Source organism: Polaromonas sp. P1_E12 (assembly GCF_056405975.1).
In genome coordinates this window covers 338079-392778 of sequence record NZ_JBFUBB010000004.1, presented here as the reverse complement: position 1 = coordinate 392778, position 54700 = coordinate 338079, and the positions used below count along the sequence as shown (strand labels likewise).

The 54700-nt window shown below is 62.3% G+C and carries 57 protein-coding genes (2 of these 57 only partly in view); 27 read left to right on the top strand and 30 right to left on the bottom strand.

Features of this window, described 5'->3' with window-relative positions; all coding sequences use genetic code 11:
• Positions 1-475 carry the 5' portion of an ABC transporter permease gene (locus AC1D13_RS14320; RefSeq protein ID WP_477689762.1) on the bottom strand. 467 nt of this gene lie to the left of the window's left edge, so 475 of the gene's 942 nt are visible here — the first part of the coding sequence; its start codon is at positions 473-475; its stop codon lies off the left edge, out of view.
• Positions 476-490: 15 nt separating this feature from the next.
• A complete protein-coding gene (locus tag AC1D13_RS14315; protein ID WP_477689761.1) occupies positions 491-1462 on the bottom strand; it encodes an ABC transporter permease in 972 nt (323 codons plus the stop codon).
• A gap of 464 nt (positions 1463-1926) precedes the next feature.
• Here AC1D13_RS14315 and AC1D13_RS14310 point away from each other — a divergent pair, with 464 nt between their 5' ends.
• From AC1D13_RS14310 to AC1D13_RS14300, 3 genes are read left to right on the top strand one after another with little or no spacing between them, the layout of a single operon-like run.
• The gene (locus AC1D13_RS14310) at positions 1927-2970 is read left to right on the top strand and encodes a porin (RefSeq protein WP_477689760.1); all 1044 of its coding nucleotides are present in this window, start codon (positions 1927-1929) and stop codon (positions 2968-2970) included.
• Between the two features lie 59 nt (positions 2971-3029).
• The gene (locus tag AC1D13_RS14305; protein ID WP_477689759.1) at positions 3030-4211 is read left to right on the top strand and encodes an ABC transporter substrate-binding protein; all 1182 of its coding nucleotides are present in this window, start codon (positions 3030-3032) and stop codon (positions 4209-4211) included.
• Between the two features lie 41 nt (positions 4212-4252).
• On the top strand, positions 4253-5026 hold the full coding sequence (locus AC1D13_RS14300; RefSeq protein ID WP_457282000.1) for an IclR family transcriptional regulator: 774 nt from the start codon (positions 4253-4255) through the stop codon (positions 5024-5026).
• Positions 5027-5062: 36 nt separating this feature from the next.
• Here the strand turns inward: AC1D13_RS14300 and AC1D13_RS14295 are convergent, their stop codons facing one another.
• The 5 genes from AC1D13_RS14295 to AC1D13_RS14275 form a co-directional block, all read right to left on the bottom strand.
• Positions 5063-6934 carry a CocE/NonD family hydrolase gene (locus AC1D13_RS14295; RefSeq protein WP_457281999.1) on the bottom strand — a complete coding sequence of 624 codons (1872 nt, stop codon included), beginning with the start codon at positions 6932-6934 and terminating at the stop codon, positions 5063-5065.
• Between the two features lie 92 nt (positions 6935-7026).
• On the bottom strand, positions 7027-8625 hold the full coding sequence (locus AC1D13_RS14290; RefSeq protein WP_477689758.1) for an ABC transporter substrate-binding protein: 1599 nt from the start codon (positions 8623-8625) through the stop codon (positions 7027-7029).
• Positions 8626-8884: 259 nt separating this feature from the next.
• Positions 8885-9883, bottom strand: a complete 999-nt coding sequence (locus AC1D13_RS14285; RefSeq protein WP_477667751.1) for an aldo/keto reductase — start codon at positions 9881-9883, stop codon at positions 8885-8887.
• A 60-nt stretch (positions 9884-9943) separates the two neighbouring features.
• Positions 9944-10342, bottom strand: a complete 399-nt coding sequence (locus tag AC1D13_RS14280) for a MerR family transcriptional regulator (RefSeq protein ID WP_477689757.1) — start codon at positions 10340-10342, stop codon at positions 9944-9946.
• Positions 10343-10441: 99 nt separating this feature from the next.
• Positions 10442-10879 carry a universal stress protein gene (locus tag AC1D13_RS14275; protein WP_457281995.1) on the bottom strand — a complete coding sequence of 146 codons (438 nt, stop codon included), beginning with the start codon at positions 10877-10879 and terminating at the stop codon, positions 10442-10444.
• 154 nt (positions 10880-11033) lie between these two features.
• Between AC1D13_RS14275 and AC1D13_RS14270 the strand changes: the two genes are divergently transcribed.
• The gene (locus tag AC1D13_RS14270) at positions 11034-11285 is read left to right on the top strand and encodes a hypothetical protein (RefSeq protein ID WP_431099316.1); all 252 of its coding nucleotides are present in this window, start codon (positions 11034-11036) and stop codon (positions 11283-11285) included.
• A gap of 21 nt (positions 11286-11306) precedes the next feature.
• On the opposite strand, the gene AC1D13_RS14265 is transcribed toward AC1D13_RS14270, so the two are convergent.
• Positions 11307-11726 carry a hypothetical protein gene (locus AC1D13_RS14265; protein WP_477689756.1) on the bottom strand — a complete coding sequence of 140 codons (420 nt, stop codon included), beginning with the start codon at positions 11724-11726 and terminating at the stop codon, positions 11307-11309.
• Between the two features lie 148 nt (positions 11727-11874).
• Between AC1D13_RS14265 and AC1D13_RS14260 the strand changes: the two genes are divergently transcribed.
• Positions 11875-12444, top strand: coding sequence for a DUF1439 domain-containing protein (locus tag AC1D13_RS14260; RefSeq protein WP_477689755.1), 570 nt, complete (start codon positions 11875-11877; stop codon positions 12442-12444).
• A 25-nt stretch (positions 12445-12469) separates the two neighbouring features.
• Here the strand turns inward: AC1D13_RS14260 and AC1D13_RS14255 are convergent, their stop codons facing one another.
• Both AC1D13_RS14255 and AC1D13_RS14250 read right to left on the bottom strand, forming a co-directional pair.
• Positions 12470-13354, bottom strand: coding sequence for an NmrA family NAD(P)-binding protein (locus tag AC1D13_RS14255; RefSeq protein ID WP_477689754.1), 885 nt, complete (start codon positions 13352-13354; stop codon positions 12470-12472).
• Positions 13355-13565: 211 nt separating this feature from the next.
• Positions 13566-14063: a hypothetical protein gene (locus AC1D13_RS14250; RefSeq protein WP_477667754.1), complete on the bottom strand. Its 498-nt coding sequence runs from the start codon at positions 14061-14063 to the stop codon at positions 13566-13568.
• Between the two features lie 225 nt (positions 14064-14288).
• On the opposite strand from AC1D13_RS14250, the gene AC1D13_RS14245 reads away from it, so the two are divergent.
• Positions 14289-15467, top strand: coding sequence for an NAD(P)/FAD-dependent oxidoreductase (locus AC1D13_RS14245; protein ID WP_457281990.1), 1179 nt, complete (start codon positions 14289-14291; stop codon positions 15465-15467).
• Positions 15468-15562: 95 nt separating this feature from the next.
• Here AC1D13_RS14245 and AC1D13_RS14240 read toward each other — a convergent pair whose 3' ends face one another.
• Positions 15563-16579, bottom strand: a complete 1017-nt coding sequence (locus AC1D13_RS14240; protein ID WP_477689753.1) for an aldo/keto reductase — start codon at positions 16577-16579, stop codon at positions 15563-15565.
• A gap of 136 nt (positions 16580-16715) precedes the next feature.
• On the opposite strand from AC1D13_RS14240, the gene AC1D13_RS14235 reads away from it, so the two are divergent.
• A complete protein-coding gene (locus AC1D13_RS14235; RefSeq protein WP_477689752.1) occupies positions 16716-17645 on the top strand; it encodes a LysR family transcriptional regulator in 930 nt (309 codons plus the stop codon).
• On the opposite strand, the gene AC1D13_RS14230 is transcribed toward AC1D13_RS14235, so the two are convergent.
• A complete protein-coding gene (locus tag AC1D13_RS14230; protein WP_457281987.1) occupies positions 17605-18129 on the bottom strand; it encodes a redoxin domain-containing protein in 525 nt (174 codons plus the stop codon). The genes AC1D13_RS14235 and AC1D13_RS14230 overlap by 41 nt on opposite strands.
• 81 nt (positions 18130-18210) lie before the next feature.
• Positions 18211-18759 (bottom strand): carboxymuconolactone decarboxylase family protein, encoded by a 549-nt coding sequence (locus AC1D13_RS14225; protein WP_457281986.1) that lies wholly within the window; start codon positions 18757-18759, stop codon positions 18211-18213.
• A 177-nt stretch (positions 18760-18936) separates the two neighbouring features.
• On the opposite strand from AC1D13_RS14225, the gene AC1D13_RS14220 reads away from it, so the two are divergent.
• Positions 18937-19800, top strand: coding sequence for an AraC family transcriptional regulator (locus AC1D13_RS14220; protein WP_457281985.1), 864 nt, complete (start codon positions 18937-18939; stop codon positions 19798-19800).
• Positions 19801-19883: 83 nt separating this feature from the next.
• Here AC1D13_RS14220 and AC1D13_RS14215 read toward each other — a convergent pair whose 3' ends face one another.
• The 3 genes from AC1D13_RS14215 to AC1D13_RS14205 form a co-directional block, all read right to left on the bottom strand.
• Positions 19884-20225 (bottom strand): DoxX family membrane protein, encoded by a 342-nt coding sequence (locus AC1D13_RS14215; RefSeq protein ID WP_457281984.1) that lies wholly within the window; start codon positions 20223-20225, stop codon positions 19884-19886.
• A 76-nt stretch (positions 20226-20301) separates the two neighbouring features.
• On the bottom strand, positions 20302-21201 hold the full coding sequence (locus AC1D13_RS14210; RefSeq protein ID WP_457281983.1) for an SDR family oxidoreductase: 900 nt from the start codon (positions 21199-21201) through the stop codon (positions 20302-20304).
• A gap of 63 nt (positions 21202-21264) precedes the next feature.
• Positions 21265-22020, bottom strand: a complete 756-nt coding sequence (locus AC1D13_RS14205) for a glucose 1-dehydrogenase (protein WP_457281982.1) — start codon at positions 22018-22020, stop codon at positions 21265-21267.
• A 170-nt stretch (positions 22021-22190) separates the two neighbouring features.
• Here AC1D13_RS14205 and AC1D13_RS14200 point away from each other — a divergent pair, with 170 nt between their 5' ends.
• Positions 22191-23087 (top strand): LysR family transcriptional regulator, encoded by an 897-nt coding sequence (locus tag AC1D13_RS14200; RefSeq protein ID WP_457281981.1) that lies wholly within the window; start codon positions 22191-22193, stop codon positions 23085-23087.
• Positions 23088-23098: 11 nt separating this feature from the next.
• On the opposite strand, the gene AC1D13_RS14195 is transcribed toward AC1D13_RS14200, so the two are convergent.
• Together AC1D13_RS14195 and AC1D13_RS14190 are read right to left on the bottom strand one after the other, a co-directional pair.
• Positions 23099-25495 (bottom strand): glucose/quinate/shikimate family membrane-bound PQQ-dependent dehydrogenase, encoded by a 2397-nt coding sequence (locus AC1D13_RS14195; protein WP_477689751.1) that lies wholly within the window; start codon positions 25493-25495, stop codon positions 23099-23101.
• A gap of 181 nt (positions 25496-25676) precedes the next feature.
• On the bottom strand, positions 25677-26654 hold the full coding sequence (locus AC1D13_RS14190; RefSeq protein ID WP_477689750.1) for a LysR family transcriptional regulator: 978 nt from the start codon (positions 26652-26654) through the stop codon (positions 25677-25679).
• Positions 26655-26797: 143 nt separating this feature from the next.
• On the opposite strand from AC1D13_RS14190, the gene AC1D13_RS14185 reads away from it, so the two are divergent.
• On the top strand, positions 26798-27664 hold the full coding sequence (locus tag AC1D13_RS14185) for an oxidoreductase (protein ID WP_477689749.1): 867 nt from the start codon (positions 26798-26800) through the stop codon (positions 27662-27664).
• A gap of 75 nt (positions 27665-27739) precedes the next feature.
• Here the strand turns inward: AC1D13_RS14185 and AC1D13_RS14180 are convergent, their stop codons facing one another.
• On the bottom strand, positions 27740-28948 hold the full coding sequence (locus tag AC1D13_RS14180) for an MFS transporter (protein WP_477689748.1): 1209 nt from the start codon (positions 28946-28948) through the stop codon (positions 27740-27742).
• 116 nt (positions 28949-29064) lie between these two features.
• On the opposite strand from AC1D13_RS14180, the gene AC1D13_RS14175 reads away from it, so the two are divergent.
• Positions 29065-30015 (top strand): LysR family transcriptional regulator, encoded by a 951-nt coding sequence (locus AC1D13_RS14175; RefSeq protein WP_477689747.1) that lies wholly within the window; start codon positions 29065-29067, stop codon positions 30013-30015.
• 19 nt (positions 30016-30034) lie between these two features.
• Here the strand turns inward: AC1D13_RS14175 and AC1D13_RS14170 are convergent, their stop codons facing one another.
• Positions 30035-30937: a LysR substrate-binding domain-containing protein gene (locus AC1D13_RS14170; RefSeq protein ID WP_457281975.1), complete on the bottom strand. Its 903-nt coding sequence runs from the start codon at positions 30935-30937 to the stop codon at positions 30035-30037.
• A gap of 90 nt (positions 30938-31027) precedes the next feature.
• On the opposite strand from AC1D13_RS14170, the gene AC1D13_RS14165 reads away from it, so the two are divergent.
• The 3 genes from AC1D13_RS14165 (at position 31028) to AC1D13_RS14155 (ending at position 34138) form a co-directional block, all read left to right on the top strand.
• Positions 31028-31918 (top strand): N-formylglutamate amidohydrolase, encoded by an 891-nt coding sequence (locus tag AC1D13_RS14165; RefSeq protein WP_457281974.1) that lies wholly within the window; start codon positions 31028-31030, stop codon positions 31916-31918.
• Positions 31915-32907: a Bug family tripartite tricarboxylate transporter substrate binding protein gene (locus AC1D13_RS14160; RefSeq protein ID WP_457281973.1), complete on the top strand. Its 993-nt coding sequence runs from the start codon at positions 31915-31917 to the stop codon at positions 32905-32907. The genes AC1D13_RS14165 and AC1D13_RS14160 overlap by 4 nt, the downstream gene beginning before the upstream one ends.
• Before the next feature lie 196 nt (positions 32908-33103).
• Positions 33104-34138 (top strand): porin, encoded by a 1035-nt coding sequence (locus AC1D13_RS14155; protein WP_477689746.1) that lies wholly within the window; start codon positions 33104-33106, stop codon positions 34136-34138.
• A 113-nt stretch (positions 34139-34251) separates the two neighbouring features.
• Here the strand turns inward: AC1D13_RS14155 and AC1D13_RS14150 are convergent, their stop codons facing one another.
• Positions 34252-34929 (bottom strand): TetR/AcrR family transcriptional regulator, encoded by a 678-nt coding sequence (locus AC1D13_RS14150; RefSeq protein ID WP_477667088.1) that lies wholly within the window; start codon positions 34927-34929, stop codon positions 34252-34254.
• A 147-nt stretch (positions 34930-35076) separates the two neighbouring features.
• On the opposite strand from AC1D13_RS14150, the gene AC1D13_RS14145 reads away from it, so the two are divergent.
• Genes AC1D13_RS14145 through AC1D13_RS14125 form a run of 5 tightly spaced genes read left to right on the top strand, consistent with a single transcriptional unit; the run spans position 35077 to position 37482 of the window.
• Positions 35077-35550: a VOC family protein gene (locus AC1D13_RS14145; RefSeq protein ID WP_457281970.1), complete on the top strand. Its 474-nt coding sequence runs from the start codon at positions 35077-35079 to the stop codon at positions 35548-35550.
• Between the two features lie 51 nt (positions 35551-35601).
• Complete coding sequence (locus AC1D13_RS14140) at positions 35602-36006, top strand: VOC family protein (RefSeq protein WP_457282090.1); 405 nt, start codon at positions 35602-35604, stop codon at positions 36004-36006.
• A gap of 39 nt (positions 36007-36045) precedes the next feature.
• A complete protein-coding gene (locus AC1D13_RS14135) occupies positions 36046-36477 on the top strand; it encodes a VOC family protein (protein ID WP_457281969.1) in 432 nt (143 codons plus the stop codon).
• Positions 36478-36489: 12 nt separating this feature from the next.
• The gene (locus AC1D13_RS14130; protein ID WP_457281968.1) at positions 36490-36837 is read left to right on the top strand and encodes a YciI family protein; all 348 of its coding nucleotides are present in this window, start codon (positions 36490-36492) and stop codon (positions 36835-36837) included.
• 24 nt (positions 36838-36861) lie between these two features.
• Positions 36862-37482, top strand: coding sequence for a glutathione S-transferase family protein (locus AC1D13_RS14125; protein WP_477667086.1), 621 nt, complete (start codon positions 36862-36864; stop codon positions 37480-37482).
• Between the two features lie 76 nt (positions 37483-37558).
• Here the strand turns inward: AC1D13_RS14125 and AC1D13_RS14120 are convergent, their stop codons facing one another.
• A complete protein-coding gene (locus AC1D13_RS14120; protein ID WP_477689745.1) occupies positions 37559-37900 on the bottom strand; it encodes a collagen-like protein in 342 nt (113 codons plus the stop codon).
• Positions 37901-38305: 405 nt separating this feature from the next.
• Between AC1D13_RS14120 and AC1D13_RS14115 the strand changes: the two genes are divergently transcribed.
• The 5 genes from AC1D13_RS14115 (at position 38306) to AC1D13_RS14095 (ending at position 42835) form a co-directional block, all read left to right on the top strand.
• Positions 38306-39097: an SDR family NAD(P)-dependent oxidoreductase gene (locus AC1D13_RS14115; RefSeq protein ID WP_477667085.1), complete on the top strand. Its 792-nt coding sequence runs from the start codon at positions 38306-38308 to the stop codon at positions 39095-39097.
• A gap of 110 nt (positions 39098-39207) precedes the next feature.
• The gene (locus tag AC1D13_RS14110; protein ID WP_457281964.1) at positions 39208-40158 is read left to right on the top strand and encodes an ABC transporter ATP-binding protein; all 951 of its coding nucleotides are present in this window, start codon (positions 39208-39210) and stop codon (positions 40156-40158) included.
• Complete coding sequence (locus tag AC1D13_RS14105) at positions 40155-40916, top strand: ABC transporter permease (protein ID WP_457281963.1); 762 nt, start codon at positions 40155-40157, stop codon at positions 40914-40916. The genes AC1D13_RS14110 and AC1D13_RS14105 overlap by 4 nt, the downstream gene beginning before the upstream one ends.
• A 203-nt stretch (positions 40917-41119) precedes the next feature.
• On the top strand, positions 41120-42190 hold the full coding sequence (locus AC1D13_RS14100; protein ID WP_477689744.1) for a pirin family protein: 1071 nt from the start codon (positions 41120-41122) through the stop codon (positions 42188-42190).
• A gap of 198 nt (positions 42191-42388) precedes the next feature.
• The gene (locus AC1D13_RS14095) at positions 42389-42835 is read left to right on the top strand and encodes a hypothetical protein (RefSeq protein WP_477689743.1); all 447 of its coding nucleotides are present in this window, start codon (positions 42389-42391) and stop codon (positions 42833-42835) included.
• Positions 42836-42843: 8 nt separating this feature from the next.
• Here the strand turns inward: AC1D13_RS14095 and AC1D13_RS14090 are convergent, their stop codons facing one another.
• From AC1D13_RS14090 to tkt, 4 genes are all read right to left on the bottom strand, one after another.
• Positions 42844-43074, bottom strand: coding sequence for a hypothetical protein (locus tag AC1D13_RS14090; protein WP_477670487.1), 231 nt, complete (start codon positions 43072-43074; stop codon positions 42844-42846).
• Between the two features lie 95 nt (positions 43075-43169).
• Positions 43170-44168: a type I glyceraldehyde-3-phosphate dehydrogenase gene (gene gap, locus AC1D13_RS14085; protein ID WP_477689742.1), complete on the bottom strand. Its 999-nt coding sequence runs from the start codon at positions 44166-44168 to the stop codon at positions 43170-43172.
• A complete protein-coding gene (locus tag AC1D13_RS14080; RefSeq protein WP_457281958.1) occupies positions 44165-44728 on the bottom strand; it encodes a hypothetical protein in 564 nt (187 codons plus the stop codon). The genes gap and AC1D13_RS14080 overlap by 4 nt, the downstream gene beginning before the upstream one ends.
• Positions 44729-44743: 15 nt before the next feature.
• Positions 44744-46786 carry a transketolase gene (tkt, locus tag AC1D13_RS14075; protein ID WP_477689741.1) on the bottom strand — a complete coding sequence of 681 codons (2043 nt, stop codon included), beginning with the start codon at positions 46784-46786 and terminating at the stop codon, positions 44744-44746.
• 132 nt (positions 46787-46918) lie between these two features.
• On the opposite strand from tkt, the gene speD reads away from it, so the two are divergent.
• From speD to AC1D13_RS14060, 3 genes are read left to right on the top strand one after another with little or no spacing between them, the layout of a single operon-like run.
• On the top strand, positions 46919-47296 hold the full coding sequence (gene speD / locus AC1D13_RS14070; RefSeq protein ID WP_477651193.1) for an adenosylmethionine decarboxylase: 378 nt from the start codon (positions 46919-46921) through the stop codon (positions 47294-47296).
• The gene (locus AC1D13_RS14065) at positions 47293-48057 is read left to right on the top strand and encodes a nucleotidyltransferase family protein (RefSeq protein ID WP_477667079.1); all 765 of its coding nucleotides are present in this window, start codon (positions 47293-47295) and stop codon (positions 48055-48057) included. Before speD ends, AC1D13_RS14065 begins: the two co-directional genes overlap by 4 nt.
• 10 nt (positions 48058-48067) lie before the next feature.
• The gene (locus AC1D13_RS14060) at positions 48068-49471 is read left to right on the top strand and encodes an aminopeptidase P N-terminal domain-containing protein (RefSeq protein WP_477667078.1); all 1404 of its coding nucleotides are present in this window, start codon (positions 48068-48070) and stop codon (positions 49469-49471) included.
• 956 nt (positions 49472-50427) lie between these two features.
• Here the strand turns inward: AC1D13_RS14060 and AC1D13_RS14055 are convergent.
• From AC1D13_RS14055 to AC1D13_RS14040, 4 genes are all read right to left on the bottom strand, one after another.
• On the bottom strand, positions 50428-52062 hold the full coding sequence (locus AC1D13_RS14055) for an FAD-dependent oxidoreductase (RefSeq protein WP_477689740.1): 1635 nt from the start codon (positions 52060-52062) through the stop codon (positions 50428-50430).
• A complete protein-coding gene (locus AC1D13_RS14050; protein WP_477689739.1) occupies positions 52041-53588 on the bottom strand; it encodes a polyamine aminopropyltransferase in 1548 nt (515 codons plus the stop codon). Before AC1D13_RS14050 ends, AC1D13_RS14055 begins: the two co-directional genes overlap by 22 nt.
• 188 nt (positions 53589-53776) lie before the next feature.
• Entirely contained in the window at positions 53777-53998 is a 222-nt protein-coding gene (locus AC1D13_RS14045) for a DUF350 domain-containing protein (protein ID WP_007871890.1), read from the bottom strand.
• 48 nt (positions 53999-54046) lie between these two features.
• Positions 54047-54700: the final stretch of a DUF4178 domain-containing protein gene (locus AC1D13_RS14040; RefSeq protein WP_477689738.1), read on the bottom strand. Its footprint extends 864 nt past the window's final position; only the last 654 of its 1518 coding nucleotides appear in the window; the start codon falls outside the window, past its right edge — the gene reads right to left on this strand; the stop codon is at positions 54047-54049.

Sequence of the window (54700 nt, the reverse complement as noted above, 5' to 3'; positions counted from 1 at the left end):
GGATGGCCGGCAGGCTCAGTTGCAAGTCAACGATCCGCATGAAAAACGAATCAACACGTCCGCCAAAGTAGGCGGCCGTCAGGCCCACTGTTGTTCCGATACAAAGTGCGGCCAATGCACTGAGAAGGCCGACAGCCATGCTGATGCGAAGCCCGTAGAAGATTGCGCTGATCAGGTCCCGTCCGGCGCCATCGGTGCCGAGGATATGCAGCATCCCGCTCACTTCGCTGCGCGCACCTGGGATGAGTTCCGCGTCCACGATAGACACGGAGGCCAGGTCGTACGGGTTCTGCGGTGAGAAAAACGGCGCGCCCAGTGCCACGATGAGCAGCAGCCCGAAGACGACAAGCGCTGCGAACGCAATTTTGCTGAGCAGGAATTGCCGCCGGATCCGGCTCCACGGGGTTTGCGCCGGCTGCGGCGCCGGCCGGTCCGCCAGCTTTTCTTCCGGATTCAATGATTCGGTCTGGATCATGGGGTCACCTCATTTTTATTTGCTGCGGGCTCTGAGCCGGGGATCAAGAATCACGTACAGGAGATCGACCAGAAGGTTGATGGAGACCACCAGAAGAACGGTGACCATCAGGTAGGCCACGACAACCGGCCTGTCGAGATGGAGGATCGAGTCAATGATGAGTTTGCCCATGCCCGGCCATGCAAAGACCGATTCGGTCACCACGGAGAAGGCAATGAGGTGACCGAACTCGAGCCCGACGGCGGTGACAACGGGGATCATCACATTCGGGGCAATGTGTCTCGCCAGGAGCCTTAACCCGGACACGCCTTTGGCGCGCGCAAACCGCACGTATTCCTGTTGCACCACATCGCGGGTTCCGGTCTCCGTCAGGCGGATCACCATGGCGATCTGGAATATCGCAAGTGTCGTTGCCGGAAGGATCATGTGCTTGAGGCCGTCCCACGTGAGGAAGCTGAAGGCGATGCCGAAGAGCTGTTCGGTGTCGCCTCGCCCGCCTGACGGAAGCCATCCGAGGTTCACCGAAAAGATGAGGATGAGGATGAGCCCCTTCCAGAACGTGGGAATGGTCACCCCCGCGATTGAAAATCCGGCAATGAGCTTGTGAACCCAGGAGTCCGGCATCAAGCCCGCGACGAGTCCGAGAGGGATACCGATGGCCAGCGCCAGTATCAGCGCGACAAACGCCATCTCCAGGGTTGCGGGCATGCGCTCCAGAACAATTCCCAGTGCCGGCCGGTTGAAGACAAACGATTTGCCAAGGTCTCCCTCGGCAGCGTGTTTCACAAACAGCGCGTATTGCTCGTAAATCGGCCGGTCCAGCCCAAGGCTGCGCGCCGCCGCCTCAACTTCTTCGGTAGAAGCATTCGGGCTGACAAGCAGGTGTATGGGATCGCCAATGAGGTGAATGCCCGTAAACGCGATGGCAGACATCAGCGCAACAACGACCAGGCTGTCGCGCATTCGCTGGAATATGGGGCCAAACATCAGATTGCGTCCTTATCACTGGCCGCGACAAGGGCCAACCCCTCATATCGCACGCCGCTTCGCTCGAGCCCGCGGCCTCCACCCGGGGAAGCCGCAACAGGCCCCCTATTGCACGTCACTTTCATCAAAAACTCCAGTCAGCGGGAGGCCTCCCGCCGATACGTCACGTTCGCACAACTGCTCGCAATTTAGAGGCCAACCAGTGCCCTTGCCAGCTTTCACCTTGTGCATTCGCGGCAACAGCGCCACGAAATTTCTTGACAGTCATCACCGCTTCATGATCTAGTTGTAACGCTGTTTGATACAGTGTATCGCTAGTCAATACAAAAAAGCAAGCGAGTTTTCAGGATTTATGACGGTCGGCGAGGAGGGAAGCAGGAAAGACCTGGGCGAATTTCGCCCGTGAACACCCATGCGGCGGCGAATGATTCGCCGCCATTTACAAAACTTTTCAGGAGTGAGAAATGAAATTGAAGATAGCCTGCCTGGCTGCGATTGGCGCCGGCGCAATAACCGCAATAGCCCCCGTCGCCGCGCTGGCGCAAAGCACGGTGACGATTTACGGGAGGATGGATACGAGCTTTGAGAACTCCAAGACCGGCTCTGTCACTCAGACTTTGATTACGGGCAACGCGTCCCGGTTCGGAGCCAAGGGGACCGAGGACCTGGGCGGAGGGCTGAAAGCACTCTTTGGCCTCGAGATGGGAATCTCTTCGGACACCGGAGCGTCAAGTTCGCCCGTCTACCGCAACTCTTACGTCGGCATCAGCGGCGACTTCGGTGTGGTCAATATCGGCCGCATCGACTCGGCCGCGCCCAGCCGCACGCCGATCTATGCGATCCTGGGCCGCAACGTGGAGTACGTCATCCACGATGCCGGCGCCACCGCGATTGGCACCTCCATCTTCAACGCGCGCACACGTGTCTCGAACGCCATCGGCTACGCCAGCCCGGTGATCAGCAACTTCGTCTTCCGCGCCGGCCACTACATGAACGGTGAAGGCCTGCCGGAAACCCCGGCCGGCCCGGTCCGCTTTGAGAGCGACTACAAGCAGACCGATGTCTCGCTGAGCTACGGTGAAGGCGGCGGCCCGCTGGGCCTGGGCGTCGGCTACGGAAGGGACAGCAAACGCGGCGGCGCCCTGCTCAATGATTTCAGGAACAAGTGGATGCTGGTGGGCTCCTACGACTTCGGCGATATCCGGGCCTGGGCGGTTTACAACCGTGACAACTTTCAGGGCAATGCGCTGTCGCGCAGCAAGGTGGCGGCGCAGATGATCGGCGCTTCGTGGGACATCACGCCCAGCAGCAAGGTCATGGCCAACTACATCCGCAAGGATGTGCAGAGCGACCCTGCGGGCAAGCTCAAGCGCTTCCAGGCGGGCTACTCCTACAAGATGAGCAACCGCACTTCGCTGTACGGCTTCTATGACCGCACGGACCCGAACAACCGCGTTGCCAATGACGTCATCCGCGTTTACGGCGTGGGCATTCAGCACAACTTCTGAGCGCCAGGAGCTGGCGTAACTAGCTGATACGCAAAGCCCGCCTCCGGCGGGCTTTTGTCATGGACAACAGGAACGCCCTGGACGGGCTCCATCATTTTGAAAGCATGGGTATGTCACTTAAACATTGGATCAGCACAGGCATCCTGGGAACAGTTTGTGCCGTTGCCTCATCCGCTCCGCAGGACATCGTGATCGGCCAGATCGGCCAGCTTAAAGATCCGAATTCCGCGGCAAGCCAGGTCAAGGTGGGCGTGCAACTGTATTTCGACGTCGTCAACGAGCGAGGTGGCGTTAACGGGGCGAAACTGAAACTTGTCACCAAAGACCGGGGACCGGACGGGACGGACTCAGTGGAAAAAACACGGGAAATCATCCAGGAAGAAAAGCCTGTTGCATTGATCGGATTTTCTGGAACTGCGCCTGTTGAAGCGCTGGTTCAGGAAAAGGTGCTGGCCGCGGCCGGCATTCCTTTGGTGGGGCCTCGAACGGGCGCCGTATCGCTTCATCAACCGGTGAACCCCTGGATTTTTCACACGCGTGCCAACTATGCCCAGGAGGTGCAAAAGATTGTGTCCCACATGAGCATCATCGGGCACAAGCGCATCGCCGTTCTCTACGAAAAGAGCCCGTTTGGCATTGAAGGTTACGACCGGGCGCTACACGCGATCAGGGGGAAAAACCTTCAGCTCTCGGGCAGTGCAAGCTACGAATACGGCACGACCAATGTCAGTGAAGCGGTCGCTACGATTCTCAAGGCCAAACCCGACGCGGTTATTTCGGTGGCGACGAGTGCTGCGACCGCCGAGTTCTACAAGAATTTTCGCCAGGGCGGAAGTTCGGCGTTTGTCGTAGCCCTTTCTGTCACCGACGGTGCCGCCGTCGTGAAAAGAATCGGCAAACAGGCCGCCTACGGCTTGGGCATAGCGCTGGTGGTGCCTGATCCCTCCAGCAAAACTTCCACACTCATCAGGGAGATACAGGAGGACCACAAGAAATTCGGCGTCCCGGGGTCTGATTTGAACCTGGCAGTGACCGAAGGCTACATTGCGGCCAGGGTGCTGACCGAAGGCCTGAAACGCGCCGGACCGAATCCCACTTCCGCAAAGCTGAAACGATCCCTGGAGTCGTTGAGGGATCTAAATCTCGGCGGATTCTCCGTCAACTTTTCCCCGACAAATCACTCAGGCTCGACTTATGTCGACGTCGTCGTACTAGGCCCTGACGGTAGAATGCTTCGCTAACTCAAACATACCCGTTGAAGCAAGCCAGCGGCAAGAAGGCAATGGACTATAACGTAGCGTCGGTAGATGAAGCACTCGGCTTATTGATGCTTGTAGCCCAGAATCCCGGCCTGGGTGTGACCGAGCTTTCCAAAAGATCGGGAATTACCAAAGCCAGGGCGTTCCGCCTTTTGAGCACGCTGGAGCGGCGCGGTTTCGTGCAGCGATCGGGTGATGCTGCGACCTACCATCTCGGCTACAACGCATTGCTTGTGGGGTTGGCTGCCGACGAACAGGTCAGCCTGGTCAGGCAGGCCAGCAAATATCTTCAGCAGCTGGCCAGCAAATTCAACGAGATTGTCCAGATCCGTGTCCGTGACGGCTTTGAATCCGTCTCTGTGGCCCGATGGGACTCTACGCACGATGTGCGCATCCATGGCTCTGTCGGCATGAGGCGGCCTCTTCACGGTGGCGCGTCGGGCAAAGTCCTGCTGGCCTATGCCCCCGCAGAGTTTTTGAACGACTTTTTCGCCCAGGACTTTCAGAAGTTCACCCCCAACACCATCGTTCAACGCGCTAAATGGAACGAGGAGCTGATCAAGATCCGCAAGCAGGGTTACGCCACTTCCCTGGGCGAAATCACGAATGAGGTGCTTTCCGTGGCGGCACCGGTGCGCGACGGAACATCAAAAGTCATCGCCGCAATGGCCATCTCCATTCCTTCAAGCCGCATCACGGCCAAAGGACTGGAAAAGCTGGCCAAGCCGCTGTGCGCGGCGGCCTACGACCTTTCGGTTGAGCTCGGTTATCGCCGCTCCGACGCCTCTGCCGATTAGCTGCAGCGCACCTGGTGGGGCGCGCTGCAGCCACCATTATTGAGAACGCTTCGGGATCACGGGAAGCACCACATGCGATGGATGCTGGCTGTTCATGTACACCTTGTTGAGCGCCGTTTTGCTCGTCGTCGCCTGCGCCTCGGGATCCCCGGTGTTCGGGTTGACGTCAAAGTGCGGAAAGTTGCTGCTCGAAATGTCCACCCGGATGCGATGCCCTGCCTTGAAAAGGTTGCTTGTCGGAAACGCCTCGATGCGGATGGGGTACACCGTTCCTGGCGTCATCAGCTCCGGGCGCTCCCATGAGTCCCTGTATCTCACCCGCAGAATCCCGTCGGTGAGGTTCATGGCGAAACCCTTTGGGTAGTCTTCGCTTTGCGGATACACATCGACCAGCTTGATGGTGAAGTCCGTGTCCGGGCAGTCGGAGGATATCCACAGGTTCGCCACCACCGGCCCTGTAATCTCAACATCCTCCACCAGCGGTTCGGTTGAAAAGGCAAGCACATCTTCACGGTCGGTCAGCGGGTAAAACGGTTCTGCGCAACCAAAGAAGCGCTCATCGGTCGTCTGGTCAAATGCACCGGCCAGTATTCCGGGCGGACGTGAAACCACGCTGCCGCCCAAGGTAGGAACCGGATTTTTGGGGTCGAACCGATACGCCAGCGCACCGTGATGCCTCTCTGGAAGAGAGGGGGACAGCGAACGATCAACGTGAAGATGGTAGGGCGTCCACTGCGTATCCGGAATCGGCCAGTCCTGCTCGGAACGCCAGGTTCCGCCGTGGTCAAGACGCCCCTCGCTGTTTTTCCTGCCGGAGCCGCCGCCCATCACGAACAGCCTCACGGTGCCGTTGTCTTCGGCGGCCGGAAGACCTTTGAGCCAGCGGTCAAACCATTTGAGGCGTGCCTTCAGAAAGCTTTCGGCAACGTGATGGCCAAAAGTGGATTCTTCGCCGAAATCCACATCGCCTGAATAGGTCAGCCACCTATTTCCGTGCACCCACGGGCCAAAGACAAGTTGCACCGGCGCGCTGAGTTTCTTGAGGCTGATGTAATTTTCGGCAGCGGTGCGCGTATAGACGTCATACCAGGAAGACATATGGACTGTCGCCACATTCTTGAGGTGATGGTAGAACCCCTCCGCATAAATTCCGGGCTGCTTCCAGTACGCATCAAACGTACCACGCTCCCATTGATCGAAGAGAAACTCTTCATATTCCGGTGCTTCCGAAAGCGGTGAGTTTCCACGGCGCCATGGCATTCTTCTGAACCAGTCGTCGACGTCGATATTCTTCAGAGTGCTGGCGACGGCCGTATTTTCCGATCGCTGGGCAATGCTCGATGCGAAGAGAACAGCCCACGCGGCCTGCTTTAACTCATACGCGCCGCCCTGCCGGATGCCGCTCTGATAGCCATTTGAAAACCCGCCGGAGTCGACATACATGGCCAGCAAGCCGGGTGCACCGGTAGATGCCAGGGCCATTTGCGTATGTGCCGCATAGGAAAGGCCCTTGGTCCCGATCCTGCCGTCGGACCAGGGTTGCCGCACGATCCAGTCACAGGTGTCATGGCCGTCGTTGGCCTCGCTCAGGTATTTCGTGAATGTGCCTTCGGACCCGTATCTGCCGCGGCAATCCTGGTACACAACGATATACCCCTGGGCAACAAAATACGTTGCCACCTCTTCGCGCGACCTGGGGCGCGCGCTCCCCGGTTCGCGTTCGGTGCGGCTTTCAAGGTGCTTCCCATAGGGAGTGCGTTCCATGATGACCGGGAGTGGTTTCGGATCTTCTCCCGCCTCTTGTCTCGGGCGATATATATCGGTCGAGAGCCTTACGCCGTCCCTCATCGGCACCATCACATTGCGTTCAATCACCACAGCAAGATTGCTGAACGTCGAGTCTTTCATTGATTACCCTGGTTCGGCTCGGATTGGAGCGCCACCGGTGCTGACACCAGCACCGGTGACCCCCTCACCTCACCCCTATTCGTTGATCTGTTTTACTTCGAAGCTGCGTCCTTGATGCCGTTGGCTATCGTGAACCCGTCACTTCGCGGGGACATGCTCAGGCCTTTGCGCAACCCCCACGCCACCTTCGCGTTATGCACCGGCACGATGGCAACGTCCTCCGCAGCAACCCTTGCGGCCGTTCGCAGCAACTCTTCGCGTTCCTTTTCACTCAATGTTTTTGACGCAGAGCGGATCGCCGCGTCAAACTCCTTGTTGCTGTACCGGCCATAGTTGTTGGCTCCGGTCCCCAGGGCCTTGTCAAAGGTATGGACAACGGCGGTGTAAGGCTCCAGCGAATCACCGAGAACCGCACCAATGCCACACATGGCCAGGCTGAATTCAGGCTCGCCACCAGCTCCGCCGCTTGTCGCCCGGGTAATAAAGTTGGCGTAGGGGAGTGTCCTTGTGTCGGTTTTTATCCCCGCCTGGGTCAACATCTGGGCAATTGCTTCGCAGACCCGTGCGTCGTTGAGGTACCGGTCATTGGTGCAGTGCAGAACCACCTTGAATCCGGAGGGGTAGCCTGCCTCGGTCAGCAAGGCTTTGGCCCGCGCCGTGTCCCCGGGCTGAAGCTTCAGTGCGGGCTCGTACCCAAAAAAGCCGGCGGGAACGATCTGCGTCGCTGGTTCCGCATCGCCTTTCATGACGAACTTGTTAATGGCGTCCCTGTTAATGGCCACTGTGATGGCCTGGCGGACTCTTTTGTCCTGGAACGGGTTCTTGGCCAGCGGTTTCCCGTCATGACTGGTGACATAAGGCGAAACCGCCCGAAATTCATCCATGGCCAGGTAGTTGAGTAGATAGGAGGTCGTAGAGACCACCGACACCTTGCCGCTTTTCTTCAAGGTCTCGGTCAAGCTACCGGCAGCGCCATCAATGACATCGACACTTCCGCCCAGCATTGCCGCCGCTCTCGCCGGTTCTTTCGGTATTAATTGGTAAATCACTTTTGACCAGGCCGGTTTTGAGCCCCAGTACGCGTCGTTGCGTGTCATGGTCACTTGCTGGCTTGGAATGAGTCCTGCGTACTTGAAGGGACCGGTGCCCACCGCCGCCTTGCCGTTCTCGAAGTCTTCCTCCTTGATCTCCGCCCCGCTTCCTTTCGAAAGAATGGCTACGAGACCTACGTTTTCAGGCAGAGTGGGCGCGGCTTCCTTCGTCTTGATGATGACTGTCAGCGGATCCTGGACCCGAACGCTGTCGACCGCTCTCAAATACGTCTTGAATGTTTTCGGGCCGGCCAGCGCCCTGGCCCTGTCCAGCGAGAACTTCACATCGTTGGCCGTCATCGGTTCGCCGTTGTGAAATTTGACGCCGGGGCGCAACTTGAATTCCCATTGTTTTTCGTCTATCGCCTTCCAGGACAAGGCCAGCAGAGGAATGGGATGCAGCTTTTCATCCTGGCCAATCAGAGAGTCGTAGACGTTCATCCAGACGCCACGATTTGCGGCGCCCAGAACATGGGGATCGGCAGAAGTGACTTCGGCCTTGAACCCGATCCGCAAATCGGCAGCTGACGTCATACCCGAAAGCGTCACAGCCATAGCAGCCGCCAGCAACCGGCGGGGACAAGTTAGTGCGATTCCCATTCTGAAGCTCCATGAAGTTAGGCCAGGCCTTTTACGGCAAGGCAAATACAAATGTATCGTTGAATGATACATCGTATTGTTGTACGATACAACAACTCCGGAATTTTCGCTGTACCGGCCTTACAGAATCATCAGGCGGCGAGGGACTTTTGACCAGAGGGAACACAGAACCGGGTCGCTTCACGGAATAGAACTCTATGGCCCAGGTTCAACGCAGGCGGAGCCCGCTGGCTTGCCCCCATAAGGATGTCAGCCTGTGTCACGCATTGACCGTGCCCAGAAACGACGCGGGGTAACGCAATCCGGCGGCTGCGTCGGGCGGAAAGGCCTTGTCGAGCTGGACCAGCTCGGCCGGGCTCAGCGTGACGTCGAGTGCGGCGATGTTCTGGTCGAGGTAGCTGCGGCGCTTGGTGCCGGGGATGGGAATGATGTCGTCGCCCTGCGCCAGTACCCAGGCAAGCGCCACTTGCGAGGTGGTGACGCCCTTGGCCGCGGCCAGGTCCTTGACGGCATCCACCAGGGCCAGGTTGCGCTGGAAATTCTCTTCGGCAAAACGCGGCGAAAACTTGCGACGATAGTCGTCGGCGGGCAGGTCTTCAGGTTTGCTGAAGGCGCCGGTCAGGAAACCGCGGCCCAGCGGCGAATAGGGGACAAAGGCCACGCCATGCTCACGGCAGGCGGCCAGGGCGCCGGTGACTTCGGGGTCGCGCGTCCACAGCGAATATTCACTCTGAAGCGCGGCGATGGGATGCACCTTGCAGGCACGCGCCAGCGTGGCGGCCGAGGCTTCGGACAAACCCAGATAGCGCACCTTACCGGCTTTCACCAGCTCGGCCATGGCGCCGACGGTGTCTTCAATGGGCACGGTCTTGTCGACGCGGTGCTGGTAGTAAAGATCGATCTGCTCTACGCCCAGACGCTGCAGGCTGGCGTCGCAGCTGGCCTTGACGTATTCAGGCCGGCCGTTGACGCCGCGCGCCGCTTCATTGGCCGGGTCACGCGTGATGCCGAACTTGGTCGCGATGAACACGTCCTTGCGGCGGCCGGCGATGGCCTTGCCGATCAGCAGTTCATTGGTGTGCGGGCCATAGATGTCGGCGGTGTCGAGGAAATTCAGGCCCTGGTCCAGCGCATGGTGAAGGGTGGCGATGGACTCGGCGTCGTTGCGGTTGCTGTAGAAGTCGCTCATCCCCATGCAGCCGAGGCCGATGGCGGAGACGGGAGGGCCGTTGCGGCCGAGGGTGCGGGTTTTGATCATGGTGTTTTCGTCCTTTGAGATGGAAGGTGAAGTGGATGGTGAAAACGGCTCCAGAAGGGCTCACGCGCGCTTGGGTTCGGTGCGCATGTCCTCATAGAGACGGATTTTTTTGCGGATGTAGGCCAGGGTTTCGCGCTGGGTGCGTATCTCGGCTTCCAGGCGCTCGGCATGGTCTTCGAGCAGGGTCTGGCGCTCGGCCAGGCTGGCGGCGGAGGAGTTGCCTTTGCGCAGCAGCTGGGCATAACGCTGCATGTCACGCATGGACATGCCGGTGGCGCGCAGGCGCACCAGGAAGTCGAGCCAGCGCATGTCGGCGTCGCTGTAGCGCCGCGCGCCGCTGCGCCGGCCTATGGGGGCGATGAGGCCGATCTGCTCGTAGTAGCGCAGGGTGTAGGCACTGAGGCCTGAGGCTTCCGCGGCTTCGGCGATGCTTAAAGAGACGGTGAGAGCGGTAGTCATGTGGGGACTGTAAAACTTCGAGCGCACTCTAAGTCAAGCCCTCTTTGGAAACCCTTTTGTTGACCGGCCGATTGGGGCGGCCCGGACCCGCGCCTTGCCTCAGCGGGGAATCACCACCAACACACTACAGGGCGCGTGTGCGATCAGCGATTTGGATACCGAGCCGCGCCACCAACGCGCGGCCCAGCCTTCGAGGTGCTTGTGACCGACCACAATCAGGTCGGCGTCTGTTTGTTTGGCGTACCTCGCGATTTCATCGACGGTTTCGCCGTACAACACCTCGCCGCCGGCCTCATGGCCTGACTCCAGCAACTGGCGCAAGCCGTCGTTGAGGATGCCCTGGTATCTTTCCCTGTCCTGGTCGGCGACGCTTTGTTCATAGATCACGCCTTCAGCGGCGACCACCTGCCGCTGCAGGGGGGTGACGGCAATCAGCGTCAATGCCGCCCCGCTCCACTGCGCGATCTCGCGGCAGTCCAGCAGCGCTTTTTGGCCCGATTGGGAACCGTCGTAAGCCAGCAAAATTCGCTTGTACATGATGTATCTCCCGAATGAAGTGACTGGGCAATTCAAGAATAGGCCTGCTGCCTGTGCCGGTCAAATGATCGCCCCAGCGCCAACAGGGTCGCCTCATTTTGCGCAGCCCCGCACCGGCGACAATCGGGGTCAACAACCGATTCCAAAGCAGCCCATGACCCAAGACCCCAACCGCGCCAGTGAACTCAAGAAAATGGAGTTGTGCGACTCCTGCGCCGGCATACAGCGCAACTGGCGCAAGGCGCCGGGCCACCCGGAACTGGTGCAGGGCGACCCCCGCCATGAAACCCGCCGCCATGGGCTGATCACCATCACCCGCTACAAGTGCGACCGCTGCGGCACGGCCTGGGAATATGAGAACGACAAGACCAACCAGAAGGCCGGCTGGTCGGTGGTGGGCCGCTAAGGCGACTCAACCGCAGGCGGCTTACCGCTCTGCGTTGGCGCGCTTGATGAGCGCATCGCACTCGGCGCGAAGCTTCTGCAGCTTGGCCTTCTCAGCATGAAAAACCTTGTCATCGAGCGTGCGGACCGCCTTCATGCCGGAAAGGTCGGCCAGGTAAGACGCTTTTTCAAGCCCGTTTTTGCAAGGCCGGAATTGATCAAACGGATCAGGCCCTTCCTTGGCCGCAGGCCACTGCTTGCGCTGCCCGTCCAGCGCGGCCTGGGTCAGGCGCAGTCGCTGGGCGTACTTCATGGCTTCGGGCTCCATAGCCCCGATGGCGTATTCATTGAGGACACGCTGCGACCTGATCGCCAGGGCCAGCGCATCCTGCTCGCTCTTGGTGGCTTGCGCCGTCGCCAGCGTGGCGGCCGGAAACAGCAGGAAGGTGAAAAGCATTCGCATCAGGCCGACCATACAGGAATATCAAACCGCGCCCCGCTGTTGCCGGCAGCTTAACCTTCATCGGTTGAACGCTGACCCTGATGCGGGCTTTTGAATGACATGTGCGGCGGAATGCCAGGCGCATTATTCCTGGGTGAAAGGACAATGAATGAAACGAAGACTGCTTCTTGCCACCACCGCACGGCTGTGCCTGGGTGGCGCTGTGTATTTCACCCTGACGGGCGCACAGGCCCAGCCCAGCTACACCGTCAGCATGGCCCAGCTGCAGGACGCGGTGGCAAAACGCTTTCCCGTGCGCAAACGCGCCAACGGCCTGCTGGACATGACCGTGCAGGCGCCGCAGCTGCGCCTGCTGCCCGAACAGAACCGGCTGGGCGCCACCATGGCGGTGGAAGCCGCCGGCCCTGCGCTGCAGCGCGCCTACCCCGGCACCTTTGACCTGGACTTTGCGCTGCGCTACGAAGCCAGCGACATGACCATACGCGCGCACCAGCTGCGCGTGAACACCTTGCAGTTTGAGGGCCTGCCCCCGCAGGCATCGATGCTGGTGTCAGGCTACGGCCCGCAACTGGCTGAACAGGCGCTGCAGGGCGCCGTGCTGCATTCACTCAACCCGCAGGACCTGGCATTGCCCAACAGCATGGGCGTGCAGCCGAGCAGCATCACCGTGACGGCGCAAGGGCTCGTGATTGAGTTTGTGAACAAGCCGTTGAGCTGAGCCAGCAGACCGCCGCGGTAGTGCGCTAGCGGCGCTGCTCGCCCACCAGCGCCTGCACATACGCGCGCAGCGAGGTACGACCGCGGACAGGTGCATCGGGCACGGTGTAATGCCGGTCCAGCGTGATTCCCGTCATTGCCGCATACGACCTGGCCGCGGCAGTTGAAAAGCCCATGGCCCTGAAGGCCTCTTCCCATTTCTCGCGCGGCGCAGCACGCACCGAGACGGGTTTTTGCAGCGCCTCTTCAAAGGCCGCGGCAACATCGCCTGCGCTGTACTGCTCTGGCCCTTCAACATGAAAGAGGCCGGTTTTGCCGGCGGGCTCGGTCATCAGGCGCGCGGCGAACTCACCCAGATCTTGCGGCGCCACCATGGGCAGCTTGAAGTCCGCCGGGTACATGGAGTCGATCACACCTTCATCCTGCGCGGTCTTCAGCGCCGCGTCCCAGTTGCTCATGTAGTAGGCCGCGCGTATCACGCTGAACGGCACGGCTTGTGCCTCCAGGGCTTTTTCCATGTCGTAAAGAATGCCGAGATCGCCTGCGCGCTGGACGGGCTGCGCGCCATAGGTGGACTCGGCCACGATCTTCTCGAAGCGTGTACCTTGCAGTGCCTCAATGATGGACATCACCGTGCTGCGCTCTTCGGCATCGGTGTCGGTTGAGGGAGCCGCCGGCGGATTAAGCAGAAAAAGCCGCGTGCCTTGCTGGAAGACCTTGCGCAGCGACGGTACATCGTGGGCGTCGGCAACAGCGACCTTCGCCCGTTGGGGCACGTCGTTTTTTGCCTTGCCGACCCGGCCGGATTTTTTGGGGTCGTGGGTGACGATGGTGACGGGCTCGCCCGCACCGATAAGGCGTTTGACCAGCGCCGAGCCGACGTGTCCTGTTCCGCCAAGAATGATGTGCATGGGAATCTCCTGGTGTCAAAAGTTCCATGCTCGAGGCAGGCGAGGCTCCTCAGTGACAGCCACTGGAGCCCTGGAAAGTCGGAATGCGCTGACAAGGGACAAGGAAGGGCTGCGACGCGTGCGGTCACAAGGAGACAGGCAAAAAAAGACAGGCCTCAGCCTGTCTTTTTGGATCAGCGGGTATCAGCGGGCATATGACCCGCGTTGCCGCTTACTTGGTGCCGGCTGCCTTGACGTCGGTCTTGGCTTCTGCCTTGACTGCGCTGGTGTCGACCGCAGCGTTGGCCTTGTCGGCGGCGGCTTTGGCCTTCACGGTATCAACCTTGGCATTGGCATCGATGGCAACGCCGGCTGCTTTGGCATCTGCCTTGGTGGTGGCCTTTTCAGCTTTCGTGGTGGCCTTGGCTTTGTCGTCAGCATCTGCCTTCTCAACCTTGGCTTCGGCCTTGACCTTGGCTTTAGCGGCCTTGGCATCTGCCTTGGCGGTTTTCGCCGCGGCTTTCTCTTCAGCCTTCACCACTTTGGCATCGGCCTTGGCGTCAACCTTGGCTTCGCTTTTCACGGCGGCTGCCACAGACTTGTCGGCCTTGGCTTCAGCCTTGCTGGCAACCGGAGCGGTTTGCGTGGACGATTCGACAGGTGCCGGTGTTTGTGCAGAAGCAATGCCGACAAACAGGGTAGCAATAAGAGTAGAGAGCAATTTGTTCATGAGAGAGTCCTTTGAATGGATGGATGGATGGATGATTGAAATTATTGATATCACGTAGCCCGTGTTCAACGGGATGGGGTGCGGCACTGTTGACCGGGCATACACACCGTTGCACAACACACCTGCGCCTTACATCGCTTGTCGCTGTATGACGACAATACCGCCCCGTTTCGCGCTGGCCTGTAGGATGTGGCGCTTCCACTGTGTAATGAATGAAGCACCAGCATGAACCCCGCAACATCCGCACAAAAGATCGTCATCGTCGGTGGCGGCGTGATCGGCAGCGCCATCGCCTATTTTTTGGCGATGCACCCGCGTTTTGACGGCAGCATCACTGTCGTCGAGCGTGACCCCACGTATGCGCAAGCCTCTTCAGCGCTGTCGGCCAGCTCGATTCGCCAGCAGTTTTCACAGCCGGTGAACATTGCGGTGTCGCAGTTCGGCATTGATTTTTTACGCAACATCAAACAGTACCTGGCCGTCGATGGTGATGTGCCTGATATTGGTTTGACCGAGCGCGGCTATTTGTACCTTGCCACTGAAGCCGGCGCGGCCACGCTGCAAGAGAATCATGCGACACAGCGCGCAGCCGGTGTGGATGTGATGCTGATGACACCTGCCGAGCTGCAGCAGCGCTTTGCGTGGCTGCAGGTGGACGACCTGGCGCTGGCGTCGCTCGGCCTTTCGGGCGAAGGCTGGTTTGACGGCTATGGTTTGCTGATGGCCTTCAAGCAAAAAGCGCGCAGCCTGGGTGTGCAGTATGTGAAGGCCGAGGCCACGGCCTTCGCGCACAGCAACGGCCGCGTGAGCGCCGTGATACTGCAAGGCGGCGCGCAGCTGCCGTGCGACTGGGCCGTGAATGCGGCAGGCGCATGGGCGCGGCCGCTGCTGGCCGGCACAGGCCTTGACCTGCCGGTGTATGGCCGCAAGCGCTGTGTGTATGCATTTGCCAGCCCCGCGAAGACGCCCGACTGCCCGCTGGTGATTGACCCGAGCGGTTTGTGGTTTCGGCCCGAAGGCGACATCTGGATTTGCGGTCTGCCGCCGGCGCAAGACCACAACGATGTGCCGCTCGATGTGGACTACGACCTTTTTGACGAAGCCTGGCTGACACTGGCCAACCGCGTGCCGGGCTTTGAGGCCGTGCGCATGCAGCGCGCCTGGGCCGGCTACTACGAATACAACACGCACGACCACAACGCGCTGCTGGGCCCGCATCCGGCCTTGCCGAATTTGCTGTTGGCCAATGGCTTCAGTGGGCACGGGCTGCAGCAGTCGCCGGCGGTGGGGCGGGGCCTGGCGGAGTGGATTGCCGAAGGCGGCTACACCAGCCTGGACTTGTCGCCGCTGGCGGCGCAGCGGCTGGTGGAAGGGCGTGCGTTGGTAGAAAAGAACGTGATTTAAGTTTCACGTCTCTCGTTTTCACGCCGGCGGTTGCTCCTGAATTGATAGCCGCTTGCGCTCTACCTGTATGGGTTGCAGGCTAATTTTGCATCAATTTACGCCTGCTTCTCGCTGTCCAGGTGGCCCATCTGGTAGGCGTCGTAGCGTGTGCCGGCCACCGCGTCGGCGGGCAGCGCGGCTTCAATGCGCTGCAGGTCTTCGGCGCCGAGCTGAAGTTTCAACGCGCCCAGCGCTTCATCAAGCTGGCCCGGCTTGCGGGAACCGACCAGCGCCACCATGTCGACACCCAGGGCCTTGCCGCGTGCGATGACCCAGGCAATCGCTATCTGTGATGCTGTGGCGCCCATGCCGGTGGCCAGCTGGTGCAATACATCAACGAGCTGCTGGTTCTTCACCGCGTTGTCGCCGGTAAAGCGCGGCAGGTGGGCGCGGAAGTCACCAGGCCCCGTGGGTTTGGAGCCCGACAGCAAACCGCGTGACAGCACGCCGTAGGGCGTGACACCGATGCCCAGCTGCTTGAGCGCGGGAAAGATTTCCGCCTCGGGGCCGCGGCTGATCAGCGAATATTCAATCTGCAAATCGCTGATGGGGTGCACGGCGTGCGCCTTGCGGATGGTCTGCACGCCGACTTCGCTGAGGCCGATGTGGCGCACGTAACCGGCTTTCACCATGTCGGCCATCGCGCCTATGGTGTCTTCGATCGGCACGTTCGGGTCGAGCCGCGCGATGCGGTAGATGTCGATGTGGTCGGTGCCCAGGCGCTGCAACGTGTAGGCCAGGAAGTTCTTCACCGCTTCGGGCCGGCCGTCCATGCCGATCCAGCCGGCAGACGGGTCGCGCAGCGCGCCGAACTTGACGGAAATCAGCGCTTCATCGCGCCGGCCTTTCAGCGCCCGGCCGATCAGCATCTCGTTGTGGCCCATGCCGTAAAAGTCGCCGGTGTCGATGAGGTTGACGCCTGCGTCGAGCGCGGCATGGATGGTGGCGATGCTTTGCGCCTCGTCGTGGGCGCCGTACATGCCCGACATACCCATGGCGCCCAGGCCAATGGCCGAGACGGATTGCGGGCCGCGAAAGCCCAGGCGGGTGGAAGACAGGATGTTGGTGGTCATGGGGAGCCTTTTCATAAAAAGTGAATCAATGCATGGATGGGCAGGTGAATGAACTGTATTGGTTTGAATAAAAAGAATAAACTGCCTTTAATTGAAATAACTGTTATCCATTTAAAGAACAATAAGGCCAGTAATCATGAGTGTTGATCGCTACAGGGCGATGGAAGTCTTTACCCGCGTGGTGGACCTTGGCAGCTTTACTGCGGCAGCCACAGCGCTGCACATGCCCAAAGCCAGAGTGACGACGGTGGTGCAGGAACTCGAAGCGCACCTGGGAGTGCGCCTGCTGAACCGCACCACGCGCACCTTGAGCCTGACAGACGACGGCGCGCTGTACCACCAGCGCGCGCAGGCCATGGTGCAGGACATGGGCGAGCTGGAAGGCACGCTGCGCCGCGCAGTGGCCACGCCGGCCGGGCGGCTGCGGGTGGATGTGCCGGCGGCGGTGGGCCGCCACGTGATCTCACCGGCGTTGCCGGAGTTTTTCAAACGCTACCCCGACATGGTGCTGGAACTGGGTAGTACCGACAGGCCGGTGGACCTGGTGGCTGAAGGCGTGGACTGCGTGATTCGCGGCGGTCTGGTGCACGACGAGACGCTGGTGGCGCGGCCGCTGGGCCGGCTGAAGGTGGTGACCTGCGCCGCGCCTTCTTACCTGGCGCAGTACGGCACACCGCAGACGCTGGAAGACCTGGAACAGCACCGCTTCGTGAACTTTCATTCTGCCAAGACCGGCCGGGTGTTTCCGTTCGAGTTTTCCAGGGACGGCGACGTGCGGCAGATTCACCGTCCGCACTGGGTCAGTTGCAACGACGCCGACAGCCACATGGGTGCGGTGCTGGCCGGGCTGGGTTTGTCACAGCCGCCGCTGACACGCCGCACCTGCGCGCTGCTGGCCAGCGGCGAACTGGTGCGCGTGCTGCCCGACTGGCAGCCCGAAGCGCTGCCGATGATGGTGCTGTACCCGCGCAACCGTCACCTGACGGCCAAGGTGTGCGCCTTTGCCGACTGGGTGGCCGAGGTGTTCAAGGCGGAGTTCGCCGCGGGGGCGAAACTGTATTCGTGACTTCGCTAGCCGTCTCGGCAAGCAGTTGCCCTATGGCCGAACCGACGGCCAGATCGTTCAGGTGCCCGAAGTGGTTCAGCCGCAAATGGCCCTGCCTGTCGATCAGCACCAGGCTGGGTGTGCCGCGCAACTGATAAGCCGCCATGGTTTGCGGGATAGGGCCGTCAGTTGCAGGCAAGTCCGCGCCGATGGGAAAACGCAGACGCTGCTCATGCACAAATACCTGCAGCGCCTCATGGTTCATCACGCGGTGATGCTCGAACACGGTGTGGACGCCGATGACGGCAACCGACGCTTCGGGAAATGCCTGGCGTATCGCTACGGCCTGCGGCAGGCCGTGGCTCACGCAGGCCGGGCACAACATCTGGAAGGCGTGCATGACGATGACCTTGCCGCGCAGGGATTCGAGGGTAATGGGCGACGGTGTGTTGAGCCAGTGCGCGATGTGCCATGCGGGTGCGGGAGAATAATTTTTGGTTTGCATGAAGGCTTTCAAAAATACTTTCAGCGCGGCCTGCATGCCGCAGGCCGCGCACGTCGGGTCAAAGACCCGGGTGGTGAAGCGTCAGGCAGCGGCTCGGCTCAGCTTGACGGGCGCGAAATCAACCGGCACCGCAAACGCCACATTGACGTAGTTGGTGAAAAGGTTGAGCGCCACATGCGCGAGGATTTCCACGATCTGCTCATCGCTGAAGGCGGCCTGGCGAACGGCCTGCACATCGGCCCCGGACACGTTGCCGCGTTCATTCACCAGCTTGAGTGCAAACGCGAGCACCGCAGCGGTGGCCGGGTCGGCGGATTCACCGCGCTGCGCGGCGGCCATGCCTTCAGCGCTGACACCGGCCTTGCGGCCCAGCGCCGTGTGCGCCGCCAGGCAGTATTCGCAGGCGTTGCGGTCGGCTACTGCCACGGCGATCTGCTCGCCCAGTTGGGCGTTGATGACACCGCCCCCCAGCGCGCCGAACGAGCCCCACATGCTTTTGAGCGCGGCGGGTGAATTGGCGACGGCCTTGAACATATTGGGCGTGGCACCGAAGGCTTGGGTGACCTGATCGAGCAGGGCTTTGCGATCGGCGGAGGTGGCGTTACGGTCGATCAATGGAATGCGTGACATGTGAAGTCCTTGGAGGTTGAAGAGTCGCGGTTAAAGGATGACGTTTCGCGCGGCGGGGCGTGTGGGTGCGCTCGCTGCACAGGAAGAAGTTTCACGCGACAATCAGGACTTATTGGATGAATTCGTCTATCAAATCATCCTTATCATCCAAAGCAAGCCTCAAACCAGTCCCACACCATGACCACGCCCCCCGAAGGAATTGACCGGCTTTCCGCCCTGATGGAACGCTTTCGCGTGCGGGCCCACATGTTTCACAACGGGCCGCTGTGCGGCGTGACGCGCTTCACGCCAGAGGCCGGGCTGGGCTTTTTGCACGTGATGCGTCGCGGGACCATGGTGGTGACGCACCGCGCGGCAACGGGTGCGCCCAGGCGGGTGAAGGTGAGCGAGCCCAGCCTGGTGTTTTACCCGCGTCCGCTCGCGCACGACTTTCACAATGCGCCGGTGGAGGGCGCTGATTTCACCTGCGCAACGCTGGCATTCGACGGCGGCGCCAGCCACCCGCTGGCGCGTGCGCTGCCGGCCCTGGTGGTATTGCCGCTGGCGCGCGTACCGGGGCTGGAGCACACGCTGGCCCTGCTGTTTGCCGAGACCGCGCAGGTGCGCTGCGGCCAGCGGCTGCTGGCCGACCGATTATTTGAGGTGTTGCTGCTGCAACTGCTGCGCTGGCTGCTGGACCATCCGGAAGAAGGCAGCCCTCCCGAGGGCCTGCTGGCCGGGCTGGCCGAACCGCGCCTGGCGCGCGCGCTGGTGGCGGTGCATGAAAACCCGGGCCATGCATGGAGCCTTGAAGGCCTGGCGCAATCGGCCGGCATGTCGCGCAGTGCATTTGCGCCGCTGTTCAAGCAAAAAGTGGGGCAAACGCCCGCGGACTACCTGGCGACGTGGCGGCTGGCCATTGCCCAGGCCGAGCTGCGCAACGGCCAATCACTCAAGGCCATTGCCGCGCAGCTGGGATATGCCAATGCGTCTGCGCTGTCGCGGCTTTTTGTGCAGAAGACCGGTGTCTCGCCGCGTGAATGGGCCAAGACGGCGGTGTAGCGCGAGGGTGGGTTCGGCATGCAGACGCTACCAAAAAGATAGCTATAAGCCAGTGCACTGATTGAGCTACAGGCCAATTTCACTTAAAACTCACGCGACACTGAAGCCAGCAGCACAAAGCCGCCCGCCAGCGCAATGTTCTTGAAGAAATGCAGCAGCTGGTTGCGCAGCGCTTGCGGTGTGGCGGCCCAGAAGCCGTGCGCGATGAACGCATCGACCACGAGAAAAGCCGCGGCGGCCAGCGCGAACCAGCGCACCTGCCAGCCGAATGCCAGCGCCAGGCCGGCGGCGACTTCGACTGCGCCTATGGCGGCGGCTGTGTAGTTGCGCAGCCGTACGGATTCGATGAAGTGCGAAGCGCCCGGGCCGATAAAGGCCAGGGCCATGAGGATGCGGGCGAGAGCGAGGACGACAGCGGGTTGCATGGTGAAGCTCCTGAAAATCAATGGTGAAGAGGCACCACACGGCCCGGGCTCAAGCCGGACCGTGTGATGAAGGCCATCAAGCCGTGCGGCGCACCGTGGGCTTGAGCATGTCGGCGATGCCGATGCGGTGGGCGAACGCTTCGCGCACGCGTTCGGCCACCACGGTGACTTCGCCCGCGCCGTCGTCGATGAAGTCGGTCACCGAGCGGAAGGGGCGGGTGCCGGCGGGCAGGCCCACGATGCGGGTGATGTCGTCAGCCACGGCCTGCGGATTGGCGTGATCGGGGCTCAAGGCCGACAGGCGCTCGCCGACTTTGTCCATCACGCCGTCGTAGCGGGCGTAGGCGGCTGTCGTCGCATCGTCAGCAGGCTTGCCAGCACTGGGGAAGTGCGCCGTGCCTTTGGTGAAGGCGCCGGGCACGACGATGGAAGTCTCGATGCCGAAGCGGGCGAGCTCGTACGACATGGTCACAGCCATCGAATCCATGGCGGCCTTCGCGGCGGCGTAGGGGCCGAGGAAGGGCGGGAAGCCGCCGCGCACCGTGCTGCTGCTGACCCACAGCACGAGGCCCGCTTCAGCCTTGCGCATCACCGGCAACACCGCGCGGTTCACGCGCTGGCTGCCCAGGAAGTTGGTGTCCAGTACCTTGATGATTTCTTCCGGCGTGTAGGCCTCGGCAGGGCCGACCACCAGGTGGCCGGCGTTGTGCACGATGACGTCGAGGCGGCCCTGCTCGGCCACGATGTGCGCCACGGCGGCGTCGACCGAGGGCTGCGACAGCACATCGAGTTCAACAGCGCGCAAATCAAAACCATTGGCAAAACTCCAGTCGCGCAGCTCGCGCACCTTGGATGCGTTGCGGCCCTGGATGTCGCGCATGCTGGCGTAGACGGTGTGGCCGGCCTGGGCCAGTGAGCGGACGGTGAGGTGGCCGATGCCGGTGGATGCACCGGTGACCAGGATGACGGATTTCATGATGTGTGTCTTTCTGGAAAGGGTTTGAAAAGAGTGCTTGATGGCTTGGAGAAGTACGTGCGCTTAGACGACGCCACCATTCGCACGCAACGTCTGGCCGTTGACCCAGGCCGCGTTGTCGCTCACGAGGAAAGCAACCGCACTGGCGATGTCCTCCGGCGTGCCCAGGCGTTCGAGCGGCGCCATCTTGGACATGCGCTCAATCGTCTCGGGCGTTTTGCCGTTGAGGAAAAGCGCAGTGGCCGTAGGGCCGGGAGCAATCGCGTTGATGCGGATGTTTTTGCCGCGCAGCTCTTTGGCCATGATGTTGGTGAAGGTTTCCACCGCGCTCTTGGTGGCGCCGTAGACCGCGTAGCCGGGCAGGGCCAGACCGATCACACTGGTCGAGAAGTTGACGATGCGCCCGCCGGGCTGCAGGCGCGCGGCGGCTTCGCGCAGGGTGTTGAATGTGCCCTTGACGTTGACGGCGAAGAGGCGGTCAAAGGTGTCGTCGTCGGTGTCGGCCAGCGCCGGCAGGCTGGGCGGCATGATGCCGGCGTTGTTGATGAGCACATCGACGCGGCCAAAGGCCTGGATGCTGTCATCGAACAGCTGCGTGACGGCGGCGGAACTGGCGACGTCGGCCTGCACGGCAACGGCCTGGCCGCCGCTGGCCATGATGGACTGCACAACGGCCTGGGCTTCTTCAGCCTGGCCGGCATAGTTGATGACGACGGCGTAGCCCTCTTGTGCCAAGCGCCGAGCGACGGCCGCGCCTATGCCGCGCGAGGCGCCGGTGACGATGGCCACCTGGGTGGCGTTGTTGCTGAAAGCGGTCATTTGAAACTCCTGATGGTTAAAAGTGGGTTGGTTCTGACCGCCCGGGGTGCTGCGTGTGTTGTGCGCCTTTGGTGAGCCAGTGAAGGTATTGTTCTATTCAATCCACACACGATAAATACCGTAAACTTGCCATCATTGTTCAATAAATACTAACAATAGAAGCACGCGTTATGGACCGTTTTCATTCGATGCAGCTGTTCACCCGCATCGTCGAGCTGGGCAGTTTTACGAAGGCGGCCGACGACCTGCTGCTGCCGCGCGCCACGGTGACGCATGCGGTGCAGCAGCTTGAAAAACGCCTGGGCGCGCGGCTGTTGCAGCGCACGACGCGGCATGTCAGCCCCACGCAGGACGGCGCGGCGTATTACGAGCGCTGCCTGCGCCTATTGACCGACCTGGAGGAAGCCGAGTCGGCCTTTGTCAACACGGGCAGCAAGCCGCGCGGCAAGCTGCGGGTGGATTTGCACGGCACGCTGGCCAAGCATTTTTTGCTGCCGGTGATTGGTGATTTTTTTGAGCGCTACCCGGACATCGAGCTGGAGATCGGCATGGGCGACCGGCTGGTGGATCTGGTGCGCGAGGGCGTGGACTGCGTGCTGCGCGTGGGCGAGCTGGCCGAGTCGAGCATGGTGGGGCGGCGCGTGGCGCTACTTGAGCAGGTGACCTGCGCGAGCCGCGAGTACCTGGCAAAACACGGCACGCCCGAGACGCTGGAGGCGCTGCGCGGCCACCGCGCGGTGAATTTTTTATCCAGCCGCACCGGCAAGGCGCTGCCCTTTGACTTCATCGTGGACGGCGCGCCGCGTCAGGTGCAGCTCAAGGGCCCGGTCGCGGTGACGGACGCCGACGCCTACAAAGCCTGCTGCGCCGCGCACTTGGGTTTTATCCAGGTGCCGCGCTACCACCTGGCCGCGCAACTTGAAGCGGGCACACTGGTGGAAGTGCTGGCCGCTTTCCGGCCCGCGCCCATGCCGGTGTCGGTGCTGTACCCGCACCACCGGCAACTGTCGCCGCGCGTGCGCGTGTTCGTGGATTGGGTTGCCGAAGTCATGAGCCGGGCCGGATAGGAGCGGCTCAACTAGCGCGGCAACGCATAAGCCCGCACATAGTCCCCCGCACGCGTCCCCAGTGACCCATGACCGCCGGCCACTACCAGCAGGTATTGCCGGCCGTCGGCGCCGGTATAGCTCATGGGGGTGGCCTGCCCGCCGGCGGGCAGGCGGCTCTTCCAGATTTCCTTGCCGGTGTTCACGTCATAGGCACGCACGTAGTAGTCGAGCGTACCGGACAGGAAGGCGACGCCGCCCGCCGTGGTCAGGGGCCCACCCAGGTTGGGCACGCCCATGCGGAAGGGCAGGGGCACGGGCGACAGGTCGCGCACAGTGCCGTTTTTATGCTGCCAGGCAATCGCACCCGTCGTCAGGTCGGCGCCGGCCACGTAGCCCCAGGGCGGCGCCTGGCACGGAATGCCCAGCGGCGACACAAACGCGCTGAGCTTGACAGCAAAGGGCGCACCGAAGTTTTCATTGAGCGAGGGCAGGCTGCCCTCGGGCCGCTCCTTGCCCTGCACAAGGAGGCTGGTGTCGTCCGTGCGCGGCACGAGTTTGGAGACAAAGGCCAGGTAGGTCGGCGTGGCGAAGACCATCTGCCGCTCCGGGTCCACCGCCACGCCGCCCCAGTTGAACACGCCGAAGTTGCCAGGATAGATCAGTGAGCCTTGCGTGGAAGGCGGCGTGAAGCGGCCCTCATAACGCAGCCGGTGAAAAGCAATGCGGCAATAGAGCTGGTCGAACAGGGTGGCGCCCCACATGTCGCGCTCCGTCAACGGCGGCGGGTTGAACGACAGCGCCGAGTTCGGCTGGGTGGGCGCGGTGCGGTCGCCCTGCGCGGCTCCCTGCGGTGCCGCTGTTTCCACAACAGGCAAAAGCGGCGTGCCGGTGCGGCGGTCCAGCACAAAGATCTCGCCCTGCTTGGTGGGCTGGACCAGTGCGGGCACCCGGTTGCCGCCCACGGTAAGGTCTACCAGGCTGGGCTGGGCCGGCACGTCGTAATCCCACAAGTCGTGGTGCACGGTCTGGAAGTTCCAGCGCACCTTGCCGGTGGCCAGGTCCAGCGCGACGACGGACGACGAATACGTTTCCACCGCGGGGCTGCGCTGGCCGCCCCACTGGTCGGGCGGCTGGTTGCCCAGCGGCACATAGACCATGCCCAACGCTTCGTCGACGCTGGAAACGGACCAGCTGTTGGGCGAATTGGCGGTGTAGGTTTGCCCCGCCGCGAGCGGAGCGGTGGCGTCCGGCTTGCCGGAGTCCCAGTTCCAGACCAGCGCGCCGGTGTTGATGTCGTAAGCGCGGATCACGCCGGACTGCTCTTTGGTGGAAACGTTGTCGAGCACCGTGCCGCCCACGATGATGAGCTTTGATGTCACCACCACTGGCGAGGTGGAGTAGTAAGCGCCGGGCTTGACGTTGGGCATGCCGGCCCAGAGATCGATCTGCCCCTTGCCGCCGCCGAAAGAGGGGCAGACCTTTCCGGTGTCGGGGTTCAGGGCAATCACGCGGCCGTCTGCCGTGGGCATGAACAGTTTGGCCGGGCAGTCGGTGGAGTTAGCGGCGGCTGTCGCAGTCGCAGCGGCAGGCGGCTGATAAGACAGACCGCGGCAAGTCAGGTGCTGCAGTGCGAGCTTGTTCTGTATCTCGGGATTAAAACGCCAGGCTTCCGCGCCGGTGGTGGCATCGAGCGCAATGACGGACTGATGCGGCGTGCACAGGAAAAGCCGGTTGCCCACTTTCAGCGGGGTCACCTCGAAGGTGGTTTCTGCCGGGTCACCAGGGTGGCCGCGCATGTCACCGGTGCGGTACTGCCACGCCAGCCCCAGGTTTTCCACGTTCTCAGGGGTGATCTGGCTGAGCGGCGAATACCGCTGCCCCTGGCCGGTACGCCCGTAGGCATGCCATTCGCCGGCAGGTACGGCATCAGCCGTGCGCGCGGCCGATGCGCCGGTGGGCGGCAACGGCAGCATGCCCGTCACGCGGTTGGCATCATGCAGCCAGGTTGCCACCGACGCAATAAAGAAGAGCGCCAGCGCGGCACCCAACGCCCACTGGCCGGCGCGCACGCCGGATTGGCCCGGCACTTCGGCCTGCATGGCACGGGCGAGCATGGGGGTCAGCAGAAAGAGGCCAATGAGAAATGGCACACCCCCCCGCGCAGCCAGCGGCCACCAGTCAAGCCCGCCTTCCGACAACGCCCATGCGAGCGTGCCCACCAGCAGGAGCGCGTAGGTCCACAACGCTATCGGTCCGTACTGGATCAACAGTACGCCCGTCAATACAAAAGCCAGGCCGGCCACCAGGTAATACCAGGAGCCTCCCAGCACCACCAGCCAGATGCCCGGCAAGGCCAGCACCCCTCCGATCAGCACGAGCACCAGGCCGGTGAAAAAGGCGGAGCGAAGGCGCGGGATAGCTGACACTTTTTATTCTTCCTGATGCGTCCGTACAGGCTCCCAATCTATTCCCGCATCGGCCCGCCGCGCGTCAGCCGTGGGCTAACGCGGCTGTAGGCGACGCCAAGAAAACGGCCGCGCGCAAACCGATGGATAAGAAAGATACAGAAAGAGATGTCTGCGCGACGTTGATGCCGCGACAGCCGGGTCAGCCGGCCGCGCGGGTGCGGCGCGTTTTCCGCGCGATAGCATACGGGCGCAATTCATGCGGCTCCAGGTAGAACTGCGTGTTGCCAACCAGGCGTTCCACCGCCAGGTCGATGAAGGCTCGTGCACGGGCAGGCTGCGCGTTGCGGCTGCCGTAATAGACATAAAGGCCCAGATGCTCGGTGACATGCTGCGTCAGCAGCGGCACCAGCCGGCCGGCGCGCACCAGCGGCGCAGCGGTGGCGCCGATCAGCTGGCCGATGGCCTGGCCGGCCACGACAGCGCGGGCTTCAAGGTCCACGTCATTGGTGAGGAAGGACGCGGCGACGGTACGGGCCACCACTTCTTCACCCACCTTGAACTCCCAGGGCATGGTCTTGCCGGTGCCCGTGTGGTGAAAGCCCGTGCAGCGGTGCCCGGCCAGGTCTTCGATGGTCTGGGGCGCGCCATGCTGCGCGATGTAGGCGGGTGACGCGCACACCACCAGTTGCAGCGGCAGGATGCGGCGCGAGATGATGCCGCCCGCGGGCGGCGCGCCGGCGCGAAAGCCGACGTCGACGCGGTCTTCCACCCAGTTGCCGATGCGGTCGTCCATCTGGATGTCGGGATCCACCTGCGGATAACGGCGGCAGTATTCCTCGAGCACGGGCCACAACACCTCGAGCATGATGGAGCGCGGCGCGACGATGCGCAGCGGCCCGGCGATTTCTTCGCGCGTGCGGCGGGCGCCCTGCAGTGCTCGCTGCAGCGTCGAAAGGCCGGGCTGCACGGCCTGCAGGAACTGCTCGCCTTCTTCGGTGAGGCTCAGGCTGCGCGTGGTGCGGTGAAAAAGGCGCACGCCCAGGTGCTGTTCAAGCTGGACCAGCGCCTGGCTGGCGGCCTGCGGCGTGATCGCCTGTGCAGCGGCGGCCTGGCGCAGGCTGCCGAGTTCGGCGGCCCGGACGAAAGTGGAAACGGCGCGCAATTCATTGAAGGCCATGGCGGCTCCTGGCGGTTTTACGGGAAGCAAGCCCCTGATTGTCACGATTAACTTGATTATGAACTCACCAATTGCCATCTATTCAGCACGCAATCAAAAACCTACATTGCCCTCCTCAGCAACATTTTTTAAGGGGCAAGACCATGAATGCAAAGACTGACTTCAAACGTATCTGGATGATCACCGGCGCAGCGCGCGGCATTGGCGCGCGCATTGCCGAAGCGGCGCTGGCGCATGGCGACGCGGTGGTGGCGACTTCGCGCGACGCCGCCTCAGTGCAAAAAAGATTTCCCGCGAGCGACGCGCTGCTGGCATTGCCGCTGGACGTGACCAACGAGGCGCAGGCGGCGGCCGCCGTGCAAGCCGCGTTGGCACGTTTTGGCCGCATCGATGTGCTGGTCAACAACGCCGGCTACGGCCTGCTGGGCGCGGTGGAAGAAGCCACCGGCGACGAGGTGCGGCGCCTGTACGAGACCAATGTGTTCGGCCTGCTGAACGTAACACGCGCTGTGCTGCCAACCATGCGTGCGCGCCGCAGCGGCCACGTCATCAACATCTCGTCGCTGGGCGGTTACCAGTCCGGCCCGGGGTTTGGCGTGTACTGCTCGACCAAGTTTGCGGTGGAAGGCCTGACCGAAGCACTGCATGGCGAACTGGCGCCGCTGGGCATTCACGTCACCAGCGTGGAGCCGGGTTACTTCCGCACCGACTTCCTGGACAACGCCTCGCTGGCAGTGTCGCCACGTATCCTGGACGACTACGCCCAAAGCGCGGGCAGGGTGCGCGAAGCTGCCAAAGAGATCAACCACAACCAGGCGGGCGACCCGCTGCGCCTGGCGCAGGCAATGTTGAAGTTGGTGGAGGCCGACACCCCACCGCTGCGGCTGCCGATGGGCACCGACACGCTGAAAGTGATTGCAGACAAGCATGCGTTTGTGGAGGCCGAGGTAAAGACGTGGAAGGCGCTGTCGGCTTCGACGGATTACACGCGGGAAGAGCTGGCCGCCTGAGCGTTGTCTTGTGAATGAAAAAAGGCCTCTCACGAGGCCTTTTTTTGCGGCGAAGTACCGGAACGATATTCAGCGTCAGGCAGCACAGGGCGCATACTTTTTGGCAGGCCACATCCGCACCACCAGTGCTGCCGCACCTGACACCGCGGCCATCACGCACACGCCCTGCCAGCCGGTGTGCGCCAGCACCATGCTGCCGAGCCACGCACCGCCGGCCATGCCGCTGAACATGCCGATGAACAGAACCGCATTGAGCCGGCTGCGCGCGGCGGGTTCAATGCCGTAGACGATGGTCTGGTGAGCAATCAGCGTGGCCTGCGCGCCCAGGTCAAACACCACTGCGCCCAAGGCAATAAGCCACAGCTGGTTAGGTCCCAGGGCCATGGCGATGAAGGCCGCGACGACCAGCGCGGCGCCCAGCCGGGTCACGACTTCAGGGCCTTTGCTGTCGGCGATGCGGCCGGCCAGCGGCGCGGCTAGCGCACCGGCGGCACCGGCCAGGCCGAAGGCGCCGGCGGCGCCGCTGCCCAGGTTGAAGGGCTCGGCGTGCAGCATGATGGCCAGCGTGGACCAGAAGGCGCTGAAGCCGATGCTGATCAAGCCCTGTGCGACGGCCGCGCGGCGCAGCGCCCCGTGGCACTTCCACAGCGTGGCCAGCGAGCCGAGCAACGCCAGGTAGGGCAGCTGCGTGGTGGGTGCAAAGCGCGGCAGGTGCCGCCACACCGCCACGCCCAGCAGCGCGATGCTGAGGGCCGCGGCCACGAACATGCTGCGCCAGCCGAACTGCTCGGCCACGACGCCGGCCACCACACGCGACAGCAGAATGCCCAGCAACAGGCCGGTCATCACGGTGCCGACGGTTTTGCCGCGTTGGGCTTCGGGTGCGAGTGTGGCGGCGGCCGGCACGATGTCTTGTGCCAGCGTGGCCGCAAGACCGATCGCGAGGCTGGCCAGTGCGAGCACCGCCACGGACGGCGCGGCGGCGGCGAGCAGCAACGCCAGCACCAGAGCGGCGGCCTTGCCGAGGATGATGCGCCGGCGGTCATAGCGGTCGCCCAGCGGCGCGAGTAGCCCGATGCCCAGCGCGTAACCGAGCGTTGTCAGTGTGGGCACCAGGCCGATGGCGGCGGGGGTGGACTTGAATTCAGCAAGCAGCAAGGCCAGCATGGGCTGGCTGTAATAGAGCGAAGCCGCGGCCAGGCCGGCACCGGTGGCGAGCAGGAGAATCAATGGGAACGGCAAGCCGGGCCCGGTTTGGTCATGCGTATTAGCTGTAGAAATCATGAGGAAAATCCCGATTTGAGGCAGGACGCGAGTATGCGGGCGGGGTTTTGCGCTGTGAAGGCTGCTATTGGGCACAATGGTCATACGTAAAACGCATAAGCAACCTGGGAGACCTCATGAAAACCGCGCCGGACCGGATCGAACTCATGCAGACCTTTGTGCGCATCGTGGAGGCGGGCAGCCTGTCCGCCGCCGCAGCGCAGATGAACGCCACGCAACCCACAGTCAGCCGGCGCCTTCAGGCGCTGGAACGTTCGCTGGGCCTGAAGCTGCTGCAGCGCTCCACCCACGCGATGAAACTGACGGAGGGCGGCGAGCGCTGCTTTGCCCGTGCCAAGGAGCTGCTGGGCAACTGGGGGGCTTTTGAGGCCGACCTGCGCGGCACCCAGGAAGTGGCGGAAGGCACGCTGCGCGTGGTGGTACCGCATGCGCTGGGCCAGCAGCAGCTGGTGGGGCCGGTGGTCGACTATTTGCGGCGCCACGAGCGCGTCACGGTGGAGTGGCTGCTGCATGACGGCACACCCGACTTCATCACGCAGGGCATCGACTGCGCGGTGCACGTGGGCGCGGTGGAAGATCCTTCGCTGGTGGCCGTGAAGATTGCCGAAGTCCGGCGCATCGTGGTGGCCGCACCTTCCCTGCTGCAAGACAAGCCGCTGCCGATGCATCCAGCCGATCTGCAGGCCCTGCCCTGGCTGGCGCTGCAAACCTTCTACCGCAACGAGGTGGTGCTGATCCGCCGCCATGCCGACCAGCGCCGCGAAGAGCACCGCTTTGCGATACGGCCGCGCCTGGGCACGGACAGCCTGTTTGCCCTGCGCAACGCCACGCTGCTGGGCCTGGGCGCGAGCATCGCTTCGACCTGGCTGGTGGCGGGCGACGTGGCCGATGGCAGGCTGCTACACCTGGCGCCGCAGTGGTGTGCCGAGCCCCTGCCGGTCTACCTGATCTACCCCTATTCGAACTTTTACCCGGCCAAGTTGCGCCGCTTTATCGAAGCACTGCGCGAGGGATTGCCCAAGGGCATGGGCCTGCCGGCCCGCGAGGACGGGGCCGGTGCAGCCTGATCGCAGCGCCTGGGAGAGGTCAGGCGCCGGCCGTGTTGCCGGCCTGCTCTTGCAGCCATGAGGCAAACGCTTCAACGGCGCGATTGCTGTGGGCGGCAGCGGATCGTTGGCAAAGGTAATACCCGCGCGAGATCAGGACCCGGGTGTCGAAGGGCAGGACCAGCTTGCCGCTTTCGAGTTCGCTCTCGATGAGGCACGGCTGGATGACGATGGCTCCCATGCCGGCGCATGCCGCGACGATGAGGTTGTTGCCCAGATCGAACCCCGGGCCCAATGCTGGCTTGGGCTGCTTTAAACCTGCACCCTCCATCCACACGGCCCAGTTGTCTGGGTAGTTGATGTGATGAAGAAGGGTATGCGCCGCGAGATCCCGCGGATGCTGAATGCTTCGCGCAAGTGCGGGTGTGCATGCGGGCGTGATCTCGTTGCCCAGCAGATAGCATCCGCGGATACCGCGTGGCCACCTTCTTCCCGGGCGCCTGAGCGCGATCCACAGGTCCACGTCGTCGCGCTTGAAGTCTTCGTCGAAATGGAATTGGCGCAGCTCCACCTCGACATTGGGGTTCAAGGACTTGAATTGCGCGAGCCTGGGGACCAGCCATCGCGTTCCGAGGGTTGGTATGACGCTCACCCGCACTTTGCGTTGCGATGACCCTCCGCCGAACTGGGTGACGGCCGCCTCCAGCCCGGCGACATGGGTTTCAACCAGCTTCTGAAATTCGCGCCCGCGGACCGTGGGCACAACGCCCGTCGCGTTGCGGTCGAACAGGCTGCAACCCAGCCTTTGCTCAAGGCGCAGGATGGCCTGGCTGACGGCGCCCTGCGTGACGGAAAGAACCTCCGCCGCGCGGCGAAAACTCCCCAATTGGCAGACCCCGAGAAACGCGTGCAGTTCAGCCAGCGACGGCGACTTGAATTTCATGACCGTATTAGATCATCTAATCAGCAGCTTTGAAATTGTCGTTTGTCGCGCGGCACTCGCGGCGTCAAACTGCCGGCCATGAGCCAAACCATGTCCCACGCCGAACCCGTCAAGGTCGTCCGACCCGTCGTTGATCCCATCGCACTGGTGTGCGACTCCCCGCACAGCGGCACCTACTATCCGCAGGACTTCGATTTCTCGATTGAATTGCAGCAACTGCGGCAGTGCGAGGACACGCTGATCGAGCAGCTTTGGGACGCGGCGCCGCTGGTCGGCGCGACTCTGGTGCACGCGACGTTTCCGCGCAGCTACATCGACCCCAACCGCAGTGAGGACGACATCGACCTTGCGATGCTGGACGGCGAGTGGGCTGAGCCGGTGGCCCCTTCTCAACCCTGCCTGCGGCTGGGTAACGGCCTGGTGTTCAGCAAGACGCCGACGCTACAGCCGATCTACAGCCGCCGGCTTCATGCCAGCGAAATCAAACACCGGATTGAAAGCTGCTGGCGGCCGTATCGCCATGCGCTAGAGGACGCGCTGGCCCAGTCAAGCACCCCGCAGGGTGAACGGTGGCACCTCAACCTTCATTCCATGCCAAGCAACGCGTATGTGCGCCTGGGGTTGCCGGACAAGCCGCTGGCCGACATCGTGCTGGGCAACCTGCATGGCGCCAGCTGCAGCGCGGCTTTCGCGGACTTCGTCGGGGAGGAGTTCAGGCGGCAAGGCTATACCGTCGCACTGAACGACCCCTATGCGGGGCAAGACCTGGTGCGCACTCTTGGCCGGCCCGCACACGGACAGCACAGCCTGCAGATCGAAATCAACAGGGCGCTCTACCTTGACGAAAAGACGCGCGAGCCAAAGCGACAGTTCCATGAACTCAGGAAGCGCATTCACCTGGTGCTGCAGGCCATCGCGGGACACATCAGGGAAGAAACCACTCACTCGAAACGCCACGTCAACCTCAAGGACACAGCATGATCACCATCCCAAGCCGTCGGAAATTCCTGGGCATAGCGGCCGGTGCGGCGGGCGCGGTAGCGTGCCCGGCATTCAGCCAGCCGCAGGCTTACCCGAGCCGTCCCATCACATTGATCGTGCCCTTCCCGCCCGGTGGAGCAGTGGACATCTCCGCGCGCGCTATCGCCGACAAACTGGGCAGGCTGCTGGGCCAACCGGTCGTGATCGACAACAAGGCCGGCGCAGGTGGCGCCATTGGCACCGGCATTGTTGCAAAGGCCGCGCCCGACGGCTATACGCTGGTCGTCACTTCGCAGTCAACCCATGTGGTCAATCCGGCGGTGTCGCCGAACCTGCCTTACGACGCAGTGAACGATTTCGCCTACATCACTCTGATCGACAGGCTGCCGAACGTGCTGGTCGCCAGCGCCAAACTCCCGGTCAAGACCTTTGCCGAGTTTGTGCGCTACGCCAAAGCCAACCCGGGCAAATTGAACTATGCCTCGTCAGGCAATGGCTCGGTGGCACACCTGAGCATGGAACTGCTCAAGTCGAAGCTGGGCCTGTTCATCACGCACATCCCCTACCGGGGCGCCGGACCGGCACTGACGGACCTGCTCTCGGGGCAGGTTCAGCTGACGTGGAACAACCTGCCCTCCAACCTGGCCATGCTGCAGAGCGGAAGCCTGCGCGCATTGGCCGTCGCCTCGCCGCTGCGCGCGCCGCAGTTGCCGGACGTTCCCACCTTTGACGAGCTCAAGCTGCCCGACCTGAACCTCACGTCATGGACGGGGCTGGCAGCGCCGGCAAAGACGCCCGAGGCCATCATCCAGAAGCTCTACGACGCGGTGCGCACCATTCTTCGCGACAAGGACACGCTGGAAGCCTGGCGCAAACGCGGCGCGATGCTGCCCGAGAACGTGCGCCCCGCCGAATACCGGCAGGAAGTCATTCAACGCATCCGGTTCTTCAAGGATGTCGCCCAAGCCAACAAGATTGTTCTGGAATAGCCGCGCATGAACCTTCACCACCCCACCACGATGCCGCAGCCAGACGGTTGACGCGCACGTCCACGACCCTGTGCCCTGTGAATTTGCTGCCCTGTTGAAGACGATGTCTTCTCAGGCCTGGGCGAACTTTGCCCGTGAATACCCCCGCGGCGGTGATTGATCTCCCGCTATCTATAAAAGCTTTGAGGAGTGAGGAATGAATTACAAGATGATCTGCCTGGCAGCGGTTGCTGCCGGTGCAATAACCCCTGTTACTGCGCTGGCGCAAAGCACGGTGACGATCTACGGGAAGATGGATACGAGCTTCGAGAACTCGAAGACCGGCTCGGTCTCGCAGACGCTCATCACGGGCAACGCGTCCCGGTTCGGAGCCAAGGGAACCGAGGACCTGGGGGGAGGGCTGAAAGCGCTCTTTGGCCTGGAGATGGGAATCTCTTCGGATACCGGCGCGTCAAGCTCGCCCGTCTACCGCAACTCTTACGTCGGCATCAGCGGCGACTTCGGCGTGGTCAATATCGGGCGCATCGACTCGGCCGCACCGAGCCGCACGCCCATCTATGCGATCCTGGGCCGCAACGTGGAGTACGTCATCCACGATGCCGGCGCCACCGCGATTGGCACCTCCATCTTCAACGCGCGCACCCGGGTGTCCAATGCCATCGGCTACGCCAGCCCGGTGATCAGCAACTTCGTCTTCCGCGCCGGCCATTACTTCAACGGTGAAGGCCTGCCGGAAACCGCGGCCGGCCCGGTCCGCTTTGAGAGCGACTACAAGCAGACCGATGTCTCGCTGAGCTACGGTGAAGGCGGCGGCCCGCTGGGCCTGGGCGTCGGCTACGGAAGGGACAGCAAACGCGGTGGTGCCCTGCTCAACGATTTCAGGAACAAGTGGATGCTGGTGGGCTCCTACGACTTCGGGGATATCCGGGCTTGGGCGGTCTACAACCGTGACAACTTTCAGGGCAATGCGCTGTCGCGCAGCAAGGTGGCGGCGCAGATGATCGGCGCCTCCTGGGACATCACGCCGAGCAGCAAGGTCATGGCCAACTACATCCGCAAGGATGTCCAGAGCGATCCGGCGGGCAAGCTCAAGCGCTTCCAGGCGGGTTACTCCTACAAGATGAGCAACCGCACGTCGCTGTACGGCTTTTATGACCGCTCGGACCCGAACAACCGCGTTGCCAATGACGTTATCCGCGTGTACGGGGTTGGCATTCAGCACAACTTCTGAGCGCCAGGAGCTGGCGTAACTAGCTGATACGCAAAGCCCGCCTCCGGCGGGCTTTTGTCATCAATGCACCGGCCAAGCCTTGGGCAAATTCAATCAATGGATGTCAACTCCCCCTAGTCCCCGCACAGGCCCTTTTCAACCATGTCCAGCAGATGCTCGCCGATCTGCTGCATCTGCGGACCGATGAGCGGGCCTAACGGGCCGTCAATCACCAGCATGGCCAGGCCGTGCACTGCGGACCAGGCGAGGAACTCGGCGCCGGGCCGGCGCTCAGGCGACAGCACGCCGGCGCTCACGAGTTTGTCAAGCGCGGCGCCCAGCAGCTCGAAGGGGTCCAGGCCGCTTTCCCCTTTGCGCTCGGCATTGGCCGGCGCGCCCTGGGCCCTTTCTTTCAAATCATCCGAGGGGCCAAAGGCCGTGCGGAACAACCCGCTCTCTGCCTGCGCAAAACGCAAATAGCCGGCGCCGACCGCGCGCACGTTGGCGCGGGCGAATTCGGCTGGCGGCAAACCCCGGGGCAGCGCAGCCAGTTCGGCCTCCATCGCGCGGGCCACGGCCGCCAGCGCGGCTGAACGAACCGCATACAGCAAGGCCTGGCGGTTTTCGAAATGGCGGTAGGCCGCATTAGGCGCTACGCCCGCGCGGCGCGTGGCTTCGCGCAGCACCACGGCCCCGGGCCCGCCGGCGCGGGCCAATTCCACCCCGGCTTCCAGCAGGGCACGCCGCAGGTCGCCGTGGCGATAAGTGCTGCGCGGCGGCGGGACTGGCTGGGAAGGGGGCGCACTCGACATGGCTTGTTACTTATTTATGTGGACAGTGTTCATTATCTTTGCTATTCTTTTGTGGACGGTGTACACAATACTGCTGATTTGGCCACCGCACAAGGCCCGCAAGCCTTTAACGATTCTTTAAACGCTCTTCTTTCAAGGAACCAGACCATGCAGAAAATCACCCCCTTCCTGTGGTTCAACGACCAGGCCGAGGAAGCCATGAATTTTTATGTTTCGATCTTCAAGAACTCGAAGATCACCATGCTCAGGCGCTACGGCAAGGAAGGCCCGGGACCCGAGGGCTCGGTCATGACCGGCAGTTTCCAGCTTGAAGGCCAGGAATTCATGGCACTCAACGGCGGCCCGCACTTCAGCTTCACGCCGGCGATTTCGCTGTTCGTGGACTGCAAGACGCAGGAAGAGGTGGACGAGCTCTGGGACAAGCTCTCGGCGGGCGGGGCACCCAACCAGTGCGGCTGGGTCCAGGACAAATTCGGCCTGTCGTGGCAGATCATCCCCACCGCGCTAGGCAACATGCTGGGCGACAAGAACCCGGCCAAGGCCGGCGCCGCCATGAGCGCCATGCTGAAGATGCGCAAGATCAATATCAAGGACCTCCAGGAAGCCTATGACAGGGCCTGAGGAAGCACCTCCTCATTCAATTTATTCAAGGAGAGACCCGTGACGACCAAGATGTTTGTGAACCTGCCCGTGAAAAACCTGAACCAATCGGTGAAGTTTTTCACCGCGCTGGGCTTCAAATTCAACCCGCAATTCACCGATGAAAACGCCACCTGCATGATCGTGAGCGAGGAAAGCTTCGTCATGCTGCTGGTCGAGAACTATTTCAAGACCTTCACCCCCAAGCCGGTGAGCGACGCACGCAAAAGCACCGAGGTGCTGATCTGCCTTTCCTGTGACAGCCGCCAGGAAGTCGACGAGATGGTCAGCAAGGCTGTGGCTGGCGGCGCGACCACGCCCAACAAGCCACAAGACCACGGATTCATGTACCAGCACGGCTTCGAAGACCTGGATGGTCATCTCTGGGAGCTCGCCTGGATGAACGTTGAAGCCCACGCTGCGCAAATGAGTGCCTGAAAAATCCCCCAACCTTATCAACCCACGAAGGAGTCAATCATGCTGATCCAGTCTTACCTCTTTTTTAACGGCCGCTGCGAAGAGGCCATCGAGTTTTACCGCAAGGCGCTTGGCGCCGAAGTGAAGATGATGATGCGCTTCAAGGAGAACCCGGAACCCATGACCGAAGGCTGCGGGCCGGACGGCGGTGCCATCCCGGGTGAGAACATCATGCATGCCAGCTTCAGGATCGGCGAAACGGAAGTGATGGCCTCTGACGGCATGGGCAACGGCAAGCCGGAATTCAAGGGCTTCTCACTCTCGTTGACTGCGGCCAGCGATGCCGAAGCGCAGCGCCTGTTCAAGGCATTGAGCGACGGCGGCAAGGTAGAGATGCCCATCATGAAGACCTTTTACGCTTCGTCTTTCGGCATGGTGGAAGATCGCTTCGGCGTGTCGTGGATGGTCATCAAGCCGCTGCCCATGCCCTGATGGGGAAAGCATATGCAATTCCTGCTGATCATTTGCCACGACGCGGCCTTCGCGCCCACGCCGACGCTGGTGGCCGACATTGGCGCCTGGGTAAAGGACATGGGGAGCCGCGGCATCCTCAAGCACGGCAACCCGCTGCGCCCCCCCGACGACGCGATGACGGTGCGGGTGCGCAGCGGCAAGCGCGCGGTAACCAGTGGCCCCTTCACCGATAGCGCGGAAAAAATGGCGGCCTATGGGCTGATTGAATGCGCCGGCATGCAGGAGGCGATCGACATCGCAGCCGGCCATCCCATGGCCAGGGCCGCAACCATAGAGGTCAGGCCGGTGTGGTCCGACCTGCCGCGCATGGCGGCCTGAAAATCACCGATGAAATGAGTCAGCATGAAGCTTTATTACTCGGACACGCTGAATCCGCGAAAAGCCTGCGCCGTCGCCAGGCACTTGAAGCTGCCGGTGGAGTTCATCTACGTGGCGCTGGAAAAAGGCGAGCACCGTACGCCGCAGTTCCGCGCAATGAATCCCAATGCCAAGGTGCCCGTGCTGGTGGACGGCACCACGACCTTGTGGGAGTCGAATGCCATCATGTGCCACCTGGCGGAGAAAGCCGGCTCCGACCTGTGGCCGAGCGACAAGCGCCAGACCGAGGTGATCCGCTGGCTGATGTGGGATGCCACCGAGTTCGCGCCAACCGCCAGAACCTTCTATTTCGAACACATCATCAAGCCGCGCTTCCGTCAAAGCCAGGCCGACCCGGCCGAGATTGCGCGGGTGACGCCGGTCTTCGAGCGTTACGCCGGGGTGCTCGAAGCGCACCTCAAGGGGCGCGAATACCTCGTCGGCGACGCGCTGACTGTGGCCGACTTCGCGGCAGCTATCCCCTTGCCGTACGCCGAAAAGGCCCGCTTGCCGCTGGACAATTTCCCGGAAATCCGGCGCTGGCACGACCGCCTCAATCAGTTGGCCGCCTGGCGTGAGCCCTTTCCGGAATTACAGGGCGGTTAAATGCCTTGTACCCGCCGCTGAAAACAAAAAGGCCGGCGAGCACTCACGCGTTCGCCGGCCGGTGCAACCGAAAACCTTACCGTGCAGGCGCGGGAACGATCACGACCGTATCGCCCGTGGCACCGGTTCTGCCAGTCTTGCCGGTGTCGCCAGTCGCACCGGTAGCACCGGTTGCGCCCTCATAACCGGTAGAGCCCGTCGCTCCAGTCGCACCGGTAGCGCCGGTCGGGCCGGGAATACCGACGCCAGCGCCCGTAGCCCCCTTGGCGCCGTCAGTGCCCGCGGCACCCGTGGCCCCCGCAGGACCTGCAGGCCCGGGCACGGTGACAACTGCCGCAGGCGGCGCGACAACCGTCCGCTCGCAGGCAACAAGGCCCAACGTTGCGACCAGTGTGGATAAAAGTAACGCGTGTTTCATTGTCATAGTGATCCTCTGGGAAAATCCGCACCAAGGTGCGCGCCAACAGTTCGTTCCTGCCTTGACCGTGAACTGTTTTTTTTACGGATCATGTGCATGAAACCGATACCAGCCACAACACTTTGCCGAGAGACACACATTCGAGAACCGCAAGCGGTTGTCGCATGCCTGGCCATCTTGAAAGAATCATTTCTGATGCAGACAACAGGATGAGTGCTCAAGGTACCCATTGGCAAGCGCGCATGCTGTAGGACGGGCCCACGACAGCGTGTCCCGAATCGGCAGCATCGCCAACGCGCGCAACCACGTCCAGTAGTGCAAACTTCAAGCTGAACTTTCGCCAAAGCCGCGACCAATGCCAAAACCCATTCTTCATTCACACCCGACAACAAGGCAAGGACATCCATGACTGCAGCTTCTTCAACCAGCCCCGTGGCCGTCGTAACAGGGGGTGCACGCGGCATTGGCCTTGCCATCGGGCAATGGTTTCTGGCCAATGGTTACCGTGTGGCACTTCTGGATATCGACAGCGACACGCTGCTCCCCGCCGCTGCCGCCATTCAGGATGCAGGCCGCATACTGGCGGTGCATTGCGACGTGGCCGACCCGGCGCAGGTGAAATCGGCCATGGCGAAGGTGGATGCCCGCTTCGGCCGTATCGATGCGCTGGTCAACAACGCCGGCATCGCGGTGTTCAAGCCTATCGGTGAGACAACCTTTGAAGAATGGCGCCGGGTTTTGGGCGTCAACCTGGACGGCGCATTTTTGTGCAGCCAGGCCTGCGCGCCCATCATGAAGCGCACGGGCGGCGGCAGCATTGTCAACATCGCGTCGATCTCGGGCCTGCGCGCGAGCACGCTTCGCGTGGCGTACGGCACCAGCAAGGCCGCGCTTATCCAGCTGACCAAACAGCAGGCGGTTGAATTGGGCACCATCGGCATCCGGGCCAACGTGATCGCGCCCGGGCCGGTGGACACGGAAATGGCCAAGCTGGTTCACAGCGTGGCGATCCGCTCGGACTACCACGACGTGATTCCGCTGGGGCGTTACGGCACCGTGGAAGAAATCGCATCGGCCGTGGGCTTTTTGTGCAGCCCGGCAGCCAGCTATGTCAATGGCCAGGTGCTGGCTGTAGACGGTGGCTTTGAGTCTGCCGGTGTCGGCTTGCCGACGCTGAGAAAAAACCAGGGGGCCTGAGCACGCCATCTTGAAAACCCTGCTCCCGGCTTTTTCAGCCTTGCTCTATAGAATGATTCGGGTCTCTTCTGGCGCCACATTCTGGCGCCGCTTTCTTGTCAGGATGCCGCGTGCAACCCATTATTTCCCTTCAGAAACTCAGCAAAACTTACGCTTCGGGCTTTCATGCGCTCAAGTCGGTGAACCTGGACATCCAGCGCGGCGAGATTTTCGCCCTGCTCGGCCCCAACGGCGCGGGCAAGACCACCTTGATCAGCATCGTCTGCGGCATTGTCAATCCGAGCTCGGGCAGCGTGACGGCTGATGGACATGACGTCGTTCGGGATTACCGCGCCGCTCGCGCCAAAATCGGGCTGGTGCCTCAGGAGCTTTCGACCGATGCGTTTGAAACCGTCTGGTCCACCGTGAGCTTCAGCCGGGGCCTGTTCGGCAAGCCGCCCAACCCGGCCTACATTGAGAAAGTGCTGCGCGACCTTTCGCTGTGGGACAAGAAGGACAGCAAGATCATGGCGCTCTCCGGTGGCATGAAGCGCCGGGTATTGATTGCCAAGGCGTTGTCGCACGAACCCACCATCCTGTTCCTCGATGAGCCCAGCGCGGGCGTCGACGTCGAGCTGCGCAAGGGCATGTGGCAAATGGTGCGGGAGCTGCGCGACAACGGCGTCACCATCATCCTGACCACGCACTACATTGAGGAAGCCGAAGAAATGGCCGACCGCATTGGCGTCATCAACAAGGGCGAGCTGATTCTTGTCGAAGACAAAACGGTGCTGATGCGCAAGCTGGGCAAGAAGCAACTGAGCCTGCAACTGCAAACGCCGCTGCAAACCATTCCGGGTGCGTTGGCAGGGCTGCCGCTTGAGCTGACGAAAGAGGGCCACACCCTGGTCTACACCTTCGACACACAAACCGAGGAGACGGGTATCGCGGCGTTGCTCAAGCAGCTGGCCGAACTCGGCATTGACTTCAAGGACCTGCATTCAAGCGAGAGTTCGCTCGAAGACATCTTCGTGAGCCTGGTGCATGCCGACAAACCGGGCGCCCAGAAGGAGGCCGCATGAACTGGCACGCCATCCGCGCTATTTACCGCTTTGAAATGGCGCGCACCTTCCGCACGCTGATGCAATCCATCGCCTCGCCGGTGATCTCGACCTCGCTGTACTTCGTGGTCTTCGGCGCGGCCATCGGTTCGCGCATGGGTGACATCGACGGCATCCGCTACGGTGCCTTCATCATCCCCGGCCTCGTCATGCTGTCGCTGCTCAACGAGAGCATCTCGAACGCCGCCTTCGGCATCTACATGCCGAAATGGTCGGGGACAATTTACGAACTGCTGTCGGCGCCGGTGTCGTCCATGGAAGTGGTGATGGGCTACGTGGGCGCTGCGGCGAGCAAGTCCGTCATGCTGGGGCTTCTAATTCTGGCAACGGCGCGCCTCTTCGTGCCCTATGAGATCGCGCACCCTTTCTGGATGCTGTGCTTCCTGCTGCTGACCGCGCTGACCTTCAGCCTGTTCGGTTTCATCATCGGGCTATGGGCCGACAACTTCCAGAAGCTGCAGATTGTGCCGCTGATGGTGGTGACGCCGCTGACTTTCCTCGGTGGTGCGTTTTACTCGATCAACATGCTGCCGCCGTTGTGGCAGAAGGTCGCCCTGTTCAACCCGGTGGTCTACCTGATCAGCGGATTCCGCTGGAGTTTTTACGGCGTGGCCGATGTCAACGTAGGCATCAGCGTGGCGGCCATCATGGGCTTTCTGGGGCTGTGCCTCGGCGCGGTGTGGTGGATCTTCCGTACGGGCTGGAAGCTGAAGGCCTGAGGAAGGGACAGGCGATTGATGACAACGCCCTATAGATGCTATTGATTTTATAGCTGCTTGCGCTTTCTACATAAGGTCCACAAGCATATTTCCCTTAAACCGCCAAGGCCGGGCCGGCCAGGTGGGCTGGCGGTGCAGCTTGAAAGGACAGCGGCCAACCTTATATGTGTTCTTTGAAAGTTTCACGCCAGAAAGGCCTCTTCATGCCTGCCGACCCCACCGCAAGTTCTGTCGCTCACTCCGCCGCCCATCCAGTCCTCCAGGTCAAGCCACTCGGCTTTCCGTGGGCAACGCTCGACCCGTTCCTCTTTTGCGTGTACCACGACGACGCCTACCCTCGCGGCAATGCGCAGATGGGCCCGGATGCCTCGCTCGCGGGGCGCAATATCGGCCAGGACTTTGCCCGCAAGGACGGCTGGAACATGTACCACGGCAGCACGGTGCCGGGCTTTCCCGCGCACCCGCACCGCGGCTTTGAAACCGTGACCATCGTGCGCAAGGGCCTGATCGACCATTCCGACTCCCTGGGCGCGACAGCGCGCTTTGGCCGCGGCGACGTGCAGTGGCTGACGGCCGGCAAGGGCGTGGTCCATTCCGAGATGTTCCCGTTGCTGGACCCGCAAAATCCCAATCCACTGGAGCTGTTCCAGATCTGGCTGAACCTGCCGGCGGCCGGCAAGATGAGCGAGCCGCACTTCACCATGTTCTGGTCGCAGGACATTCCGCGCCTGGACATCAAGGATGCCGAAGGGCGCGGCACCGAAGTGGCCGTGATTGCCGGCCGTATTCAAAATACCCAAACCGCGCCGCTGGCGCCGCCGCCGGATTCGTGGGCCTCGCAGGCCGAGGCCGACGTGGCGATCTGGACGATTCGCATGGCGCCCGGCGCCCGCTGGACGCTGCCCGCCGCAACGGGCGAAGGCACGCGGCGCCAGCTCTATTTTTTCAAGGGGCAGTCGGCGACGCTGGGCGGTCAGGCGGTGAGTGTGGACAGCGCCATCGAGCTGCGGGCCGGCGTGGACGCAGAGATCGTCAACGGCGGCGAGGAAGCCGAATTCCTGATGCTGCAAGGCAAGCCCATTGGTGAGCCGGTGGTGCAGTACGGCCCGTTTGTCATGAACACGCAAGCCGGAATTGCACAGACCATGGCGGACTACCAGCGCACGCAGTTTGGCGGCTGGTCGTTTGGCGATGACGCGCCGGTGCATGGGCGGGAGCCGGCGCGCTTTGCGCGGCACCCGGGCGGACGCGAAGAGCGGCCGACGGGCGACTGACGGCCGAGCAGCGCCTCGCTGCTATATTTTTAATAGCTGTCCGCGCTTGTTCTTAGCTGCTCCGGGGCACTTTTCGCATAACTCCGGCATTACCAGTCAACCTCCCCGCAGTACCCCCAGGCAATATCGGGTTTCGCAAACGCCGCCTGTGGGGTGCGGCAGCAGACGCCTACACTCCCGCCAACACAAGGAGATGCCATGAGCCAGGAGCCCAACTCCCAAGCGGTCAAAAACGAACTGAATGCGCTGGCGCAGGCGTTCTTTCGCGCCGTCTCGTTTGAGCCGGGCAGCGTGCCGCCTTACGATGACATTCACGCGCTCTTCATCGACGCAGGCCTCCTGATCAAGAACACAGGAACCGCACCCGAGATTTCCGGCGTGCGCGAATTCATCGCGCCGCGGCAGGCTCTGGTGGACAGCGGCGGCCTCACGCGCTTCAGGGAATGGGAGCTGTCGGAAACCACACAAATCTTCGGCAACATTGCCCATCGCTACAGCGCTTACGGCAAGGCCGGCACGATGAACGGCGAGGCATTCGAGGCGCGCGGCATGATCTCGACGCAGTTCGTCAAAACGCCTGAAGGCTGGAAGATGAGCGCGATGGCCTGGGACGATGAACGGCCCGGCCTGCACTTGCCTGATTGACCTGCCACTCAGGGAGGCATCAGCCCCGCATTGACCACCACCTCGTCCAGCGCGGCGAAAGTCATGTTGTGGCGATCCGTCAGCGGCCCACCGCCGGGCACTACATGGCCGTCTGCGGTGTAGCCAATGGCCTTGAACTTCCACACGCCGCCAATCAGTTTGAGCTGGCCCACCAGCTCGCCGCTGCTCAGATGAACACTCACCACTTGTTCGTTGAGTTTTTTGAACGTCAGGGGCATCAGCATGAACCTTTCAGGGCGACTGGTCGCCGAGTATTGCACTGACAATAAAAAAGCGCCCGGAGGCGCTTTTTTATTGGCGATGTTGAAGTGAATTACTTCGCCACCACGCGGACCATTTCGAGGCACTTGTTGGAGTAGCCCCATTCGTTGTCGTACCAGGCGACGACCTTGATGAAGGTGCCGTCGAGCGCGATGGACGCATCGGCGTCAAACACGCTGGTGCAGGTCTCGCCGCGGAAGTCGGTGGCAACGACCTTGTCTTCGGTGTAGCCCAGGATGCCCTTGAGTGCGCCTTCGCTTTGCGCTTTCATTTCGGCGCAGATTTCCTTGAGCGTGGCTTCCTTGTTGAGCTCGCAGGTCAGGTCAACCACCGACACGTCGGAGGTGGGCACGCGGAAGGACATGCCGGTCAGCTTCTTGTTGAGCTCGGGGATCACCACGCCCACAGCCTTGGCAGCGCCGGTGCTGGAGGGAATGATGTTTTCCAGGATGCCGCGGCCGCCGCGCCAGTCTTTGTTCGACGGGCCGTCCACGGTTTTCTGCGTGGCAGTGGCCGCGTGCACGGTCGTCATCAGGCCGCGCTTGATGCCCCACTTGTCGTTCAGCACCTTGGCGATAGGCGCCAGGCAGTTGGTGGTGCAGCTGGCGTTGGAAATGATGGCCTCGCCCTTGTAGGTCTTGTCGTTGACGCCGAAAACGAACATCGGGGTGTCGTCTTTCGACGGTGCCGAGAAGATGACCTTCTTCGCGCCGGCGGCCAGGTGCTTCTCACCGGAAGCCTTGTCGAGGAAGAGGCCCGTGGACTCCAGCACCACGGTGGCGCCGATATCGCCCCACTTGAGGTTGGCGGGGTCACGTTCCTGCGTCAGGCGGATCTTCTTGCCGTTGACGATCAGCGTGTTGCCTTCGACGGACACGTCACCTTCGAAGCGGCCGTGCACCGAGTCGTACTTCAGCATGTAAGCCAGGTACTCAGGCTCGAGCAAATCGTTGATGCCGACGATTTCAATATCGCTGAAGCTTTTGATGGCCGAGCGAAACACGTTGCGGCCGATACGGCCAAAACCATTGATACCGAGTTTGATAGTCATGAGATCTCCTGTGAGTTTGAAAAACGATGCTTTGCACCCGTGTGATCGCGATTGGCGAGCCAGCCCCAGGCAAAAAGACAGAATGCGAACACGTAACCCCATTGCGCCAGTCCACGGCGGTTGAGCGCCACAGCCTCGCGGAAACGGAGCGCGTCGTCATAGGAATACAGTACGGCACCACCCCGTTCCAGCACGTAAATTTCAGACGTTGCTGGATCGCTTCGCAGTACCACCTCTTGATCAACAAGGCTGCCGAACGGAATGTCTGAGACTTTCTGCATTGCGCCGTCCCGAAGCGCTACCAGGGTCCATCCGTAAGCGTCCTTACCGACGCTACCTTCGAAGAAATACTCAAGCTCGGTCACACCCAGCCTGTATCGCTGGCGAGTTTCAATTTGTGAAACGCGGCTGACGACCGCGGTTTCCACGCGCAGATCGTCATACGCCACCGCCGTCTTACCCGGCAGCGAGAAATAAAGAAAACTCGTCGCAACCACAAAGCACAGCAAACCCAACTGGAAGGCCAGTGAGTTGCGGGCGAGCCAGATGAGCTTTGGCATGCGGCTTCGTGAGGTTTATTTCTTCAGCACCTTGCGCACGGTGTCGGCCACGTTCTCGGCGGTAAAACCAAAGTGCTTGAACAACACGGGCGCAGGAGCCGACTCGCCGTAGCTATCGATGCCGACCACGGCCGCGCAGCCGTATTTCCACCAGCCGTCCGTCACGCCCATTTCCACCGCGATGCGGGGGATGCCTTCTGGCAGCACTTCGGATTTGTACGCCGTTTTTTGTTTGTCAAACGTCGTGTTGCTGGGCATGGAGACCACACGCACGGCGATCTTGTGGGCGGCCAGCAGCTCTTGCGCCTTGAGCGCGAGTTGCACTTCAGAGCCGGTGGCAATGATGACGGCCTGGGCCTTTTTGTTCAGGCCCACTTCGGCGGGCTCGGCCAGCACATAAGCGCCCTTGCTGATTTCACCGAGATCGTTCTTCGGTGCGTAAGGCAGGTTCTGGCGGCTCAGCAGCAATGCCGTCGGTTTGTTCTTGTTTTCGAGCGCGACGGCCCAGGCAACAGCCGTTTCAGCCGTGTCGCCCGGACGCCAGACGTCGAGGTTGGGAATCAAACGCAGGCTGGCCGCGTGCTCGATGGACTGGTGCGTCGGGCCGTCTTCGCCAAGGCCGATGGAGTCGTGCGTGAAGACATGTATGACGCGGATCTTCATCAGCGCGGCCATGCGGATGGCGTTGCGGCTGTAGTCGCTGAAGGTCAGGAAGGTGCCGCCGTAGGGAATGAAGCCACCGTGCAGCGCAATGCCGTTCATGATGGCGGCCATGCCGAATTCGCGCACGCCGTAGTTGATGTGGCGCCCGCCGGCGCTCACGCCTTCGGCATTGGCCGTCAGAACGACTTCGCCGTTCATGTCAAAACGCAGGTTGGGCGTGGACTTGGTGTTGGTGAGGTTGGAGCCGGTCAAATCGGCCGAGCCGCCCAGCAGTTCGGGCAGGCCGGCGGTGAAGGCTTCCAGCGCGAGCTGCGAAGCCTTGCGCGAGGCCACGGTCTCGGCCTTGGTGTGCGCGCCGATGACAGTGTCGACAGCCAGTTGCGAGAAGCTCTTGGGCAGGTCGCCCTTCATGCGGCGTGCCAGCTCGGCGGCGAGCGCAGGGTGCGCGGCCTTGTAGGCGGCGAATTTCGCGTCCCAGGCGGTCTCAAGAGACAGGCCCTTGGCCTTGGCGTCCCAGGCGTCGTAGGTTTCCTTCGGCACTTCAAACGGCGCGTAGGGCCAGTTGAGGGCTTCGCGCGTGAGCTTGATTTCTTCGGCGCCCAGCGGCTCGCCGTGGGCCTTGGCGGTGTTGGCGCGGTTCGGTGAACCCTTGCCGATGTGCGTCTTGCAAATGATCAGCGTGGGCTTGTCGCTGGATTTTTTGGCGCCTTCAATGGCCTGCGAGACCAGCTCGGCGTCGTGGCCGTCGATGGGGCCCAGCACGTTCCAGCCGTAAGCGGCGAAACGCACGGCGGTGTTGTCGATGAACCAGGGAGCGACCTGGCCGTCAATCGAGATGCCGTTGTCGTCATACAGCGCGACCAGCTTGTTGAGCTTCCACGCGCCGGCGAGCGCGGCCGCTTCGTGGCTGATGCCTTCCATCAGGCAGCCGTCGCCCATGAACACATAGGTGTTGTGGTCGACGACGGTGTGGCCTTCGCGATTGAACTCTTTGGCGAGCAGCTTTTCAGCCAGCGCCATGCCGACCGCATTGGTCAGGCCCTGGCCCAGCGGGCCGGTGGTGGTTTCAACGCCGGGGGTGTAGCCGTATTCGGGGTGGCCGGGGGTTTTGCTGTGGAGCTGGCGGAAGTTCTTGAGTTCGCCAATGGGCAGTTTGTAGCCGGTGAGGTGCAGCACGGCATAAATCAGCATGGAGCCGTGGCCGTTGGACAGCACAAAACGGTCGCGGTCGAACCAGTTGGGGTTGTGCGGGCTGTGCTTGAGGTGGCTGCCCCAGAGGGCGACTGCCATGTCGGCCATGCCCATGGGGGCGCCGGGATGTCCGGAATTGGCTTGTTGAACGGCGTCCATTGCGAGTGCGCGTATCGCATTCGCCATCATTTGCGTATTGGCCATGTAGGCAGCTCCGGGAGGGGGAAAGATCAGGGGTAACCCGGTATTTTACCGTTTGGGCCCTCCCCACCGGTTTGGCGGGGGTTTGGCCCCGATTTGGCCGGCCGGCACCCCGCCATGCACTAAAGTCGGGGCATGCAAGGCCTTCACCTGACCGCCGACCTTTACAAATGCCGCTGCGACCCGGCCTGGCTGACCGACGCTACCCGACTGGGCGACTGGTGCGTGCAGGCGGTGCAGGCAGCCGGCCTGCAGGCCGTTAACCAGCTGTTTCACACTTTTCCCGACACCGTGCACGGCCCAGGCGGCATCACGGCCACCGTGCTGCTGGCCGAGTCGCATGTGTGCGTGCACACCTGGCCTGAACAGAAAGCCGTGACGCTGGACGTCTATGTGTGCAACTTCGGCGGCGACCACTCCGCCCGGGCACGCGGCCTGATGGATGCGCTGGTGCGCCGCTTTAACCCCGAATGGACCGAGCAGCGGTCGCTGGACCGGGGCGATACGCAATGACCGGCGCACCCATCAAGGCCATGATCATGGCCGCCGGCCGCGGCGAGCGCATGCGGCCGCTGACCGACACCACGCCCAAGCCCCTGCTGCCGGTGCGCGGCAAGCCGCTGATTGACTGGCAGGCCGAAGCGCTGGTGCGCGGCGGCTTCACCGACCTGGTCATCAACACGGCCTGGCTGGGCGAGCAGGTTCCGGCCCATTTTTCTACACTTTCTTCAAGCCATTTCGGGCTGCAGCCCAATCAGGACGCGCGCAAGCAGCTATCAATTTCATACTCACACGAAGGCGTGGATTTTGGCGGTGCACTGGAAACCGCCGGGGGCATTGCGCGTGCGCTGCCGCTACTGGGTGACATTTTCTGGGTACTGGCGGGCGATGTGTTTGTGCCCGGCTTTGAGTTCACCCAGGCCGCCGTCACGCGGTTTGCCGCTGACAACAAGCTGGCCCACCTCTGGCTGGTGCCCAACCCCGCACACAACTCGAAAGGCGACTTTGGCCTTGGCCCTGATGGACTGGCGCTGAACCTGCCCAAGGACAGCCCGCAGCCCAAATTCACCTACAGCACCATCGGCCTGTACCGGCGCGAATTGTTCGACAGCCTGCCCTTCGGCAACCCGCAAGGCCTGAAAGCCCCACTGGCACCGCTTTTGCGTACGGCGATGGACAATCAGGCCGTGAGCGCCGAGCTGTATGAAGGCGCCTGGACCGACGTTGGCACACCGGCGCGGCTGGATGAGCTGAACCAAACCACCACGACTTGAAGCAGAACACATGAGCACCACCACGATCTACGAAAAACGCCGCGCCGCCATTGCCCGCGCCCTGAAGGCGGCCGGCGGCGGCATCGCCCTGCTGCCCACCGCGCCCGAATACCCGCGCAACCGCGACAGCGACTTCCCCTATCGCCACGACAGCTACTTTTATTACCTGACCGGCTTCAGCGAACCCGACAGCTGGCTGGTGATTGAGGCCAGCGGCAAGACCACGCTGTTTTGCCGGCCCAAGGACCTGGAGCGCGAGATCTGGGACGGCATTCGTTTGGGCCCCAAGGCCGCGCCCGCCGCGCTGGGTGTGGACGCTGCCTTCAGCGTGGAAGCGCTGGACGAAAAAATGCCGCAGCTGCTGGCCAACCAGAGCGCCGTGTGGTTTCCGTTTGCCACGCACAAAGGCCTGGAAACACAGGTGGACGACTGGCTGAACAAGGTGCGCGCCCGCGTGCGTTACGGCGCCGAATGCCCGCAAAGCCAGCACGACTTGTGCAAGCTGCTTGACGAAATGCGGCTGGTGAAGGACAGCCATGAAGTCGCGATCCTCAAGCGCGCCGGCAAGATTTCGGCCGGTGCCCACGTGCGCGCCATGCAGACCTCGGCTGCCATGTTGCGTGACGGTGCCAACGGGAAACTAAAGGGCGGCCTGCGTGAATACCACCTCGAAGCCGAGCTGCTGCACGAGTTCCGCCGCCATGGTTCGCAGTTCCCGGCTTATGGCAGCATCGTCGCGGCCGGCGCCAACGCCTGCATCCTGCACTACCGCGCGGGCGACACCGAACTCAAGCCCGGCCAGCTGTGCCTGATTGACGCCGGTTGCGAGCTGGACGGCTACGCCAGCGACATCACCCGCACCTTCCCGGCAGACGGCAAATTCACGCCGGCCCAGCGCACGCTGTACGACATCGTGCTGGCCGCGCAAGACGCCGCGGTGAAAGTAACCAAGCCCGGCAAACGCTTTCTGGACCCGCATGACGCGGCGACGCGCGTACTGGTGGAAGGCATGCTGGACACCGGCCTGCTCGACAAAAAGAAGCACGGCAAGGTCGACGACGTGCTCGAATCCGGCGCCTACCGCCAGTTCTACATGCACCGCACCGGCCACTGGATGGGCATGGACGTGCATGACTGCGGCGACTACACCGAGCCTGGCAGCAAGCCGCGCGAAGAAAAAGACGCCCTGGGCCAGACCGTGATGCGCAAGCCCTCACGCATCCTGCGGCCCGGCATGGTGCTGACCATCGAGCCCGGCATTTATGTGCGGCCCGGCAAGAACGTGCCCAAGGAGTTCTGGAACATCGGCATCCGGATTGAGGACGATGCGCTGGTGACGGCCAAGGGGTGTGAGTTGATGACGCGGGGGGTGCCGGTGGATGGGGATGAGATTGAGGCGTTGATGAAGGGGTGATGGGGACGCTGCGGTTTGCCGCAGGGCCGGACGGGCGCCTCGATGCTATGTATTTGATAGCTGCTGGCGCATATGCCCATTGGGCTAGAGGCCAAATATCTCCTGAAAATGGGCCAGAAACAGGCCCATTTTCATTTTGGGGCGTCAAAAACTGCCTCCGAGCGCATTTTGGGGGGGTCAGCAGGCCTTGTTTCAGGCATCGAAAGCGCGTTGGATCCAATAGGGACGAGCGCAAGCAGCTATTTAATTGATAGCGCCGTGTTTCTTGTTGTGTTCGAATTGAACTCGCTTAAAGGTGGTTCTTGTTCCAGCTTGGGCTCACTCTGCTGAGGACTGCTGGCCGGGGGTTGCCCGGCGGCAAGTAACTTTCTTTTGCGTCGCCAAAAGAAAGTCACCAAAGAAAAGGCGACCCTGCTGTCTGCGACCCCTGCGCTTCGCTCCGGGGCAACCTGCGGTGCTCGGTTCAGGCGGGGTCTCGCTCGAACTCGCCTTCGGCTCAGACAATCGCGATCCCTGATCCGCCTGAACCTGCGCTCCTCGGCGCAGACAGAAGGGGCAACCGGGTGCGGGAACCGAATACCGAAATATCAGGAAACCAATACCAACAAGGACACGCCATGGCGTGTCCTTGTTTCTTCAGGTATTCGGGGTTTTGTCTTTGGCTGTTTGGTATTCCTGTCTCCACCCCCTTGTGGATGCGCCGAGGAGCGGAGGACCAGACGGATCAGGGCAAAAACTTGTTTGAGCGAAGCGAGTTGTTTTTGACCCCGGCTGGACCGAGCACCGCAGGTTGCCCCGGAGCGAAGCGCAGGGGACGCAGGAACCAGGGTCGCCTTTTCTTTGCTTACTTTCTTTTGGCGAAGCAAAAGAAAGTGAGTTGCATGCCGGGCAACCCCCGGCCAGCAACCCTCAGCAAAGAACACACCGCCGGAGCAACCCCCAGCCAAAAACAATACTCAAACCAAACCCGACCCCCGCCGATGCCCCTGCGTAAAAGCCTCCTCAAACACCGAATACCCCGATAAATCACTGTGCGCAAAATGCAGCCGCTGCCAGGGCGCCTGCAAACGCCCCTGCAGCGCCCGCAGAGCCGCACTGCTGCGCACACCCGGCACCGGCGTGCTCATCGCGTGACCATAGCGCATAACGTCCATGCGCGTGACCTTGCCGGGCAAATCAGGATGCGGCACCGACAGCTCGGCCAGCACGCTGTCGCGCCAGTGCGTCCAGGGCTTGTCGTACAAGGCTTTGCGCCCCGCCGGTTCAATGCCGAAGGCGCGGTAATAGGTGAGCACCGTGGCGTCAGGCACGGCCTGCAGGCTCTGATGCATGGCGTCGACGTAACCCAGGCCTGCCTGCGCGGCGCTGTCTGATGCGTCCCCGCCGTAGATGACGTTGTCCCAGCTGGGTGCGGCACCGGGCCGGTCGTGCAGCGCGGCCTGGATGTGCAGGTTGGCGACCAGCCAGGGTGCGTGACGCAGCTGGCCGGCGGCTTCGCGCAATGCGGGCGGCGGGCTTTCCACCACACGCGCCGCCACAAACAGGGACATGGCCAGGATGCACTGGTCGGCCTGCCAGCGCTCAATGACCTGGGTCGCGGCATTGAAGGCGTCAACCTCCACACCATGCCGGCCCGCAGCCACGCGAACCACGGTGCGGCCGGCGTATAGGCGTTCACCGAGTGGTGCAGCCAATTGGCGGGTGAGCCAGCCATTGCCCTCGGGCCAGGTGAGCACACCCGCTTCGCGCTCCGCAGAAGCTGCGTCGCCGGGCGCCTGAAAGCCATGCCGGCTGGCGAAGTAATGGATGCCGGCCCAGGCCGATACGGTGTCCAGGCCCGCGCCGTAATCGTCGCGGCAGCAATAGTCAAGGTACCAGCGCAGTGGCGTACTGGTGAGTTGCTGCTGGTCCAGCCATGCCTTGAACGTCACGGCATCCAGCGCCCGGTGTTGCGGTGCCAGGGGTACTCCGGCAACAGGAATCTGGAATGCGGCCACAGACGAGGCCTGCTGCACCAGCGCCGCAAAACGCCGGTATTCAGCCAACACGCCAGCGTCCACATCCTGCAGCGGCAGCAGCCCTTCCTGCCACTGGCCGTTGATGAACAGCCGCTCCTGCGGGCTGTGGCACAGATGGCGTTCGTCGTATACCCAGCGGCCGGCCACACGCCGGCGCAACGAGAGTTCTTCAAGCAAATCCTGCACATCACGCGCCGCATCCCCGGGCACCGGCAGGTAATGCGCGCCCAGCGGGCAGGGCACGCCGTTGACCAGGCCCGCGCGGCTGTTGCCGCCGGCATGGTCTTCCAGCTCCAGCAGCGCGAAGTCCTGCATGCCGCGCAGGCGCAGCGCACGCGCCGCCGCCAGGCCGGCAACACCGCCACCGGCAATCAATACGCGGGTGCGCCGGGTGACGGAAGGGGCCGGCCAGGCACGGGCCCTGCCGGTCTCGTCAGGCCGAAGCAGATGGCCGCGCTCATGGTTCGCACCCACAAAAACGCCTTCAACGTGCGTGGCCTCCTTGCAGCCCAGCAGCGGGAGTGCAGAGGCGGCCAGGAAATCCCGGCGCTTCAATGCAGCACCTTGCCCCATTCCTGCTCGTAGCTGTGCACCAGTTCCTGGCTGGAGAGCCGGTTCACGGGCGCCGGCACGCGTGCCATGTCCACAGGGAAATCAAACAGCAAGGGCAGGGTCTGCGGGTCCAGAAAACGCAGGCCGGCAGGCAGGGTGCCCATTTGCGTCGTGGGGCTGAAAGGCCGCCGGCTGGCGACCACAAAACCCCATTCGCCAAAACTGGGCACATTGGCGTGGTAGGGGGCGGCCTTGAGCCCGACGGACTCCAGCGTGCTCACCACCGTCCAGTAGCTGCGCCGCGCCACCAGGGGAGACGTGGTCTGGATGACGGCATACCCGCTGGCCGAAAGGTGCTGGTCGAGCAGCGCATAAAACGAGTTGGTGTAGAGCTTGCCGATGGAAAAATTGGTCGGGTCGGGGAAGTCCACAATGATGATGTCGAACATGCCGGCGTTTTTGTCCAGCCACTGGAAAGCGTCGGCATTCACGACGCGCACCTTGGGTGACAGCAGCGCGTCGCCGTTCAGGCGCTTTAAGGCGGGCTGCTGGCTGAAGAGCTGCGTCATGGCCGGGTCCAGCTCTACCAGCGTGACGCTTTCCACACTGGGGTATTTCAGGACTTCGCGCACCGCCATGCCGTCGCCGCCGCCCAAAACCGCTACCGTCTTCGGCGCACCGTGTGCGCTCATCACGGGGTGCACCAGCGCTTCGTGATAGCGGTATTCGTCACGCTCGGCAAACTGCAGGTTGCCGTTGAGGAACAGGCGGTGGCCGGCGCGGCCGTTCGTCACCACGATGCGCTGGTAGGGCGTGGTGGCGGTGAAGATCACACGGTCCTGGTAGAAATGGTCTTCGGCCAGTGTGGTGATCTGGTTCGCACCCACAAAGCCGGCGCCCAGCACGCTCAAGACCCCCAGGCAAGCCAGGGCATGCGACTTGACGTGCCGCAGCTCATGGCGGAACAGCCACAGCGCCCACACCGCGACAGCCGCGTTCATGAGGCCAAACAGCAGGCCGGTGCGGATCAGGCCCAGATGCGGCACCAGCACCAGCGGAAATGCCAGCGACACGGCCAACGCGCCCAGGTAGTCGAAGGTGAGCACCTGCGACACCAGCTCCTTGAGTGCAACGTTGCGCCGCAGGATGCGCATGACCAGCGGAATCTCCAGCCCCACCAGCGTGCCCACCAGCAGCACCATGGCGTACAGCAGAAAACGGAAAGCGCCGGGCACATAGGCATTCGCCAGAAATAGCGTGGCAGGCAACGCACCGCCCACCAGCGCCACCATCAATTCAATGCGCAAAAAATGGGCCGGCAACTGCCGCTCGAAAAACCGCGACAGCCACGAACCAATGCCCATGGCGAACAGGTAGCTTCCGATGATGGTGGAAAACTGCAACACCGAATCGCCGAGCAGGTAAGACGCCAGGGCGCCCGCGGCCAATTCATACACCAGTCCGCACGCCGCCACCACAAAGACGCTGGCCAGCAGCGCGACCTCAAGAGGGCGCGGTGTGGTGGAGGGGGAGGATTCAGTGTTCAAAACAGACCAGGTGATAGCAGGACGTAAGTGAGGCGATGCGCAGCGAGCCGATCAACGACGGCGCCCAGGGCGTAGCGAGCGGGCCGCGGGCAAGGCGGACGGAGCGGACGAACCGGAACATACTTGAAGTACGTGAGGATTCGGAGCACCGGACCAACGCCGCCCCCGGTCCGCGCAGTAGCCGGGAACTACCCGTGGATGGCGGCGGCTACTATTACGCAGATGCCTAACGCCATGGCAGCAACCACCAGCGCCAGCGCCACGTTCTGCTTCTCGACAATCTCCAGCCACAGGTCGTACGGTGTCATTTTGTCAATGATCACAAAGCTCAGCCAGAAGATGATCACGCCGATCAGCGCGAACAAAATCGAGCCGAGGAATGCGGCGGGTTTAAGCCATTCAAGTCCCATGATGTTCTCCAGAAAAAATCTGCCAGGTTGAATAGAAAGGGGCCGGCTTCATTTATGGCCGCCTCCGCCGGAAAATCCACCGAATGAGCCGCCTGAACTGCGCGAGCTGCTGGACGAAGAACAGTTCTCGACATTCGGGTCGCAGCGCGAGCAGCGTGTGACCAGCAACAGAACCACCAGTATCACCAGCACCACCACAACAATGGTGCCGCAACCCATGCCCGACGCACTGCTCAGGGGCTTGGCATCCGCGCGCTTGAAGAGGTCTTTCTTGCCTTCAAGCTTGAAGGCCCTGGCGATCAGTTCGCCGTCCAGCTTGCTGCCGCTGGACCAGGTGACTTCGTTCGGCGCCTCTTCCTGGGACAGCAGCGCGCTGCCGCTGGCGAAATCGCGGTTAAAGGTTTTTTGCCCGCGCTGAACCTGCCAGTAGAACTCGCCGGCAGCATACGTCGTCTCGGCGCGGTAGCTGCTTTGCAGGCGGTAGGTGGTCTTGAGGTAGGTGGCGCTGTCGCCACCCGTCTTGAAGGTGGGCGCGCCGGTCAGGGGCTTGACCACGCTCCAGCCGTCGGTGGCGTCCACCAGAAAGGTAAAGCCGCGCTTGCGGTTGTAGAGCAGGTATTCATCCCAGCCGAAGTGCTCGTCCGGGTCGTCGGGCTCGTACCCCATGCGGTGCTGGAACCCGACGACCTGCCATTGCGTGCC

Excerpts from the sequence above, each read along its gene's own strand:
- AC1D13_RS14210 (WP_457281983.1), bottom strand. The coding sequence starts at position 21,201 with ATGAAATCCGTCATCCTGGTCACCGGTGCATCCACCGGCATCGGCCAC.
- AC1D13_RS14180 (WP_477689748.1), bottom strand. The coding sequence starts at position 28,948 with ATGATTTCTACAGCTAATACGCATGACCAAACCGGGCCCGGCTTGCCG.
- speD (WP_477651193.1), top strand. The coding sequence starts at position 46,919 with ATGCAAGGCCTTCACCTGACCGCCGACCTTTACAAATGCCGCTGCGAC.
- AC1D13_RS14255 (WP_477689754.1), bottom strand. The coding sequence starts at position 13,354 with ATGCACATCATTCTTGGCGGAACAGGACACGTCGGCTCGGCGCTGGTC.
- AC1D13_RS14290 (WP_477689758.1), bottom strand. The coding sequence starts at position 8,625 with ATGGGAATCGCACTAACTTGTCCCCGCCGGTTGCTGGCGGCTGCTATG.
- AC1D13_RS14080 (WP_457281958.1), bottom strand. The coding sequence starts at position 44,728 with ATGCCAAAGCTCATCTGGCTCGCCCGCAACTCACTGGCCTTCCAGTTG.
- AC1D13_RS14205 (WP_457281982.1), bottom strand. The coding sequence starts at position 22,020 with ATGACCGCTTTCAGCAACAACGCCACCCAGGTGGCCATCGTCACCGGC.
- AC1D13_RS14170 (WP_457281975.1), bottom strand. The coding sequence starts at position 30,937 with ATGAAATTCAAGTCGCCGTCGCTGGCTGAACTGCACGCGTTTCTCGGG.
- AC1D13_RS14155 (WP_477689746.1), top strand. The coding sequence starts at position 33,104 with ATGAATTACAAGATGATCTGCCTGGCAGCGGTTGCTGCCGGTGCAATA.
- AC1D13_RS14220 (WP_457281985.1), top strand. The coding sequence starts at position 18,937 with ATGACCACGCCCCCCGAAGGAATTGACCGGCTTTCCGCCCTGATGGAA.
- AC1D13_RS14265 (WP_477689756.1), bottom strand. The coding sequence starts at position 11,726 with ATGCGAATGCTTTTCACCTTCCTGCTGTTTCCGGCCGCCACGCTGGCG.
- AC1D13_RS14270 (WP_431099316.1), top strand. The coding sequence starts at position 11,034 with ATGACCCAAGACCCCAACCGCGCCAGTGAACTCAAGAAAATGGAGTTG.
- AC1D13_RS14215 (WP_457281984.1), bottom strand. The coding sequence starts at position 20,225 with ATGCAACCCGCTGTCGTCCTCGCTCTCGCCCGCATCCTCATGGCCCTG.
- AC1D13_RS14190 (WP_477689750.1), bottom strand. The coding sequence starts at position 26,654 with ATGGCCTTCAATGAATTGCGCGCCGTTTCCACTTTCGTCCGGGCCGCC.
- AC1D13_RS14305 (WP_477689759.1), top strand. The coding sequence starts at position 3,030 with ATGGACAACAGGAACGCCCTGGACGGGCTCCATCATTTTGAAAGCATG.
- AC1D13_RS14175 (WP_477689747.1), top strand. The coding sequence starts at position 29,065 with ATGAAAACCGCGCCGGACCGGATCGAACTCATGCAGACCTTTGTGCGC.
- AC1D13_RS14055 (WP_477689740.1), bottom strand. The coding sequence starts at position 52,062 with ATGGGGCAAGGTGCTGCATTGAAGCGCCGGGATTTCCTGGCCGCCTCT.
- AC1D13_RS14275 (WP_457281995.1), bottom strand. The coding sequence starts at position 10,879 with ATGTACAAGCGAATTTTGCTGGCTTACGACGGTTCCCAATCGGGCCAA.
- AC1D13_RS14260 (WP_477689755.1), top strand. The coding sequence starts at position 11,875 with ATGAAACGAAGACTGCTTCTTGCCACCACCGCACGGCTGTGCCTGGGT.
- tkt (WP_477689741.1), bottom strand. The coding sequence starts at position 46,786 with ATGGCCAATACGCAAATGATGGCGAATGCGATACGCGCACTCGCAATG.
- AC1D13_RS14285 (WP_477667751.1), bottom strand. The coding sequence starts at position 9,883 with ATGATCAAAACCCGCACCCTCGGCCGCAACGGCCCTCCCGTCTCCGCC.
- AC1D13_RS14145 (WP_457281970.1), top strand. The coding sequence starts at position 35,077 with ATGCAGAAAATCACCCCCTTCCTGTGGTTCAACGACCAGGCCGAGGAA.
- AC1D13_RS14310 (WP_477689760.1), top strand. The coding sequence starts at position 1,927 with ATGAAATTGAAGATAGCCTGCCTGGCTGCGATTGGCGCCGGCGCAATA.
- AC1D13_RS14095 (WP_477689743.1), top strand. The coding sequence starts at position 42,389 with ATGAGCCAGGAGCCCAACTCCCAAGCGGTCAAAAACGAACTGAATGCG.
- AC1D13_RS14090 (WP_477670487.1), bottom strand. The coding sequence starts at position 43,074 with ATGCCCCTGACGTTCAAAAAACTCAACGAACAAGTGGTGAGTGTTCAT.
- AC1D13_RS14230 (WP_457281987.1), bottom strand. The coding sequence starts at position 18,129 with ATGCAAACCAAAAATTATTCTCCCGCACCCGCATGGCACATCGCGCAC.
- AC1D13_RS14060 (WP_477667078.1), top strand. The coding sequence starts at position 48,068 with ATGAGCACCACCACGATCTACGAAAAACGCCGCGCCGCCATTGCCCGC.
- AC1D13_RS14165 (WP_457281974.1), top strand. The coding sequence starts at position 31,028 with ATGTCCCACGCCGAACCCGTCAAGGTCGTCCGACCCGTCGTTGATCCC.
- AC1D13_RS14065 (WP_477667079.1), top strand. The coding sequence starts at position 47,293 with ATGACCGGCGCACCCATCAAGGCCATGATCATGGCCGCCGGCCGCGGC.
- AC1D13_RS14280 (WP_477689757.1), bottom strand. The coding sequence starts at position 10,342 with ATGACTACCGCTCTCACCGTCTCTTTAAGCATCGCCGAAGCCGCGGAA.
- AC1D13_RS14240 (WP_477689753.1), bottom strand. The coding sequence starts at position 16,579 with ATGACCACCAACATCCTGTCTTCCACCCGCCTGGGCTTTCGCGGCCCG.
- AC1D13_RS14250 (WP_477667754.1), bottom strand. The coding sequence starts at position 14,063 with ATGAACAAATTGCTCTCTACTCTTATTGCTACCCTGTTTGTCGGCATT.
- AC1D13_RS14125 (WP_477667086.1), top strand. The coding sequence starts at position 36,862 with ATGAAGCTTTATTACTCGGACACGCTGAATCCGCGAAAAGCCTGCGCC.
- AC1D13_RS14130 (WP_457281968.1), top strand. The coding sequence starts at position 36,490 with ATGCAATTCCTGCTGATCATTTGCCACGACGCGGCCTTCGCGCCCACG.
- AC1D13_RS14105 (WP_457281963.1), top strand. The coding sequence starts at position 40,155 with ATGAACTGGCACGCCATCCGCGCTATTTACCGCTTTGAAATGGCGCGC.
- AC1D13_RS14245 (WP_457281990.1), top strand. The coding sequence starts at position 14,289 with ATGAACCCCGCAACATCCGCACAAAAGATCGTCATCGTCGGTGGCGGC.
- AC1D13_RS14140 (WP_457282090.1), top strand. The coding sequence starts at position 35,602 with ATGTTTGTGAACCTGCCCGTGAAAAACCTGAACCAATCGGTGAAGTTT.
- AC1D13_RS14115 (WP_477667085.1), top strand. The coding sequence starts at position 38,306 with ATGACTGCAGCTTCTTCAACCAGCCCCGTGGCCGTCGTAACAGGGGGT.
- AC1D13_RS14100 (WP_477689744.1), top strand. The coding sequence starts at position 41,120 with ATGCCTGCCGACCCCACCGCAAGTTCTGTCGCTCACTCCGCCGCCCAT.
- AC1D13_RS14045 (WP_007871890.1), bottom strand. The coding sequence starts at position 53,998 with ATGGGACTTGAATGGCTTAAACCCGCCGCATTCCTCGGCTCGATTTTG.
- AC1D13_RS14150 (WP_477667088.1), bottom strand. The coding sequence starts at position 34,929 with ATGTCGAGTGCGCCCCCTTCCCAGCCAGTCCCGCCGCCGCGCAGCACT.
- AC1D13_RS14160 (WP_457281973.1), top strand. The coding sequence starts at position 31,915 with ATGATCACCATCCCAAGCCGTCGGAAATTCCTGGGCATAGCGGCCGGT.
- AC1D13_RS14235 (WP_477689752.1), top strand. The coding sequence starts at position 16,716 with ATGAGTGTTGATCGCTACAGGGCGATGGAAGTCTTTACCCGCGTGGTG.
- AC1D13_RS14225 (WP_457281986.1), bottom strand. The coding sequence starts at position 18,759 with ATGTCACGCATTCCATTGATCGACCGTAACGCCACCTCCGCCGATCGC.
- AC1D13_RS14315 (WP_477689761.1), bottom strand. The coding sequence starts at position 1,462 with ATGTTTGGCCCCATATTCCAGCGAATGCGCGACAGCCTGGTCGTTGTT.
- AC1D13_RS14300 (WP_457282000.1), top strand. The coding sequence starts at position 4,253 with ATGGACTATAACGTAGCGTCGGTAGATGAAGCACTCGGCTTATTGATG.
- AC1D13_RS14185 (WP_477689749.1), top strand. The coding sequence starts at position 26,798 with ATGAATGCAAAGACTGACTTCAAACGTATCTGGATGATCACCGGCGCA.
- gap (WP_477689742.1), bottom strand. The coding sequence starts at position 44,168 with ATGACTATCAAACTCGGTATCAATGGTTTTGGCCGTATCGGCCGCAAC.
- AC1D13_RS14200 (WP_457281981.1), top strand. The coding sequence starts at position 22,191 with ATGGACCGTTTTCATTCGATGCAGCTGTTCACCCGCATCGTCGAGCTG.
- AC1D13_RS14135 (WP_457281969.1), top strand. The coding sequence starts at position 36,046 with ATGCTGATCCAGTCTTACCTCTTTTTTAACGGCCGCTGCGAAGAGGCC.
- AC1D13_RS14120 (WP_477689745.1), bottom strand. The coding sequence starts at position 37,900 with ATGAAACACGCGTTACTTTTATCCACACTGGTCGCAACGTTGGGCCTT.
- AC1D13_RS14295 (WP_457281999.1), bottom strand. The coding sequence starts at position 6,934 with ATGAAAGACTCGACGTTCAGCAATCTTGCTGTGGTGATTGAACGCAAT.